The sequence below is a fragment of the Streptomyces sp. NPDC048612 genome (assembly GCF_043199295.1).
Classification (GTDB): domain Bacteria; phylum Actinomycetota; class Actinomycetes; order Streptomycetales; family Streptomycetaceae; genus Streptomyces.
Genome location: NZ_JBICVV010000016.1, coordinates 57,672 through 114,073, shown reverse-complemented (window position 1 = coordinate 114,073; position 56,402 = coordinate 57,672). Strand labels below are relative to the sequence as shown.

The window sequence follows — 56,402 nt, the reverse complement described above, 5'->3', positions numbered from 1 at the left end:
TCGACCGGCACGGCGGAGTCCGTACGGCCGGCCCGCACCCAGGAGAACGCCTCCCGGTCGGCGACGTACACGCCCCACTTCACATGCCGCGCCGGGTCCTGGTCGACGGGCGCCCGCTCCCAGGGGTACTTCGTGGCGGCGTCCAGACAGGCGCGGGTCAGATGCAGCCCGCGGTGGCCCGGGTACTTGTGGGCGGCGAGGAAGGTCAGCACCCGCAGGGTCTGGGCATTGCCCTCGAAGCTGTCCAGCACGCCGTCCGCGAAGTGCAGCTCGTCCATCGTGGCGCGCAGTGCCAGCTCACCCGCGTGCCCGAAGGGGGGATGGCCGATGTCGTGCGCCATGCACGCCGCCTCGACGAGCGCCGGATTCGGCCCGCCGTACTGCCGCTCCAGCCGCTCCGCCATCCGCCGGCCGAGCTGCGCCACCTTCATCGAGTGCGTCAGCCGGGTGTGGTACGCGCCCAGCTCGGCGCTCGCCACCACCTGGCTCTTGCCGGCCAGCGCCCGCCACTGCGTCGAGTACAGGATGCGGTCGACATCGTGCTCGAACCCGGACCGCTGCCCGTCGTCGGGCACCCGCCGCCGCAGGGAGTGCTGTTCGAGGTCCTCATCGCTGTATCTGGCAGGTCGCATGCGCGGATGGTAGTCCTGCCCCGCCCACGGGGTCCCGTCGCGGTCGTCCGGGGCACCCCTGAGGCACCCCTGAGGCACCCCTGAGGCACCCCCTAAGCACTCAGGCGTCGCCGCCAGCGCGGATGCGGACGGGCGTACGGGCGGGTGTGCGGGGGGTGGGCGTCGGCCCGGCGCCGGCGGTCGTTGCAGAGCAGGCACTTCCCGTAGCCCGGCGGAAGGGGGTCTTCCGGGTCGCCGTACAACGGGTCGACGGCGCCGTGCGGATGCAGGGCGCAGCCGGTCGGGCCGGTCTCCGCGCCCAGCGAGCCGGCGGCGGTCAGTGCTTGCCGGAGGACGTCGACGAGCTGGTCCGCGTCCCGCCGGGTGGGCGCGGACTGCAGGGCCGAGGCAAGGTCGGAGGCGGTGGTCAGCGCGGTCTGGAGTTCGCGCAGGTTTGCGTAACCCATGTCCCGGAGCGTAGGCGGACCCACTGACAGTTGATCTTCCGATCGCACTTCGCGGCTTCCCATGGCCGCATGCATGCCCGCCCGGACCCACGATTTAGCACCGGGACGGTGACGATCCCCTAGCCGGGCCATGACATGACGGGGTGGGGTGGTGCGGGGCGAGCGGGGGTGGGTTGGGCGCGTGGGGGGTCGTTGAGGGGGCGGGGCCGATTCGAGGGTGCTGCTCCCCCCCCACCCCCGAACCCACCCCCCGCCCCCTCCCCCGAAGGGGGAGAGGGGGAGGGGGCGGGGGAGAGCTCTGAGGCCGCGTGGAGCGGTCCCTCGCGGAGCGGCCGTGTGGAGCGGCCTCCCACCGAACGGACCCTCACAGAGCACTGTGTGGAGCGACCCGTCACGGAGCAGCCGTCTGGAGCGCCCCCTCACGGAGCAGCCGTCTGGAGCGCCGGCCCCCCACGGAGCAGCCGTGGCGCGCCCCCTCACGGAGCGATCGGCAGTGCCCGCTTGTGTTCCGTGAGGCGGTAGCGGCGGACGATGGCCTGGGCGGCCGCCTCGTCGACCGGCCCGCCCTCCAGGAAGGCGTCGATCTGGTCGTAGCTCACGCCGAGCGCGTCCTCGTCGGGCTTGCCCGGGTCGAGCGTCTCCAGGTCGGCCGTCGGCACCTTGTGGACCAGCTCCTCCGGGGCGCCCAGGGCTGCCCCCACGGCGCGTACCCGGCGCTTGGTCAGCCCGGTGAGCGGCACGACGTCGGCCGCGCCGTCGCCGAACTTGGTGAAGAACCCGGAGACCGCCTCGGCCGCGTGGTCGGTGCCCACGACCAGGCCGTCGTGGGCACCGGCGACCGCGTACTGCGCGATCATGCGCTGCCGGGCCTTGATGTTGCCCTGCACGAAGTCCTGGTGGTGGGCGTCGCGGAAGGTGAGCCCGCCGTCCAGCGCGGCCTGCAGCGCCGCGTCGCTCGCCGGGCGGATGTCGACGGTCAGCTCCCGGTCGGCGCGGATGAACTCCAGCGCGCGCCGGGCGTCCTTCTCGTCCGCCTGGACGCCGTACGGCAGCCGCATCGCGTAGAACGTGGCCTCGTGCCCGGCCGCGCGGGCCCGCTCCACGGCGAGCTGGCAGAGCCGGCCCGTGGTCGTGGAGTCCACGCCGCCGCTGATGCCCAGGACCAGCGAGCGCAGGCCCGTAGTGGTCAGCCGCTCCGTGAGGAACGTCACCCGGCGCTCGATCTCCTGCCCGGCGTCGAACGACGCGGTCACCTGGAGATCCCGGGCGATCTCCTGCTGCAGGGCCTTGGACGCCGGGTCGCTCACGGCTGCTCCTCACATCTCTCGTGCTGCGTCCCGCGGTGGCGGTGACGCGCTGTTCCTGTGGCCTGTACGCGGTGTTTCCCCGCCGCGTACGTGCGGTGCCTGGCGACGCGCGACGGCGCGCCGGTAGGAAACCTTATGCCGGGTGCGCCCACTTCTTGAGGGCGGCCTTGGTGGAGAAGTCCGCGACGTCCTTGTCCAGCGGCTCGTCGGTGTACTGGTGGATGCGCCACTTCGCCTTGATCCGCGGATGCCCGGCCGAGACGTAGTCGGCGATCCACAGGCCGTCGGCCGCGTAGGACGTGGTGTCGTGGTTGAGCCAGAAGTCGCGGTTGCAGTAGAGCAGCACCCGGTGGGTGGGGCGCAGCCGCTTCACCTCGGCCAGGAACTGGTCCTTCTGTGCATTGCTCGCATAGGTCCCCTCGCCGGTGCGTTCCCAGTCGCAGGCCAGAAGGTCGCCCTGGACGGATACGCACTTCTCGACGAAGTATTTCGCCTGGGCCGCGATATTCCCCGGCCACAGAAAGTGGTAGAAACCGACTACACAGCCCGCTTTACGTGCCTTTGACGCCTGCGCGGACTGGTGCGGGTTGATGTAGGAGCGGCCTTCTGTGGCCTTGACGAAAACGAAGTCCAGCCCCGCGGTGGAATACGAGGGGTTGTAGGAGCTGACATCGACACCGTGCAGCATGAGCGGCCTCCTGCCGTTCGGACCTGCGGATTCGAAGCGTCAACTGCTCGAAGCGTCAACTGCGTTGCCGTGTTCCGGGCGTGCCGTGATCGGCTTTTCCGTGGCCCGGTGCGGTGATCCGGTGCGGTGATCCGGCGATTCTGTGTGCCGTGCGATTCAGTTTCGTTTCCAGCAGTTCAGCATGTTTGCCACCGGTGACGCCAGATCGTGGACAGGAAGTTCCTTGTGCCGCGGTCAAGTTGTGGCGGGCCGGTCTCACCGGCCCTGTTGCCCGGGGCGGGATTCAGCGTCGCAGGGCGCGCCGCAGCAGACGTCGTGCGCGGGCGCGGGCCCGCCCCACGGTCCGTTGCCACGCCCGCCGTCCGCGCGTCGACCGCAGTTCCCCGAAGAGGACTTGGTAGCGCTCGGCGATCGGCTCCGGGTCGTAGCGGTGCGAACTCTGCCGCGCGCGCTCGGCCATGGTGCGGCGGCGTTCGGGGTCCTCTATCAGGGTGAGCAGCGCGCCGGCCAGCGCCCGGCCGTCGCCGCGCGGGACCAGCAGCCCGTCCGTGCCGTCGCTGATGATCTCTGCCGGGCCCAGCGGGCAGTCGGTGCTGACCACCGGCACCCCGCAGCGCATCGCCTCGACGAGGGTCATGCCGAACGACTCGGCGTCCGAGGCGGAGGCGACGATCGAGGCCTTGGCGAACTCCGCCTCGATCGGCGAGCGCGGCCCGGTCAGTTCCGCGTTCCCGCCCAGCCCGAGCCCGTCGATCAGGCTCTGGAGCTGGGCCCGTTCGCCCCCGCCGCCGTGTATCCGCAGCCGCCAGTCGGGGTGCTTGGCGGCGACCGCGGAGAACGCCTCGATCAGCAGGTCGAAGCGCTTGCCGCGGACCAGCCGGCCGGCCGCCGCGATCACCTTCGAGGTGCCCTCGGACTGCGGCCCGTCCGGCGCGGGCACGATGTTGGGCACCGCCAGGACCCGTACGCCGGGCAGCGGCATCCGCGCGCGGTAGACCGCGGCGTCCGCCTCGGTGGTGGTGACCACGGCGTCCAGCGTCCGGTAGTGGTGGGCGAGTTCGGTGCGGAGCCGCTTGCTGTGGGCGTCGTGCCGGAGGTGCTCCTGGGCGATCCGCAGTGCCCGGCGGGGGCCGAACCGGGCCAGGTAGACGTTGATGCCGGGCCGGGTGCCGATCAGCACATCCGCGTCGGTGGTGCGCAGCAGTTCCGCGGCGCGGACGTCGACCAGCCGGCTGTACTGGTGGTGCCGCTTCTCGGCGAGCGGGAAGTCCTGCGCGGGTTCACCGAACAGCGGGTCGGCCATGTCCGCGCTGCCGACCCGGGTGTCCACCAGCGGCACCAGCCGCACCCGGGGGTCCACGGTGAACCGCGGGACCTCACGGTGCCGCAGCATCGAGACGATCTCGACGTCGTGCCGGCCGGCGAGCGCGGCGGCGAGGTTGAGGGTGGTGCGGACCGTGCCGCCGATGGCATAGGCGTTGTGCAGCAGGAGGGTGATCTTCATGCGGTGTGGCGTCTTCCCCGAGGTGTGCCGAGTCATTCCGTCCGGCCGGTACGCGCGCGGCCGGTCGGCGCGGCCGGACGGTCCGGCACGGGGCCACCGTGTCGCCACGGGGTAAGCCGAGGGCGTGGCCCGGGTGAGAGCCCGGTAAGAACCAGGGGTGAGAGCCGGGTAAGAAAGCCCCCGCCCCACCGGCCGCCCTGCAGGCCGCCACCGGGCCCTTGGCAGACTTGCCGGGTGACCCACTCCGTACTGCTCGCCGAGGACGACCGCCCCATCCGCACCGCGCTGGAGCGTGCCCTGACCCTGGAGGGATACCAGGTCACGGCGGTCGCCGACGGCATCCAGGCGCTGGCCGCCGCACACCGCGAGCGGCCGGACGTGATCCTGCTGGACGTGATGATGCCCGGGATCGACGGGCTCCAGGTGTGCCAGGTGCTGCGCGCCGAACAGGACCGCACCCCGATCCTGATGCTGACCGCCCGGGTCGAGACCGCCGACCGGATCGCCGGCCTGGACGCCGGGGCGGACGACTACGTGGTCAAGCCCTTCGAGGTCGAGGAGGTCTTCGCCCGGCTGCGGGCGCTGCTGCGGCGGACGACGGCCGGCCCGGCCGCGGCGGAGGACGGCGGGGGCCCGGCGGCCGCGTTCGATGGTGCCGAGGAGCCCGGTGAGGCGGGCGGGGGCGCGGAAGCGGGCGGGGCGTACGAGGCCCGGGTGGCGGACAGCGGTGTCGTCGAAGCCGCGGACCTGCGGATCGACGGTCCCTCGCGGCGCGCCTGGCGCGGTGAGCGGGAGCTGGAGCTGACCCGGACCGAGTTCGAGCTGCTGGAGCTGCTGGCCCGCAACGCCGGGATCGTGCTGGACCATTCGACGATCTACGACCGGATCTGGGGGTACGACTTCGGCCCCGGCTCCAAGAACCTCGCGGTGTACGTGGGCTATCTGCGGCGCAAGGTCGATGTCCCGGGCAGCCGCCCGCTGATCCAGACGGTGCGTGGCGTCGGCTACGTGCTGCGGGAGGACTGAGGTGTCCGGGCCCCGCGACCGCGCCGCGACCGGGCGCCGCCGGCCGGGCGGCCGGCTGCGGGCCCGCCTGCGTTCCTGGCGGCGCGGCGGATCGGCGGCCTGGCTGCGCACCCGCAGGCCCGCCAGTCTGCGCACCGCCTTCGCGGTGGCGTTCGCGGCCGGCGCCGCCGCGGTGACCGTGCTCGTCGGCTTCCTCAGCTACGACGCGGCGGCCCGGCTCGTACGGGTCGACGAGAAGTCGGTGTTCTCGCAGGTCGTCCGCGATCTCCGGGTGCAGGTCCGGGAGAAGCCGTTCGCGCCCGGCGACTACGCGACCTCCGAACCCGGCCACGACGGGCCGCGCGACGAACTCACCCGGCCGAGCCGTACCGACGTCCAGGTCCTGGGCGCCGGCGGCCGGATCGTGGAACACGGGCGGCCGGTGCTCCCGGCCGGTGCCGCGGAGCGCCGGATCGCCGCCGACGACCGGGCCGGCCAGCACGCGGAACGGGAGGCGGACATCGGCGACGAGGAGTACCACGTCGCCACCGTCGCGCTCGGCGGCGGCCGCGGCGCGGTGCAGGTCGCCCAGAAGTTCAGCGAGACCGAGGACCTGCTCTCCGCGCTCCAGCAGCGCACCGCCCTGCTGGCCGCCGCGGTCATCACGCTGGCCGGAGCGGGCGGCTGGTGGCTGGCGCGCCGGATCACCGGCCGGCTGGTGCGGCTGACCGCGGTCGCCGAGAGCGTGGCGGAGCACGGGCGGCTGGACGTCCCGGTCCCGGTGGCCGGCCGTGACGAGGTCGCCCGGCTGGGGCGCGCCTTCGACGACATGCTCGGCCGGCTGGCCAGCGCCGTCCAGGACCAGCAGCGCCTCGTCCAGGACGCCGGCCACGAGCTGCGCACCCCGCTGACCTCGCTCCGTACGAACATCTCGCTGCTCAAGCGGTTCGACGAACTCCCCTCGGACGCCCGCGAGGAGCTGCTGGCCGACCTGGCGGGTGAGGCCCGCGAACTCAGCGACCTGGTCAACGAGCTGGTGGATCTGGCCGCCGGGACGCGCGATGACGACCCGCTCGCCGAGGTGGGGCTGGCCGAGGTCGCGGAGAAGGCGGCCGCCTCGGCCCGCCGCCGCACCGGCCGCGAGATCACCGTACGGACCGTCCGCCCGGCGGTGGTCGAGGGCCGGCCGGCCGCGCTGCACCGCGCGCTCACCAACCTGCTGGAGAACGCCGCCAAGTTCGACGCGGGCGGCACGGCACCGATCGAGGTCGTGGTCACCGGCGCCCGCGTCGAGGTCCTCGACCGCGGCCCCGGCATCGCGGACGCCGATCTCACCCGGGTCTTCGACCGCTTCTACCGCGCCGCCGCCGCCCGAGGCCTGCCCGGCTCCGGCCTCGGCCTCGCCATCGTCCGCGAGATCGCCACCACCCACGGCGGCCACGCCTTCGCCACCCACCGCCCCGGCGGCGGCGCCACCCTCGGCTTCACGGTCGGCACCGGGGCGGGCGCGGGGGTGAGGAACGCGGGGGCACCCGGCGGCCGGTTGGGACCGGAGAAGCCCCCGGCGTAGGGGGCTGGACTCCGGTCCCGCCTGACCGGGCGTCGTCGGCCCTCCTTACGCGGGGGAGTTGGCTTCGGTCATCGCATGCTGCTGTCTTCGACGGTGTCAGGGGCCACGGGCTGCGTGAAAGTGCCATCGCCGGTGACTGCGCGGGTTCTCGGAATCCAGCGCAGGGCGAACACGGCGAGTGCGCCGTGCAGGACGCCCGCGACGGCGGAGGCGGCGTGCAGACCGCTGACGAAGGCGCTCTTCGCGTCAGTGATCACCGCAGGCGCGAGGCCGGGGATCTGGAGTGTCTCGCTGAGGGTGCCGGCGACGTCCGGTCCCCGGAGCCGGAAGACGAGGGCGGCCAGCGAGCCGAGGAGCGCGATCCCGAGGGCGTTGCCGATCTCGTTGCCGGTCTCGGCGATCGCTGCCGCGGACCCGGCGCGTGCTGCGGGAACCGCAGCGACGGCGGTGTCGGCGACGAGGCTGAAGGAGATGCCGTAGCCGACGCCGGCGACGACGGTGGACACGAGGTACCAACCGGTCCCGCCGGAAGCGCTGGTGAGCAGCAGCGGAAGCGAACCTGCGGCGATGAGGACATGGCAGGTGACGAGCGCGGCGCGGGTGCCGATACGTGCGGCCAGCGCCGGTGTGACGACGCAGGTGACGGTGAGCACGGCGGCGCCGGGGAGCGCGACGAGAGCCGCCTTGAGAACGGACAGCCTGAGGACGGACTGGAGGTAGATGCCGCCGAGGTAGGCCACCGCCGACCACGCGGCCAGCGGCAGCAGCCCGGTGAGGGCCGCGATCGTGAACACCCGGTCGCGGAAGAGGCGGAAGTCGAGCAGCGGGTGTGCGAGGCGGAGCTGCCGCCTGGCGAACCACCCCAGGGTGACGGCGCCGACGACCCCTGTGGCCACCGTTTTCGCTGTCGGTCCCGCTGCGGCGGCGTGCTTGATCGCGTAGACGGTCAGCAGGATGCCCGCGGCGGAGAGCGGAACGCTCAGAACGTCGATGCGGCTGCTCCGGGTGGTGGGTACCTCGCGCAGCAGGACCGGGGCCAGCAGCAGGAACAGCAGGACGACGGGGAGATTGAGCAGGAAGACCGATCCCCACCAGAAGTGGTTCAGCAGCTGTCCGCCGAGGGCCGGGCCGACCGCGAACCCGGCGGCGAAGGTGGCCGCGAAGATCCCGATCGCGCTCGCCCGCCGGCGTGGGTCGGTGAACAGCGCGCCGAGTACCGCCAGCGCCGATGGCAGCAGCGTGGCACCGGCCACGCCCATCAGCGCCCGGAACGCGATCAGCAGTTCCGGTCCGGGGGCGAACGCCGCGCCCGTCGAGCCGGCACCGAACAGCGCCGCGCCGGCCATCAGCAGCTTCAGCCGCCCGTAGCGGTCGCCGACGCTCCCGAACGCGATGAGCAGGGACCCCACCGCGAACCCGTAGACATCCAAGATCCACAACGTCTGGTCGGCGCTCGGCGACAGTGCCTCGGCAACCGCGGGCATCGCCAGGAACAGGACCGAACCGTCCATCGCGACCAGCAGGACCGGGCCGAGCACCACCAGCAGGCCGAGCCACGCCCGCAGGCCGGGTGGGTGAGAAGCACGCCGTTCATTCATGCCTCTGACGGTGCGGTGCCCTCCGCCCGGCAACCAGCCCAGCGTCATGGGTACACCTGTCAGGGACACCCAGGAGCGGACCGTCGCGCCTACGCTCGCAGTCATGGAGCTGGAGAGCCTCGGGGCCTATCTCAGGAGCCGCCGCGACCGGGTCACCCCCGCCGCCGCCGGACTGCGCACCTACGGAACCGCCCGCCGGGTAAAGGGACTTCGCCGCGAGGAGCTGGCACACCTGGCCGGTGTGAGTGCCGGCTACTACACACGGCTGGAACAAGGCCAGGCCGGTACGGCCTCCAGGCAGGTCCTCGACGCGCTCGCGGGTGTGCTCCAGCTCGGTCCGGTCGAGACCGCCCACCTTCACAACCTCGCCCGTCAGCCCACCATGTCCCGCCTGGTCCGTCCCCGCCCCGAAAGGCCGCACCCCCGCGTACTGGCGCTGCTGGCTTCCCTGGGGGAGACCGTGCCGGCCGTCGTGCTCGGCCGCCGTGGAGACGTGCTGGCCTGGAACCGCACCGGTCATGCCCTCATGGCGGAACACGTCGACTTCGACGCGCCCCAGGATCTCGCGCGACGCCCGTCCGTCCCCCGGATGTTCTTCCTCGACTCCCTCACCCGCGACTTGCATCGGAACTGGGCCGAACTGGCCCGCACCCACGTCGCCTACCTGCGGCTCACCGCGGGCAGGTATCCCACCGACGCCCGGTTGGCCGAACTCATCGGCGAACTCGCCATGCGCAGCCACGACTTCGCCGCACTATGGGCCAAGGGCGATGTCGCGGACTGCACCGTGGGCGGCATGCGTCTGCACCACCCAACGGTCGGAGCGGTCGACGTCGACTACCAGGTATGGCTCCAGCCCGAGAGCCCCGACCACCGGCTCGAGGTCTACACACCCAACGACGGCGCCTCGGCCGACGCGCTGCGGCTGTTGTCCGCCCGAACGGCCGCCGAGCAGCAGGAACCTGAGGTCTCGCGCTCACAGGGCGGCTAACGGGGCCAGGATCACGGTGCCGTACCGGGGCCGGGCCGCGGGCCCTCCGGCCCCTCAGGGGTGTCGTCCCCCGCCGTCTCCAGGAGGGCCCGAAGCAACTGCGCGTCCTCGCTGGTCAGTTGGGCGACGAAGCGGGCGAGCGCGGTGCCGCGGTCGGTCTGTTTGGCCAGTTCGCCGTGCATCCGCCGGGCGGTCAGGCCCGCGGAGTCCTGTAGGGGCGAGTACGCGAAGCCGCGGCCGGCCCGGGAGCGGGAGACGGCGCCCTTGTCGTGCAGCCGGGTGAGGATCGTGGTGACGGTGGTGCGCGCGAGCCGCCTGCCCAGTGCGCGCTGTACCTCGGCGGGGCTCAGCGGCCCCTCGGCCGCCCAGAGCACCGTGAGCACGCTCGCCTCCAGCTCACCGGACGGGCGCCGCGGCACGGGTGAGGTCTCCGCCATCGAACGCCCCACCTCCGCGTCGTCTACAGTGCCGTAGATCGTCTACGGGCTGTAGTCGGTTGTCACCGTAGTCGGTCGGGCCGGTCGTACGGCAGGCCCGCAACCCATTATGGGAGGGGCCGCTGACATGGCCGTGGCCATCGCGTTTGCGCAGGTGACAGGGGGTCCGCGGGCTGCGTACGGGCGCGCTGCCGTCGCCTTGCTATGCGTCCGGCAGGGGCCCGTGCTTCGCGTCCGGCCGGGCTCTTCGGTGGCTGGGCCGTGACGCCGTCCGGGCCGGGGCCGGGGCCGGAACCGGGACCCGCGGCGGAGGAGCCGGGACCCGAGCCCGCCCCGCGCCCCCGGCCGCCGGGCCGCCGTCCCTCCACCGCCGCCCTCCTCACCTTCGCCGCCATCTGTGCGGCACTCTTCGCCGCCACGGCCCTGACCGTGTCCGTACGGAACGGCACCCCGCTCGCCGCGGAACGGGCCGCCGTCCGCTGGGCCGCCGCGCATCAGGGGGAGCCGTCGCTCTCCGTGGCGCGGGCGCTGACCGCCACCGGCAGCGGGCCGGTCCCGTATCTGATGGCGGTGCTCGCCGGTCTGCTGGCCGGACGGCGGGCGCGTGGCCGGCTGCGCGCGGTGGGCTGCGCCGTCGCCGTCCTGGCCGTCGGCCAGGCGATCCGTTACGGCCTGATGGAGCTGCTCGCCCGCCCCCGCCCGCCGGGCGCCGACTGGTCGGTGTCCGCCGACGGGTACGCCTTCCCCTCCGGCCACACCACCACGGCGGCGCTGGCCGCCGGCATCCTGGCCTGGGGCATCGCCCGGCGCGCCCGCCCCGCCGTGGCCCGCACCTGGTGCGCGGTGCTGGCCCTCTGGGCCGCCGGAGTCGGGCTCACCCGCGTCTGTCTGGGCGTCCACTGGCCCGGCGATGTCCTCGGCGGCTGGTTCCTGGCGGCCGGACTCCTCGCCCTGGCGCTGCTGTTGGAGCCGTTCGCCCTCCGCCGCCGGGACGACTCCTCGCCGGGCCGGTCCGGAGGCCGCAGACCGGGCGTGGCCGGCGGCCCGTGAGCGGGCCGGTCCGACAGCTCCCGACCGGGTCGGCCCAACGGCTCCCGACCGGGCCCGAGGGCGCCCCACGACCCCCATTCCCATGAAGAGCTGACGATCGGTCCAGGTCTTCCCCAAGGCGGCATGGACGTGTTCCGCGCCGAGCAGCACTGTCCTGGGCGGCCAGGAACGGCGAGGCCGTCCCGCCCGGCGCCGCTCACCGCAGGCACCACCGCAAGCTCAGGGGGAACGCACCGATGAACCAGCCACTCGACACTCCGCCGTCGCGGCGGGCCGCGGACCGTGCCCGTTGCCCGGCCGCCGTCGCCGCGGACCCCACACCGTGCGAGGGGCCGCGGGATGCCGCCACCATCGTCGACCGGCACGGCCGGGAGTCCGCCGGCTGCGTGCACCACTGCGCCCGCCTGCTGGCCGGCCTCGAAGGCGCCCGCGTCCACCCCTTCGTCCCCGCGCCACAGGCCCTGGAGGTCTACTCCCGGGCCCGCGAACTGCCGCCCTTCGCCTGGGAGATCGGCAGATAGCGGCTCAGGCACGGCGCCCCGGGGCACGGAGCCCCTGGGCGCGGGGCCGAAGTCTTCGCGCCCACTTCACGCCTGTTGGCCGGGACATTCGGCCAACAGCGGGAAGGCACTCCGGCCCCGGTCGCTGCCGGGGCTATGAAGAGCGGGCAGAACCAATGCCTCGCTCGCGGGAGCGACGGCCTGCCCGATGCCTGAGGGGAGTGACTGCTGTGCCAGTGCCCACCTGCGTTTTGGGGAGCAGTGGAATCCGTGACTACGTGACACATGGTCACCGTGTGGACATGTTTGTCGAGTTGGGTTCCCTCACCAAGCTGGTGACCGGCACCGTCCTGACCCAGCTCGCCGAAGCGGGGGAGCTGAGCCTGGACGAACCGCTCGAACACCGGCTGGACGAGGTGCCGAAAGGCACCGGAGTCACTCTCCGCCACCTCGCCGAGCACACCTCCGGTCTCCCCAGACTCCCTCCCGGTACGGAAACCTCCGCGCTCGACCCCTACGCGTCCTTCACGGAGCCTGTCCTGCACGAGGTGTTGCGCGGCCTGGACAAGGCGATCACCGGGACGGTGGGCAGCAAGGAGTACTCCAACCTCGGCTACGCGGTGCTCGGTCACGTTCTCACCGCCTCCACCGGCCGCACCTTCCAGCAGCTCACCGACGCACACGTGCTCGCCCCTCTGGGGCTGCCGGCGGGCGCGGCCACCGCCGAACCGCCCTCCGGCCGGCGTCTCGTGGCGACGGGCCTCCTCGGACGCCCCCGGCGCACCTGGACCATGTCGGGGCCGATCCTGCCGGCCGGCGGACTGTGGGCCACCCCCAGCACCGCTGCCCGCCTCGTGGTCGGCCTCGCCGTCGACCGGGTCCTGGGCGATCCGGCCCCGGCCTGGCAGCGCGGCGGGCAGGCCCTGTGGCACCTGGGGGCGACCCGCGACGCCTCGGCCTTCGCCGGGGTGCACGAGGACGGCCGATGGATCTTCATGCACCGCCTCCGCGGAAGCCCCGACCGTACGGAGCGCCTCGCCGTGAAGATGCTCCTGGAGTGCCGGCGGCAGCCGGAGGGCGAGGGCTTCACCGAGAGGCCGGCGTGATGAGTCCCCCGGGGACGCGCGCCCCCCGGGACCTGCCGTCACGTGGGCAGAGAAAAGGCCCTGACGGCGCCGGAGGAAACCCGCGCGCCGGTCAGGGCCTCCGACTCAGCACTCGATGATGTTCACCGCCAGCCCGCCCCGGGCCGTCTCCTTGTACTTGACGCTCATGTCGGCGCCGGTGTCCTTCATGGTCTTGATGACCTTGTCGAGGGAGACGTGGTGGCGGCCGTCGCCGCGCAGTGCCATGCGGGCGGCGGTGACGGCCTTGACCGCGGCCATGCCGTTGCGCTCGATGCACGGGATCTGGACCAGGCCGCCGACCGGGTCGCAGGTCAGGCCCAGGTTGTGTTCCATGCCGATCTCGGCGGCGTTCTCGACCTGCTCGGGGGAGCCGCCCAGGACCTCGGCGAGGCCGCCGGCGGCCATGGAGCAGGCGGAGCCGACCTCGCCCTGGCAGCCGACCTCGGCGCCGGAGATCGAGGCGTTCTCCTTGAAGAGCATGCCGATGGCGCCGGCCGCGAGCAGGAAGCGGATGACGCCTTCCTCGTCGGCGCCGGGCACGAAGTTGACGTAGTAGTGCAGGACGGCGGGAATGATGCCGGCCGCGCCGTTGGTGGGGGCGGTCACCACCCGGCCGCCGGCCGCGTTCTCCTCGTTCACGGCCATCGCGTAGAGGGTGGTCCACTCCATGGCGTGGGCGGTCGCGTCACCTTCGGAACGCAGCTGGCGGGCGGAGTGGGCCGCGCGGCGGCGGACCTTCAGCCCGCCGGGCAGGATGCCCTCGCGGCTCATCCCGCGGCTCACACAGCTCTGCATGACCTGCCAGATCTCCAGCAGTCCGGCGCGGATCTCGTCCTCGGTGCGCCAGGCCTTCTCGTTCTCCATCATCAGGGCCGAGATGGACAGGCCGGTGTCCCGGGCCAGCCGCAGCAGCTCGTCGCCGGTGCGGAAGGGGTGGGTCAGGACCGTGTCGTCGGGCACGATCGGGTTCTCGCCGGCGACGGCGTCCTCGTCGACGACGAAGCCGCCGCCCACCGAGTAGTACGTCTTCTCCAGCAGGGGGGCGCCCGCGCCGTCGTAGGCGAAGAGCGTCATGCCGTTCGCGTGGTAGGGCAGCGCGCGGCGGCGGTGCAGGATCAGCTCGTTCGACTCGTCGAAGTCGATCTCGTGGGCGGCGCCTATTTCCGCGCCCAGCAGCCGCAGCCGCTTGGTGGTGCGGATGCGCTCCACCTCGTCGTCGGCGGATTCCACGTCGACGGTCCGGGGGGAGTGGCCCTCCAGGCCGAGGAGGACGGCCTTGGGGGTGCCGTGGCCGTGGCCGGTGGCGCCGAGCGAGCCGAAGAGCTCGGCGCGCACGCGGACCGTCTCGGAGAGCAGGCCGTCCTTCTTGAGGCGCCCGACGAACATCCGGGCGGCGCGCATCGGGCCCACGGTGTGCGAGCTGGAGGGGCCGATGCCGATGGAGAAGAGGTCGAAGACGGAGATGGCCACGGAGGCGGACTCCCTTGTCTGCTCGTGATGGACGGTGGAGCTGGGGGTGAAGGGGAGATTCTGCGCCGGTTTCCGAGCGTAACGCGGACCCGGCGCGGTGCCGTCAGACGGAGACCATCCGGTCCTCGTCGTGGGAGGTGACGGTGGGTGCCGGGGCGGTTTCGGCGGGGGACGGCTCGCCGGTCAGGCCCCGTGCGTGGGCCCTGACCCCGGAGCGCACCGCCCAGAAGTAGAAGAGCGGGGCGGTGACCGCGATCACAGCGGTGCCCAGCTCGCCAGGGAGGAGACCCCGGCCGCCGAACTCCTCGCCGCCCAGCGCGGAGACCGTGGCCGTCCACACCAGGAAGAGGATCATCCACCAGGCCGGGGCGAACTGCCGCAGCAGGCCCGCCGCCCGGCCGCCCTCGCCGGAAGCGCCGTTGCCCCGTGCGGTCCGGTCCCGGCGCCACAGCACCACGGCGGCGACCGGCGCGGACACCAGCGTCAGCACCGTGATCTTGCCGGTCTCCGGCCACTTCGACCAGTACAGCGCGCAGGCGGCGAAGGCGAAGGTGACCGGGCACAGCACCCCGGCGGCCGGCAGCCGGAACGGACGGGGCAGGTCCGGGCGGGTCCGCCGCAGCACGCCCACCGCGACCGGGCCGATCAGATACGAGATGACCATGGCCGCCGAGACCACCCCGGCCAGCGCCTGCCAGCTGCGGCCGACGGTGAGCAGCAGCAGGACGGAGAAGCCGAGGTTGAGCCACATCGCGGGGCGGGCGGTGCCGTAGCGGGGGTGCACGGCCGCCAGCTTCCGGGGGAAGAACCCGGTCTCGGCGAGGTTGGTGACCATGTAGGCGGCCGAGGCGACATTGGCGATGTTGGACCCGGCCGGCGAGATGAAGGCGCCGAACTGGAGCATGGTGACCACCCAGTGCAGCATCAGCAGCCCCGCCAGGTCGGCGAACGGCGAGTTGAGGTTCACGCCCTGCCAGCCGCCGGACCGCTCCAGCAGCTCCGGCGGCACCGAACCGAGGTACGCGGCCTGCAGCGCCAGGTAGATCACCAGGCCCAGCGCGAGCGCGCCGACCAGGGCGAGCGGGATGGCCCGGCCCGGGTTCTTGGCGGCCCCGCCGAGGTTGACCACGGCCTGGAAGCCGTTGAAGGCGAAGACCACACCGCAGGTGGTGACGGCGGTGAGCACGGCCGGCCAGCCGTACGGGGCGAAGCCGCCGTGCGCGGTGAAGTTCGAGGTGTGGAAGCCGGACCCGATCAGGGCGACCACCGCCAGCACCGGGATGGCGAACTTGACCAGGGTGAGCACCGTGTTGGCGCGGGCCAGCAGCTGGACCGACCAGAAGCAGGTCAGCCAGAGCGCGAGGGTCAGCACCAGCGCCATCGCGGTGCCGGACAGGGTCAGCTGATGGGTGGCCGGATCGACCAGGCCCTTCGCCCAGTCGAAGCTCCAGGACGTCATGTACTGGGTGGCCGCGATCGACTCGATCGGGATCAGTGAGGCGGTCGCGATCCACACCGCCCAGCCGGTGAGGAAGCCGAGGACCGGGCCGTGCGAGAGGTGACCGTAGCGGGCCATCCCGCCGGGGATCGGGTAGGCGGAGCCGACCTCCGCGTACGACATCGCGATCATGCCGATGAAGATCACGCCGATCACCCAGGCGACCAGTGCGGCGGGGCCCGCCACCTGGGCGGCGGAGCCGGCTCCGAAGAGCCATCCGGAGCCGAAGATCGAGCCTATGCCGATCATGATCAGGGCGAAGAGGCTGAGCCCCTTGCGCCCGCCGGCGCTCATGTCCATGGAAAGTGTCGTCCGTCCTGGTGGTGCCGCATGCCCCCTCGCTGCCGAAGGGCCGTTGACGTATGCCGCCGACACCTTATTTCGGCCAAATGACGAGAATGGCACCGCACTGCCGGCGCCCCGGCGCGCACCGGCCCCCGCACACCGTGAGCCCGGGGCCAACAGCCCCGGGCTCACGGCCCGTTCACGCCCGGACCGCCGTCAGCCGGCGGTCCGGGAGATCACCGCATGAGACGCGTCACAGCGCCGGGTAGAGCGGGAACTTCCCCGCGAGCGCGGTGACCCGGGCCTTGAGGGCCTCGGCGTCGTAGCCGGGCTTGAGGGCCTCGGCGATGATGTCGGCGACCTCGCGGAAGTCCTCGGCCTGGAAGCCGCGGGTGGCCAGGGCCGGGGTGCCGATCCGCAGGCCGGAGGTGACCATCGGCGGGCGCGGGTCGTTCGGGATCGCGTTGCGGTTGACGGTGATGCCGAGCTCGTGGAGGAGGTCCTCGGCCTGCTGGCCGTCCAGCTCGGAGTCGCGCAGGTCGACCAGGACGAGGTGGACGTCGGTGCCGCCGGACAGCACCGAGACGCCGTGCTCCTTGACGTCGTCCTGGACGAGGCGCTCGGCCAGGATGCGGGCGCCGTCCAGGGTGCGCTGCTGGCGCTCCTTGAAGTCCTCGGACGCGGCGACCTTGAAGGAGACGGCCTTGGCGGCGATGACGTGCTCCAGCGGGCCGCCCTGCTGGCCGGGGAAGACCGCGGAGTTGATCTTCTTGGCCAGCTCCTGGGTGGACAGGATCACACCGCCGCGGGGACCGCCGAGGGTCTTGTGGGTGGTGGTGGTGACCACGTGGGCGTGCGGCACGGGGGAGGGGTGCAGACCCGCCGCGACCAGGCCGGCGAAGTGCGCCATGTCGACCATGAGGTAGGCACCCACCTCGTCGGCGATCCGGCGGAAGGCGGCGAAGTCGAGCTGGCGCGGGTAGGCGGACCAGCCGGCCACGATCAGCTTGGGACGGTGCTCCTTGGCGAGGCGCTCGACCTCCTCCATGTCGACCAGGTTCGACTTCTCGTCGACGTGGTAGGGCACCACGTTGTAGAGCTTGCCGGAGAAGTTGATCTTCATGCCGTGGGTGAGGTGGCCGCCGTGGGCGAGGTTGAGGCCCAGGATGGTGTCGCCCGGCTTGATGAGGGCGAACATGGCGGCGGCGTTGGCCTGCGCACCGGAGTGCGGCTGGACGTTCGCGGCCTCGGCGCCGAAGAGCGCCTTGATGCGGTCGATGGCGATCTGCTCGACCACGTCGACGTGCTCACAGCCGCCGTAGTAGCGGCGGCCGGGGTAGCCCTCGGCGTACTTGTTGGTGAGGACGGAGCCCTGGGCCTCCATGACGGCGACGGGGGCGAAGTTCTCCGACGCGATCATTTCGAGGGTGGACTGCTGGCGGTGGAGCTCGGCGTCGACGGCGGCGGCGACGTCGGGGTCGAGCTCATGGAGGGAGCTGTTCAGAAGCGACATGAGATCTTCCTGGGGAGTCAGGCGGTGCGCGGGGCCCCCGGACGGGGTCCGGGGGGCTTCCGCACGGGCGGTGGCGGGTCGGAGGTCCCCCGTCCGGGCGACGCCGGGAGCGGGGGCGAGCCGGGGCTCAGCTCTGGATGAAGGCGGCGTACTCGTCGGCCGAGAGCAGGTCGCCCGGCTCGCCGCTGATCTTCACCTTGAACAGCCAACCGCCCTCGAACGGGGCGGAGTTCACCAGCGAGGGGTCGGCGACGACGTCCTCGTTGATCGCGGTGATCTCACCGTCGACGGGCGAGTAGAGGTCGCTGACCGACTTCGTCGACTCCAGCTCGCCGCAGGTCTCGCCCGCCGCGACCGTGGAACCGACCTCAGGGAGCTGGACGAACACGACGTCGCCGAGCGCGTTGGCCGCGTGCTCGGTGATGCCGACCGTCGAGGCGCCGTCCTCGGCGCCCGACAGCCACTCGTGCTCCTTGCTGTAGCGCAGCTGCTGGGGGTTGCTCATGGCTCGATTCTCCTGTACGCGAGGGTGTGATCGTGAAGGGGGGCACTCCCCCGGCTACCGCTGGGGGACCCCCCACCCGGAGCGGGTCCGGGGCAGGTCCGGGGGTGGCGGGACACGGGGTGCGCGCCGCCGCCGGTGGCCGCTACTTCTGCCGCTTGTAGAACGGCAGAGCGGTGACCTCGTACGGCTCATGGCTTCCACGGATGTCCACACAGACACCCTCGGTGCCCGGCGTGGCGTACGCCGCGTCGACATAGGCGATGGCGACGGGCTTGCCGAGCGTGGGGGACGGGGCCCCGGAGGTGACCTCGCCGATGACCGTGCCGTCGGCCGTGACGACCGGGTATCCGGCGCGCGGCACCCGGCGGCCCTCGGCGATCAGTCCGACCAGCTTGCGCGGCGGCTGGGTCTCCGCGCGCTCGGCGGCCGTGGCCAGCGCCGCGCGGCCCACGAAGTTACCGCCGTTGGAGGTCTTCTCGAACTTCACGACCCGGCCCAGGCCCGCGTCGAACGGCGTGGTCGCGGTGGTCAGCTCGTGCCCGTACAGCGGCATGCCCGCCTCCAGGCGCAGGGTGTCCCGGCAGGACAGCCCGCAGGGCACCAGCCCGGCGTCCTTGCCCGCCGCGGTCAGCGCCTCCCAGAGGGCGACCGCGTCGGCCGGCCGGACGAACAGCTCGAAGCCGTCCTCGCCGGTGTAGCCGGTACGGGCGATCAGCGCCTCGACGCCGGCGACGGTGCCGGGCAGGCCCGCGTAGTACTTCAGGCCGTCCAGGTCGGCGTCGGTGACCTGCTTGAGGATGCCGGGGGACTCCGGGCCCTGCACCGCGAGCAGCGCGTAGGCGTCCCGGTCGTCGCGGATCGCGGCGTCGAAGCCGCCCGCCCGCGCGGTCAGCGCGTCCAGCACCACCTGGGCGTTGGAGGCGTTGGCGACGACCATGTACTCCTGCTCGGCGAGCCGGTAGACGATCAGGTCGTCGAGGATGCCGCCGGCCTCCTCGCAGATCATGGTGTAGCGGGCGCGGCCCGTCTTGACGCCGCCGATGTTGCCGACCAGCGCGTAGTCGAGGAGATCGGCGGCCTGCGGGCCGGTGACGGTGATCTCGCCCATGTGGGAGAGGTCGAAGAGGCCGGCGCGGGTGCGGACGGCGACATGTTCGTCGCGCTCGCTGCTGTAGCGCAGCGGCATGTCCCAGCCGGCGAAGTCGGTCATGGTCGCGCCGAGCGCGCGATGGGTGGCATCGAGAGCGGTGGTGCGGCGCGCAGCGTCTCCGGCAAGGGTGGTGGTGGGAGACGGGCGGGAGGTACGACGGGGGGCATCAGTCATGGTTCTGGGCTCCCAGGCAGGGGTGACAAGACGTTCTCCCCATCTGTCATCGGAACCTGAGAGGTTCACCGGGATACCGCGAACGGACCCGGTTTGCACCTTGGGTGGAGCCGGCCCTCGGGCTGCGGCTCGCTTTTCAGATCTGCCTCGCCCGCGCGGTATAGGGGCCTGAGAGATTCAAGGGAGGACTTGCTCCTTCGGCGCCCCGCCATCACGGCCGGGGACTCTCCCGCGCAGGTTACAAGCGGCCGGTATGCAGTTGGCGGTGCACGGGTGAGCTGTGATGTGCACGTGGCGGCCACATCATTACACGGGAACGCCGGATAAAGGAGCCCCAGCCGCCGTACCGTCCACGACATGGGCGGATCGCACAATCACCTTGATGGGCATTACCTTTTCTTGACACTCTGCGGGTAGGGGACGGAACCAAACCGGACCAGAACGGGCGGGGAGGGCGATCACGGTGCACAGTGAAGCGGCATTCGGGGCGACTTCAGGGGTCGTGCCCCCGGGCGCCGCGCCGGCGGCGCCGTCCGCCGCCAGGACCCGGGCCGGCCGTGCGTCGCGGTCCGTCCTCCGGCCGGGGCGCGGCGCAGCCGTCGTGGACCTGCGGGGCGAGGCGCGGGCCCCGGGCGCCGCCGAGCTGCGGTTCCCGGCCGGCGACCTGGTGGTGGTCTCCGGACTGCCGGGCAGCGGCAAGAGCACCTTCATGCACCGCGTCGTACCGCCCCTGGACGGGCGCGGCGCCGAGGTGTACCGCATCGACTCGCAGGACGTCCGCGAGCGCTGGGAGCGCGGCAGGCTGCGCCGGCTGCCGTACGGCCTCTACCGCCCGCTGGTGCGGGCCGCCCACTATCTGACTCTGGGCCGCGCGCTGCGCTCCGGTCACAGCGTGGTGGTGCACGACTGCGGAACGCTGGCGTGGGTGCGCCGCTGGATCGCCCGCGCGGCGCTGCGCGGCGGCCGCGGGGCGCATCTGGTGCTGCTCGACGTGGCACCCGAGGTGGCGCTCTCCGGCCAGGAGTCACGGGGGCGCGGGGTGTCCGGGTACGCCTTCGCACGCCACCGCGGGGCGGTGGGCCGGCTGGTCGGCGCCGCGGAGTCGGCCCGGCTGCCGGAGGGCTTCCGCTCGGCCGTCCTCCTCGACCGGCCCGCGGCGGGCGCCCTGGAGACGCTGACCTTCCACTAGTCGCCGGACACCGCCCCCGCACGCCACGGCGCGCGTCTTCTCGTTTAGGGTCTTTGGCCAGATGGCGCGGTTTGGAACGGGTGGGACACATGACATTTCCGGAGCAGGGGATACCGCAGCTGGCATGGCCGGCGAACGAGCTCGAAGAGGTGCTGTCCGCTTCGGTCGGACACCCGGGCGCCGGGGGCCGGATCGTCGAGGTCCTCGGCCGTAGCCGGCTGTGGGTGCCGCTGCCCGAAGGCGGCGGCCCGGAGAGCGCGGGCCCGGGCGCAGCCGGCCTCGACCTGCCCACCGTCGAGCTCGACGGCGCGCCCTACGTCCCGGTCTACAGCTCCGAGCAGGAGTTCCTGCGGGTGATCGGCTCGCACATGTCCTTCACCGTCGCCCCGGCACGGGAGTTCGCCCGCGGGCTGCCGCCGCAGCTCGGTATCGCGGTCAACCCCGACGGCACGGTCGGCGTCCCGCTGCCGCCGCCCGCGGTGGCCGAGCTGTGCCGGGACCGGCATGTGGGTCACCACGACATCGAGGGGCTGCCGAGCGGCGGCCGGGTGCGGCTCTTCGAGCCGGACTGGCAGGACGAGCCGGTGGACTTCCTGGCCGCGGCCGGACTGGAGTTCTCCGGCGCCGGAATTGTCCTGAGTGCCCGGCGTGCCCTGGCAAGCGTCGAGGGCGACACGCCCGCGCTGTTCGTCGGTGTTCAGGTCGCGGCCGACGTCGCCGCCCTCCAGGACGGCACCGCCCGCCAGGCGGTACTGTCAGCCCTGGGACGTGCGCTCGGCGCGGTGCCGATGCCCTGGCCCGTTCAGCTCGTCATGCTCGACCTCGCCCAGGGCGACCCGGTCGCCGGCTGGATGCTGGAGCGTGTGCGGCCCTTCTACGCCCGGGACCACTCGTAGGGCAAGCCCTAAGCTGGTTGGATGACAGGCGGGCGCACCCCACGTGCCCTGCCGAGAGAAGGGACGGACCACGTGAGCGCGGGTGCGCATCAGGGACCGGCGGCGGCCGGACAGCTGGAGCAGCTGCTCCAGCAGATCTCGCCCGGCCGTTACGACGCCTATGAAGCACTGCTGCACGCGCTCGCCGCGGGCCAGGTCTGGATGCTCCTCTGGCAGGGCCGGGCCGGTATGCCCGACGCGCAGTACGGAAACATGGAGGTCGAGGGCCTCGGCTACGCGCCGTGTGTGACCTCGGCGCCCGAACTCGCCGCCTCCGGCTGGAACCGCGACCACGAGGTGGTCACCGGCCCGGAGATCGCCGCCGCGCTCTTCCCCGACCGCTGGGGCCTGTGGCTGAATCCGCACGCCCCCGGCGGCGGTGTCGGTATCCCCTGGCTCGATCTGCGCCGGATCGCCGGCGGTCTCGACCGGCTGCCCGCCGGCCCGCTGCGGATCTCGGAACCGGTCATCGACATCCCGCAGTTCTACGCGCTCCTCGCCCAGAACGCGCACCGTACGCCCGCGGTGCGGTCGCTGCGCCGGGCCTGGGTGCAGCCCGCCCTCGGTGCCCCGTATCTGGCGATCGGTCTGGATCTGTACGACACCGGTCAACCGGCGGTGGACTCGGTGCGGTTGATGATCCAGCAGTCGATCGGCGCGGTCCCGGACGGTCTGCCCGTCTCCACGGTCGCGATGAACGACGAGTACGACCCGGTCGGCATGTGGATGCGGGCCTCCACGCGCCCGTTCTTCGACCGCGACGGCTATGTCCAGCCGCCGGCCCCCGCGCCCTCCTACGGTTACGGCTACCCCCGTCCGTACTGACGCCGGACGGTCGCGCTCCGGCGTGACCCCGGCGTGAATTCGCCCCATGCGTCCCGTGGTTGAACCCCTTTCCCACGGGTTTGTGCTCCGCTCAGCCCGAACTGGTGTCCGTATAACGGAAAGCCGCGGAACACATCACAGTTACGCATCCTTTCCCCTTCAGGGCTGGTGACTGATCGCGAATCGGATGAAGACTCCGGCAACACAGGGTCTCGGCCCTCTGTACGAGCGTCATCCCTTTACGGCGTCGCGCGCACCTTTCGAACCTCATATCAGGCGAACTCCCGCGATGCCGGCACGACTTGCACCAGTGATGTGAATCAGGCCGTTACCGCGGCGTCGCATGGGCCGGCCTCTGTCGGCGAGAGGGGTCAAGGGCACCGTGACCGCACCGATCGAGACCACCGGAGCAGCTGCTGAGGCGCAGCCGGAAGCGGTGCTGAAAGGCGTGGAAGGAAAGCAGATCGAGGGGCGCTCGCTCGGTCAGATCGCCTTGCTGCGCTTCCGGCGGGACCGGGTCGCGGTGGCCGGTGCCATCGTTGTCATCCTGCTCGTCCTCGTCGCCGCGCTCTCCCGTCCCCTCCAGTCCCTGCTGGGGCTGGACCCCAACAGCCCCCACCAGTCGCTGATCGACCCCAACACCACGCTTCCCAAGGGCGACTTCGGCGGGATGAGCGGGGACCACCCCCTGGGGGTGGACCCGAAGTTCGGCCGCGATCTGCTCGCCCGGATCTTGGAGGGCTCGTGGGTCTCGCTCATCGTGGCGTTCGGCGCGACCCTGCTGTCGGTCGCCATCGGCACCGTCCTCGGCGTGGTCGCCGGCTTCTACCGGGGGCGGGTGGACGCCGTCATCAGCCGGATGATGGATGTCTTCCTGGCCTTCCCGCTGCTGCTGTTCGCCATCGCGATCTCCGCCTCGCTGCAGGGCGGCGCCTTCGGCCTGGAGGGCCTGCCGCTGCACCTCTCGGTACTCATCTTCGTCATCGGATTCTTCAACTGGCCCTACATGGGGCGGATCGTGCGGGCGCAGACGCTCTCGCTGCGCGAGCGGGAGTTCGTGGACGCCGCCCGCGGCATGGGGGCGCGCGGGCCGTTCATCCTCTTCCGGGAGCTGCTGCCCAACCTGGTGGGGCCGGTCATCGTCTACTCGACGCTGCTGATCCCCTCCAACATCCTCTTCGAGGCGGCGCTGAGCTTCCTGGGCGTCGGTATCCAGCCGCCGCAGGCGTCCTGGGGCGGCATGCTCAACCAGGCGGTCAAGTACTACGAGGTCGACCCCCAGTACATGATCGTCCCCGGCCTCGCGATCTTCGTCACCGTGCTGGCGTTCAACCTGCTCGGTGACGGTCTGAGGGACGCGCTGGACCCGCGCAGCCGCTGATGGCCGTGCCTGGCACCCGCTCAGAAGTCTCACCAGCGTTTTTCGAAGTCTCGCAGTTTCTACGTATCGACGTATCGACGTTTCTCGACGAACGAAGGGGACACCGACCATCATGCGAAGGTCAGTTCCGGTCGCGGCGATAGCGGCCATCACCAGTGCGGGCCTTGTGCTGGCCGGCTGCAGCGGGGGCAAGGGCTCCTCGGACGGCGCGGGCGAGGCCAACGCCGCCACCAAGGGCGTCGTCAACGCCTCGGACGCGAAGGGCGGCACGGTCACCTACGCGATCAGCGACGCCCCCGAGTCCTTCGACCCGGGCAATACGTACTACGCCTTCATCTACAACTTCAGCCGCCTCTACGCGCGCCCGCTCACCACCTTCAAGCCGGGCCCCGGCACCAAGGGCAACGAGCTGGTGCCGGACCTCGCCGAGTCCATGGGCAAGCCCAGCGACGGCGGCAAGACCTGGACGTACAAGATCCGCAAGGGGGTCAAGTACGACGACGGGTCCGAGGTCACCTCGCAGGACGTCAAGTACGCCGTCGAGCGCAGCAACTTCGCGCGCGACACCCTCTCGCTGGGCCCGAACTACTTCCAGCAGTTCCTCAAGGACAACGACGGCGGCTACAAGGGTCCCTACAAGGACAAGAGCAAGGCCGGTCTGAAGTCCATCGAGACCCCGGACGACCAGACGGTCGTCTTCCACCTGAAGAAGCCGTTCGCCGAGTTCGACTACCTGGTGAGCGCCCCGCAGACCGCTCCGGTCCCGCAGGCCAAGGACAAGGGCGCCGACTACACCAAGTCCGTGCTGTCCACCGGCTCGTACAAGTTCGAGAGCTACCAGGAGGGCAAGAAGCTCACCCTGGTCCGCAACCCGCAGTGGTCGGCGAAGACCGACCCGCTGCGCAAGCAGCTCCCGGACAAGATCGTCCTGAACCTGAAGGTCGCCCAGTCGACGATCGACAAGGACCTCAAGTCCGGGAACACCCTGGTGGACCTGGCCGGCCGCGGTGTCGACGGGCAGACGCAGGCCCAGCTGCTGACCAACTCCGCGGAGAAGGCCAACACCGACAACGCGCTCGGGCAGCGGCTGGTCTACACCGCGCTCAACACCAAGGTGAAGCCGTTCGACAACATCGAGTGCCGCAAGGCCGTCGAGTACGCCATCGACAAGAAGGCCGTACAGACCTCCCTCGGCGGCCCGATCCGCGGTGAGCTGGCCTCCACGGTCCTGCCCACCGACATCGACGGCTACCAGAAGTTCGACCTGTACCCGCAGAAGTACGACGGGGACAAGCTGGACCTGACCGAGGCCAAGAAGCACTGGGACAAGTGCGGCGCCGGCAAGACCACGACCACGATCCTGGCCCGCAACGACCGCCAGGACGAGGTCGACGCGGCCACCTCGGTCATCGACTCGCTCAAGAAGATCGGCGTCACCGCCAAGATCCAGTCCTACCCGACCAGCAAGTACTTCTCGGACTACGCCGGTGTGCCGAAGTTCAACAAGAAGAACAACGTCGGCCTGATCATGATGCAGTGGGGCTCGGACTTCCCGACCGGCTACGGCTACCTCCAGCAGATCCTCAACGGCAAGGCGATCAGCCAGTCCGGCAACACCAACCTGTCGGAGCTGGACGACCCGGAGATCAACAAGCTGCTCGAAAGCGCCATCGCCGACACCGACAAGGCGGCCCGCGAGAAGGCGTACGCCGAGATCGACAAGAAGACGATGGAGCAGGCGGCGATCGTCCCGCTCACCTACTTCAAGGTCCTGATGTACCGCTCGCCCAAGGCCACCAACCTGGTGTCCACCTCGGCCTTCAGCGGTCAGTACGACTACCTCAACATCGGCGTCAAGAAGTAGCAGCCCTGGAAGGCAGGTGAAGGCATTGGTGTCCGCGGGCCGGCCAGGGCCGGCCCGCGGCGCCGACGCCGCATCCCCGTGGTCTCGTACATCATCCGCAGGTTGATCAGCGCGGTGGTTCTGCTGCTGATCGTCAGCGCGGTCACCTTCGGCATCTTCTTCCTGCTGCCGAAAATGGCCGGGCAGAGCACCGACCAGCTTGCCCAGCAGTACATCGGAAAGGCCCCCACCCCGGCGGACATCGCCGCGGTGAAGAAGAACCTGGGCCTGGACAAGCCCGTGTACGAGCAGTACTGGGACTTCCTCAAGGGCATCTTCGTCGGCGTCGACTACAAGTTCGGCCCGGAAGCGGCCAAGTGCCATGTGCCGTGCTTCGGTTACTCCTTCAAGACCCACATCGAGGTCTGGCCGGAGATCCAGTCCCGGCTCCCGGTGACCCTCTCGCTGGCCGCCGGCGCAGCCGTGCTGTGGGTCGTCTCCGGCGTCGCCACCGGCGTGCTCTCCGCGCTGCGCCCCGGCTCGCTCTTCGACCGGATGGCGATGGGCGTCGCGCTGGCCGGGGTCTCCCTCCCGATGTTCTTCACCGGCGCCCTGGCGCTGGCCCTGTTCACCTACCAGTGGCCGCTCTTCGAGCGCAGCGACTACATCTATCTGACCGAGGACCCGTTCGGCTGGGCCCGGACCCTGGTCCTGCCCTGGGTCACCCTGGCCTTCCTCTACTCCGCGCTCTATGCCCGGCTCACCCGTGCGGGCATGCTGGAGACCCTGAGCGAGGACTACATCCGGACGGCCCGCGCCAAGGGCCTGCGGGAGCGCAAGGTGGTCGTACGGCACGGTCTGCGGGCCGCGCTCACCCCGATCATCACGGTCTTCGGCATGGACCTGGGCCTGCTGCTCGGCGGTGCGCTGATCACCGAACAGGTCTTCTCGCTCAAGGGAGTCGGCGCCTTCGCCGTCGAGGCGATCAACGCCAACGACCTGCCGAACATCCTCGGCGTCACCCTGCTCGCCGCGTTCTTCATCGTCATTTGCAACCTGGTGGTGGACGTTCTGTACGCCGCCGTCGACCCGCGGGTGAGGCTCTCGTGACCGACTCCTCCGAGGACAAGACCGAGACCGCGGCGGCCGGGTCCGCCGTGGCCACCGACGGGGAGGCGCCGCGGACGGCTCCCTTCCTCCAGGTGAAGGACCTGAAGGTGCACTTCCGCACCGACGACGGGCTGGTGAAGTCCGTCGACGGCCTGAACTTCAGTCTGGAGAAGGGCAAGACGCTCGGCATCGTCGGCGAGTCCGGCTCCGGCAAGTCCGTCACCTCGCTCGCCGTGATGGGCCTGCACCGCGCCTCCCGCCAGCAGCGCAGCAAGGTGGACATGTCCGGCGAGATCTGGCTGGACGGCAAGGAGCTGGTCTCCGCCGAGCCGGACGAGGTGCGCCGGCTGCGCGGCCGCGAGATGGCGATGATCTTCCAGGACCCGCTGTCCGCGCTGCACCCCTTCTACTCGGTCGGCAGCCAGATCGTGGAGGCCTACCGCGTCCACCACGACGTGGACAAGAAGACCGCGCGCAGGCGGGCCGTCGAGATGCTCGACCGGGTCGGCATCCCGCAGCCCGACAAGCGGGTCGACGACCATCCGCACCAGTTCTCCGGCGGGATGCGCCAGCGCGCGATGATCGCGATGGCGCTGGTCAACAACCCCGAGCTGCTGATCGCGGACGAGCCGACCACCGCACTCGACGTCACCGTCCAGGCGCAGATCCTGGACCTGATCCGCGACCTCCAGAAGGAGTTCGGCTCGGCGGTCATCATCATCACCCACGACCTGGGCGTGGTCGCCGAACTCGCCGACGACCTGCTGGTGATGTACGGCGGACGGTGCGTCGAGCGCGGCCCCGCCGAGAAGGTCTTCTACGAGCCCCAGCACCCCTACACCTGGGGCCTGCTCGGGTCGATGCCGCGCATCGACCGCGCGCAGACGGACCGGCTGATCCCGGTCAAGGGCTCCCCGCCCAGCCTGATCAACGTCCCGTCCGGCTGTGCCTTCAACCCCCGCTGCCCGTACGCGAACGTGCCGAAGGACAACCTCACCCGTACGGTCCGCCCCGAACTGCGCGAGGCCGGCAGTGGGGGCACCCCCGCCAATGGGGGCGTAGCCGACGGGGGAGGGCACTCCTCCGCCTGCCACATGTCGCAGGAGGAGCGGGAGCGTATCTGGACCGAAGAGATTGCGCCGAAGCTGTGACCGAGACGACTGACGACCAGAACAAGAAGATCCCGCTCCAGAAGGGGACCGAGGCCCCGGCCGGGACCGCGGAGGGCTCCGCCGACGCCGCGCCGCTGCTCAAGGTCCGCGGTCTGGTGCGGCACTTCCCGATCACCAAGGGCCTGCTCAAGCGGCAGGTCGGGGCGGTGCAGGCGGTCGACGGCATCGACTTCGACGTCCGGCCCGGCGAGACGCTCGGCGTCGTCGGCGAGTCCGGCTGCGGCAAGTCGACGATGGGCCGGCTGATCACCCGGCTCGACGAGCCGACCGGCGGCTCCATCGAGTTCCAGGGCCAGGACATCACCCACCTGTCCCCGGGCCGGCTGCGGCCGATGCGCCGGGACGTCCAGATGATCTTCCAGGACCCGTACGGCTCGCTGAACCCCCGCCACACCATCGGCGGGATCGTCTCCACCCCCTTCCGCCTCCAGGGCGTCGAGCCCGAGGGCGGCGTGAAGAAGGAGGTGCAGCGGCTGCTGGAGCTGGTGGGCCTGAGCCCGGAGCACTACAACCGCTATCCGCACGAGTTCTCCGGCGGCCAGCGGCAGCGCATCGGCATCGCCCGCGCGCTCGCGCTCAAGCCGCGGCTGGTGGTCGCCGACGAGCCGGTCTCCGCGCTGGACGTGTCGATCCAGGCCCAGGTCGTCAACCTCATGGACGACCTCCAGGAGGAGCTGGGCCTGACGTACGTCATCATCGCCCACGACCTCTCGGTGATCCGGCACGTCTCGGACCGGATCGCGGTGATGTACCTCGGCAAGATCGTGGAACTGGCCGACCGCACCGCGCTGTACGAGACGCCGATGCACCCGTACACCAAGGCGCTGCTGTCCGCCGTGCCGGTGCCCGACCCCCGGCGGCGCACCCAGCGCGACCGGATTCTGCTCAAGGGTGATGTGCCGTCGCCGATCAACCCGCCGTCCGGCTGCCGGTTCCGTACCCGCTGCTGGAAGGCGACCGAGGAGTGCGCCACCACCGAGCCCCCGCTGGTCACCCTGCGGACCGGCCACCAGGTGGCCTGCCACCACCCGGAGAACGCCCCCGGCGCGGCCGCCGCCGAGCCGTCCGGAGGGGCCGGCCAGGCCTCAACCGGTAAGTAATACCGAGGAATTGGCAAAGTCCGGGACATAGCGGTACGGGAGGGTGCAGAGTCGGCGCGGTTGTTCCCCATCCGCTCGTGTGTCCGAAAGGACGGCTCATGGCACTCTCCCGTTCTGCGCGTCGCACCTCCCGCTGGCTCGCCCTGGCCACCGCCGTGGCCTCGGCCGCCACCCTCGCCGCCGCCCCCGGCGCGTCCCCCGGCGCCCCCGGCGTCGGTGACCCGTACTTCCCCCGCCTGGGCAACGGCGGCTTCGACGCCCTGCACTACGACCTCGGCGTCAGCTACCACCCCAGCAGCGGCCGCCTCGACGGCCGGACGAAGCTCACGGCCAGGGCCACCCAGAACCTCACCGCCTTCGACCTCGACCTCCAGAAGCTGACCGTCGACAGCGTCCGGGTCAACGGCCGGCGGGCCCACTTCGGCAGATCCGGCGACGAGATAACCGTCCGCCCCGACTTCCCGCTGCGCCGCGGCGGGAAGTTCACCGTCACCGTCGCCTACCACGGTGTCCCCAAGCCGCTGAGCGGCCCGATCGTCTTCGGCTCCGACTACGGCTGGATGAAGACCAAGGACGGGGTGTTCGTCGCCTGCGAGCCGAACGCCGCCTCGACGTGGTTCCCCTCCAGCGACCACCCGGGCGACAAGGCGACCTACGACATCCGCATCGACGCCCCCAAGGGGCTGACCGGTGTCTCCAACGGGCGGCTGGTCGGCTCCGGGGAGCGGCACGGCCGGTCCTGGGCCCACTGGCGCGAGAAGCGTCCCATGGCGACCTACCTCGCCACCGCCACCATCGGGAAGTTCGACGTCCGCACGGGCACCACACCCGGCGGCATCCCCATCTACGTCGCCACCGACCCCACCCTGCCCACCGGCAAGGTCGACGTCTACGGCATCACCGCCGAGGCCACCGACTACTGGTCGACGGTCTTCGGGCGCTACCCCTTCGAGGAGACCGGCGCGATCGTCGACGACATGCCGCAGGCCGGCTTCTCCCTGGAGGTGCAGTCCAAGCCGGTCTACTCGGCGGTGCGCAGCGAGTCGACCATCGTCCACGAGCTGGCGCACCAGTGGTTCGGCGACTCGGTCTCCGTGAAGCGGTGGAAGAACATCTGGCTCAACGAGGGCTTCGCCACCTACGCGCAGTGGCTGTGGGCCGAGCACCGAGGCACCCGCAGCGCCCATGACACCCTTCGCGCCCAGTACGCCGGCATCCCGGCCGGCGACGCCTTCTGGAAGGTGAAGGTCGGCGATCCGCAGCGGGACACCATGTTCGACGGCGCGGTCTACGCCCGGGGCGCGATGACGCTCCAGGTCCTGCGCGAGCGGATCGGCGACACCGCGTTCTTCGAGCTGCTGCCGGCCTGGACCGCCCGGCACCGCTACGGCAACGCGGAGACCTCCCAGTTCATCGCGCTGGCCGAGAAGATCTCCGGGCGGCAGCTCGACGACCTCTTCGACACCTGGCTGAACACGGACAGCCGGCCGGCGCTGCCGGAGTAGGCCGCGCCCCTGGGTCAGCCGGCGTCCGGCCGCCCGCCCCGCGGGCGCAGCTGTTCCGGCCGCGGCAGGTGCAGTCCGAGGTAGACGGCCCCCATCCGCAGGGCGAACACCACCCCCGCCGAGACCACCGCGGCGGGGGTGGCTCCCGTGCCGAGGTGGTGCAGCAGCAGGTAGCAGCCGCCGCCGGCCAGCGCGGCGATCGCGTAGACGTCCTCGCGCAGCAGCAGCGGGGGGAACTCCCCGCACAGCACGTCGCGGATGACCTCACCGGTGACCCCGGTCAGCACCGCCAGGATGATCACGGCGAGCGGGGTGGCGTGCGCCTCGATCGCCGCGCGGGCGCCGATCACCGTGACGACGGACAGCCCGATCGCGTCGACCACCAGCAGCGATTTGTGCGGCAGCTGCCAGAACCGCAGATAGATCATGGTGCCGACGCCGACACAGATGATCACGGTGAGCAGCACCCAGTCGTGCGTCCAGTACAGCGGCTGCCGGTTGAGGATGAGATCGCGCAGCGTGCCGCCGGAGATGGACGCGGCGAAGGCGAGCACCAGGCCGCCGAACGGGTCCATGTTGGCGCGGTAGGCCGCCAGCACGCCGCTCGCGGCGAACGCGGCGACGCCGACCAGGTAGAGCACGTGAAGCATGGCGCTCATCATCGCAGGCCCGGAAGGAACTGTTCCGCCCGAGGCCGTCACAATTGACACTACCGGTCGGTAACCATCCGGTGTAGCGTGCAACCCATGGCTCTGGTGACCCCCGGCAACAGCGAGTTCGACCGCGACACGGCGGTCAGCCGCCGCGCCCCCGGCGTCTACGACGCCCATCTCTCCGCCGGCTGGACGATCATCCAGGCGGTCAACGGCGGCTACCTCCTCGCCCTCATGGGCCGCGCCCTGGGCGACGCCCTCCCGCACCCCGACCCGATGTCGGTCACCGCGCACTACCTCACCGCGTCGGTCCCCGGCCCCGCGGTCATCCGCACCGAAGTGGTCCGCACCGGCCGCACGATGTCGACCGGCACCGCCACCCTCGTCCAGTTCGCCGAGGACGGCAGCGAGGTCGAGCGGCTGCGGGTGCTCGCCGCGTACGGCGACCTCGGCGCGCTGCCCGACGAGGTCCACACCACCGCCAAGCCCCCGGCCATCCCGCCCTACGAGCACTGCCTCGGCACGGACGCGGCCCCCGACGGCCGCCCCGCGATCCCCGGCAGCACCGCCATCGCCGAGCGGCTCGCCCTCCGCCTGGACCCGGCGACCGCGGGCTGGGCCGTCGGCGCCCCCTCCGGCAAGGGCGAGATGCGCGCCTGGTTCGGCCTCGCCGACGGCCGCGAACCCGACCCGCTCTCCCTCCTGCTGACCGTCGACGCGCTGCCGCCCACCGCCTTCGAGATGGGCCTGTCCGGCTGGGTCCCCACCGTGGAACTGACCGCCCACATCCGCCACCGCCCGGCCCCCGGCCCGCTGCGGGTCGCCATCACCACCCGCAACCTCGCCGGCGGCTTCCTGGAGGAGGACGCAGAGGTCTGGGACTCCGAGGACCGACTCGTCGCCCAGTCCCGGCAGTTGGCCCGCGCGGTGCTGCTGCCGGGGTAGCGGCCCGGGGTCCGGGCCCGGCGTCCCGGATGCCGCTTCCAACGGGCCGGGCCCCGGCCTCACCCCCTCACCCCCTCAGGAACTCCCCCAGCAGTGAGGTGAGTTCGGCCGGGGCGTCCTCCTGGACCAGGTGGCCCGCGTCCTCGATGAGGCGGAGGTGGGAGCCCGGGATGCGGGCGGTCAGTTCGTGGCCCTTCGCGGGGGGAATCCAGGTGTCCTGGGCGCCCCAGCAGATCAGGGTGGGCAGGGTGAGTTCCCCGTAGCGGTCCTGGATCTCGTCGGTGAAGCGCTGGTCGTTCTGTGCGATCTGGCGGTAGAAGGCCGGGCGGCCCGCGTCCGTGCACCAGGGCTCCACCAGCCGGTCGAGGACGGCCGGGTGCAGGCCGGGGTGGCTCGCGGAGGACACGTACTCCCGTACCAGCGCGCGGTGGAGGTCCGGCGGCAGCTGCGCGAACACGTCGGGGTGGGCGCCCAGCAGCCGGTACGTGGGTGAGCCCCACGGGGCGAGCGCCACCGGGTCGACGAGGGCCAGGCGGGCGTAGCGGGCACCGTGCAGGAGATGTGCGCGCAGGGCGACACAGCCGCCGAAGTCGTGCGCGACCACGGCCGGCCGGGCCGGTGCCGTGGCCAGGCCCCAGTGCGCGAGCAGTTCCGCGAAGACGCCGGCCTGGGCGCCGAGGGAGACGTCCTGGCCCGCCCGCTGCTCGGACACGCCGTAGCCCGGCATGTCCCAGACGAACACCCGGTGCCGGGCGGCGAGGGCACGGGCGACGCCCCGCCAGACGTACGAGGAGAAGGGCGTCCCGTGCAGCAGGACCACCGCCGGCGCCTCCGGCTGCCCTTCGCCGAGCACGGTCCACCGCACCTCGTCGCCCGACGCAGTGCGGAACGTCCGGTCCAGCAGCCAGGGTGTCATGACCGTCAGGCTAGTGACTCCTTACCGACGTGTCGAGGGGTGCCGGAGAGGGCGAGAGGTGGGGCGAGGCGTTCGCGTCGCCATGGGGCGGGCGGCGGTCCGGGGTGGCCTTCGGGGCGGGCCCGCGGCGTTCCCGGCGTCGCGGGGCGCGGCGCTCCCGCGCGCTGTGGATGCGCCCCCGGAGCCCACCGCGTCAGCTCGTAGAATCGTGCGCACCATGGTTTACCTCGACCACGCCGCCACCACCCCGATGCTTCCGGAGGCGGTGCAGGCGATGACCGCCCAGCTGACCGTCACCGGCAACGCGTCCTCGCTGCACGCCGCCGGCCGGCGGGCCCGGCGTACCGTCGAGGAGGCGCGCGAGTCCCTCGCCACCTCGCTGGGCGCCCGCCCGAGCGAGATCGTCTTCACCGCGGGCGGCACCGAGGCCGACAACCTCGCGGTCAAGGGCCTCTACTGGGCGCGCCGGGCCGCCGACCCGGCCCGTACCCGCGTCCTCGCCAGCCCCGTCGAGCACCACGCGGTCCTCGACGCGGTGGAGTGGCTCGCCGAGCACGAGGGCGCCCGGGTCGAGTGGCTGCCGGTCGACAGCTACGGCCGGGTCTCCGCCGAGTCGCTGCGCACCGCCCTCGCCCGCAACCCCGCCGATGTCGCGCTCGCCACGGTCATGTGGGCCAACAACGAGATCGGCACCATCCAGCCGGTGCGGGAACTGGCCGACGCCGCCGCGGAGTTCGACGTTCCGCTGCATGCCGACGCGGTGCAGGCCTTCGGCCAGCTGGAGGTCGATTTCGGCGCCTCCGGGCTCGCCGCGATGACGGTCTCCAGCCACAAGATCGGCGGCCCGTACGGCATCGGCGCGCTGCTGCTGGGCCGCGAGTACGCCCCGGTACCGGTGCTGCACGGCGGCGGCCAGGAACGGCACGTCCGCTCCGGCACCCTCGACACCCCGGCCGTCGCCGCCTTCGCCGCCGCCGGCCGCCACGCCGTCGCACACCGCGCGGACTTCGCCCGTGACATCGGCGCGCTCCGCGACGACCTGGTCAAGGCCGTCCGCGCCGCCGCCCCGGACGCCGTCCTCGGCGGCGACCCGGACCCCGCGGGCCGGCTCCCCGCCAACGCCCACTTCTCCTTCCCCGGCTGCGAGGGCGATTCCCTCCTGCTCCTCCTGGACGCCCAGGGCATCGCCTGCTCCACGGGCTCCGCCTGCACCGCCGGCGTCGCCCAGCCCAGCCATGTCCTGCTGGCCACCGGCATGTCCCCGGAGCTGGCCCGGGGCACCCTGAGGTTCTCCCTGGGGCACACCTCCACCGCGGAGGACGTGGCGGCCCTGGCCGAGGCCATCGGCCCGGTCGTCGGGCGGGCACGGAGCGCGGGCCTGAGCTAGAGGCCGAGCCAGGGCCCTGAGCCAGGGCCTGCCCGGCGGATCAGGCCCGAGGCCTCCGTCCGGCCGCAGACCTCACGGCTTCGGCGGCGCTGACCTGCCCTTTCCCGCCCGTTCGGGCTTGCGCAGTTCGGCCCGTACGAGCCGCAGATAGCGGTCCCAGTCCCAGTGCGGCCCCGGGTCGGTGTGGTCCGTCCCCGGCACCTCCACATGCCCCACGATGTGCTCCCGGTCGGCCGGGAAGCCGTAGCGCCGGCAGATCCCGGCCGTCAGCCGCGCCGACGACGCGTACATGGCGGCCGTGAACGACGCCGGCCGGTCCACGAAGCCCTCGTGCTCGATGCCCACGCTCCGCTCGTTGTAGCCGCGGTTGCCCGCGTGGAAGGCCACGTCCAGCTCGCGGACCAGCTGGGCGACATGCCCGTCCTTACGGACGACGTAGTGCGCGCCGGCCTCGTGCAGCGGGTCCTGGAAGACGTCCAGCGCGGTCGCGTAGCTGCCCTGGACGACATGGATGACCACCCGGTCGATCACGTAGTCCGCCGGCCGGTCCGCCCACCGGAAGTTCGCCGGGGACGCCGCCACCCACTGCGCGCCCCGGTGGTCCACCGCACCGGGCGTACGCGGCTTCTCGTTCCCCGGCAGCCGCCACCACCACTGGGCCAGCACCTCGCGCCCGGCGAACGCCGCGGCCCCGGCGGCCACCGCCCCGCCGCCCCCGATCCACAACGCCTTGCGCCGTGTGATCCCGGGCGGGGCCTCCTGGCCGCCGCCTTCGCCCCGGCCTCCGGCCTGCGCTTCCCCGTCCCTCTTCCCCATGCGCTGCATAACGCTTTCGGCCCCGTCCGTGGTTCCGTCTACCCTGGACTCGCTATGACTGATGACGCCCCCCGCCGCCTTCGCGTGCTCGCCGCCATGTCCGGCGGAGTCGACTCCGCCGTTGCCGCCGCCCGTGCCGCCGAGGCCGGCCATGACGTGACGGGCGTGCATCTGGCGCTCTCCGAGAACCCGAAATCGTTCCGCACCGGCGCCCGCGGCTGCTGCACGATCGAGGACTCCCACGACGCCCGCCGCGCCGCCGACGTCATCGGCATCCCCTTCTACGTCTGGGACCTCGCCGAACGCTTCCGTGCGGACGTCGTCGAGGACTTCTTCGCGGAGTACGAGGCCGGGCGCACCCCGAACCCCTGCCTGCGCTGCAACGAGAAGATCAAGTTCGCCGCGCTGCTGGACAAGGCCCTGGCCCTGGGCTTCGACGCGGTGTGCACGGGCCACTACGCCACGGTCGTGCTGCGCGAGGACGGCGCCCGCGAGCTGCACCGCGCCTCCGACATGGCCAAGGACCAGTCGTACGTCCTCGGCGTCCTCGACGACCGCCAGCTCGCGCACGCCATGTTCCCGCTCGGCGACACCCTCACCACCAAGGCGGAGATCCGCGAAGAGGCCGCCCGCCGCGGCCTGTTCGTCGCCAAGAAGCCGGACAGCCATGACATCTGCTTCATCGCCGACGGCGACACCCAGGGCTTCCTCGCCAAGCGGCTCGGCACGGCCCCCGGCGACATCGTCGACGAGTCCGGCACGGTCCTGGGCACCCACGAGGGCGCGTACGGCTTCACCATCGGCCAGCGCAAGGGCCTGCGCATCGGCCACCCGGCCGCCGACGGCAAGCCGCGCTACGTCCTCGACATCTCCCCGGTCGACAACACCGTCACGGTCGGCCCCGCCGACGCCCTCGACGTCACGGCCCTGACCGCGATCCGCCCCCGCTGGTGCGGCCGCCCCCCGACGGCCGGCCCCGCGACGTACACGGCCCAGCTCCGCGCCCACGGCGGCGAGACCGAGGTCACCGCCGAGCTGACCGCCGACGCCGAACTCCGGGTCTCCTTCACCGAGCCGGTCCGCGGCGTGGCCCCCGGCCAGGCGGTTGTCCTCTACGACGGCACCCGCGTGGTCGGCTCGGCCACCATCGCCACCACGGAACGAGCGGCGCGCGCGCAGGCGTAGGGCGCCTCTTCCGGACCTCCGCGGGAGCGGGGGGCCGGGGCGTGACGCTTCGTGCGTCCCGCAGATCTGACAAATGTCATGGCGAGCCCGGGACACCTGGAACTGTCGCCTGCCACGGCTGTGCACAAAGCTGAATGCCTCGCAGCAAGCAGCAGTTCACAGCGAAGTGGGGGAGTACGCCGTGCGCCGGAACCAGTCCGTGGCCGAGCCCGTGTCCGAGGGGGAGCGCAGCAGTCCGCTGGCGAGCTTCGTGCCGCTGATCGTGGACGCGGGGGTTCCGGTGGTCTCGTACTACCTCCTCCGCGACGGCTTCGGCCTCGGCACGGTGGCCGCGCTGGGCTGGAGCAGTGTGGTGCCGGCGCTGCGGACGGTGTGGAGCCTGGTCACCAGCCGCCGCGTCAACGGCCTCGCCCTGCTGATCCTGATCGTCAACGCGGTGGGCCTGGCGCTCAGCACGGTGGCCGGCGACCCGCGGCTGATGCTGGCCAAGGACAGCGGGGTGAGCAGTGTGGTCGGGATCGTGGTCCTGCTCTCCGTGCGGGCGAAGCGGCCTCTGATGACCGCGGGGCTCAAGCCGTGGGTCACCAAGGGGAGCGCGGCCGGCGAGGCCGCCTGGGACCGGCTGCGGGCGGGCTCGGACCGGTTCCGGCGGGCCGAGCTGCGGTTCTCGGTGATCTGGGGGACGGCGCTGCTGGCCGAGTGCGTGCTCCGGGTCATCGGCGCCTACACCGTGCCGGTGGACACCATGGTCTGGCTGGGCACCGTGCTGATGGCGGTGGCCATCCTGGCGGCGATGGTCATCGCCGGGGGCAGCTGCGCCGACCCGATGCGGAGGATGGTCGAGGTCGAGGCCGAGGCCGAGGCCGCTGACGGGGCCGGCGCGGACACGGGGAGGGGTGTGCGTGCCGCCGCGGCGGCCGGGGCGGAGAGCTGAGGGCCGGGCCGGGGGCACGGTGGGGCGTTCGGGGCGCATGGGACGGGCCAAGACCGCAGGTCAACTGTGAGGTCCCGCACAGCCGGCGGGGCGGGAGACCGGGGCGCGGCGGCCGTCACCGGTGCGCTGACCTGCGGGCATGGGGCGGGCGAGGCCGCGCCGGAGGAGTCGGACGTTTGCGTACGGGGGCGACGTGTCGCATATCCCACAGTCGATCGGCGGGGTGCCGCCAAATAAGGTCGGGAAAGCGACGGGACGTCAGCGGACACCCCGGCGAGAAATGGTGACGATAAGGACTCGCAAGGAGTTGTAGACCTTGTGAGGACTCGTCAGGGTCCGGACCGCAGGCGGCCTTTCCGCGGCCACGAAAGGGAACGGAAGTCATGTCGACTGTTCAATCTCAGGTCAAGCCCGGCGTTCATTCCGCCGGGCCGGCATCCCTGTACGCCGAGCTGGTCCGGCGGAATCCCGGGGAGCCCGAGTTCCACCAGGCGGCACTTGAGGTGCTGGAGACGCTGGCCCCGGTGCTGGCGGCCCGCCCGGAGTTCGCCGAGGCCAAGATCCTGGAACGGATCTGCGAGCCGGAACGGCAGATCATGTTCCGGGTCCCCTGGCAGGACGATTCCGGGGCGATTCACGTCAACCGCGGTTTCCGGGTGGAATTCAACAGTGCGCTCGGTCCGTACAAGGGCGGTCTGCGTTTCCACTCGTCCGTGAATCTGGGGATCGTCAAGTTCCTCGGCTTCGAACAAATCTTCAAGAATTCCCTTACCGGCCTCAGCATCGGTGGCGGTAAGGGCGGCAGCGATTTCGACCCGCACGGCAAGTCGGACGCCGAAGTCATGCGATTCTGCCAGTCGTTCATGACGGAGCTCCACCGTCATCTCGGCGAGCACACGGACGTACCGGCCGGCGATATCGGCGTCGGCGGCCGCGAGATCGGCTATCTCTTCGGCCAGTACCGGCGGATCACCAATCGCTGGGAGGCCGGTGTCCTCACCGGCAAGGGGCTGGCCTGGGGCGGCTCCAAGGCCCGTACGGAGGCCACCGGTTACGGCAACGTCCTCTTCACCGAGGAGATGCTCAAGCAGCGCGGCGAGGAGCTGGACGGGCAGCAGGTGGTGGTCTCCGGGTCCGGCAATGTCGCGATCTACACCATCGAGAAGGCGCAGGCGCTCGGCGCCAACGTGCTGACCTGCTCGGACTCCGGCGGCTATGTCGTCGACGAGAAGGGCATCGACCTGGCCCTGCTGCGGCAGATCAAGGAGGTCGAGCGCGGCCGGATCAGCGCGTACGCCGAGCGGCGCGGGGTGTCGGCCACCTATGTGCCCGGCGGGCGGGTGTGGGACGTCGCCTGCGACGTGGCGCTGCCGTCGGCGACCCAGAACGAGCTGGACGTGGACGCCGCCCGCATTCTGGTCCGCAACGGCGTCAAGGCGGTCTCCGAGGGCGCCAACATGCCGACCACGCCGGAGGCGGTGACGCTCCTCAAGTCGGCCGGTGTGGCCTTCGGCCCCGGTAAGGCCGCCAACGCGGGCGGCGTGGCCACCAGCGCGCTGGAGATGCGGCAGAACTCCTCGCGTGAGTCCTGGGCCTTCGAACGCACGGAGGGCGAGCTGGCGGCCATCATGCGCGGCATCCACCACCGCTGCTACGAGACCGCGGAGCGCTTCGGGCTGCCGGGCGACTACGTCGCCGGCGCCAACATCGCCGGCTTCGAGCGGGTCGCGGACGCGATGCTGGATCAGGGGTTGATCTGACCTTGCCGGGGCGGGGCGCGGCTCTCCCGCCGGCGTCGGGTACGGCTCCCCCCCCCACCCCCGAACCCACCCCCGCCCCCTCCCCCGAAGGGGGAGGAGGGGGAGGGGGCGGGGGAGAGTGCTGCGGTGCCTTTGCCCAGAGCTTCGGCCCGGCCCCAGCGCGGCCCATCCCGGCCCCGGCCCGGCCCGTCCCGGCGCCAGCCCGTCCCGGCTCATCCCCGCCTGGCCCGCCCCGCCCCGCCCCGGCGCCACCTCGGCCCGGTCCGCCCCGCCCCCGCCCCCGGTCCCGCCCACCCCACCCCCACCCGCTCGTAAAGTGGCCGGCATGAATATCTGCGTCTTCTGCTCCGCCGCCGATCTCGACGACCGTTATGTCACCCCTGCCCGTGAGTTCGCCGAGCTGATCGGCCGGGGCGGGCATGCGCTGGTCTGGGGCGGTTCGGACACCGGCCTGATGAAGGTCATGGCCGACGGGGTGCAGGAGGCCGGCGGAAAGCTGATCGGCGTCTCTGTGGAGTTCCTGGCGCACAAGGTGCGTGAGGGCGCCGATGAGATGGTCGTCACCAAGGACCTTGCCGAGCGGAAGGCGCAGATGCTGGTGCGCGCCGACGCCGTCGTCATCATGGTCGGCGGTACGGGCACCCTGGACGAGGCCACCGAGATCCTGGAGCTGCGCAAGCACGGGATGCACAGCAAGCCGGTGGTGCTGCTCAACACCGCTGGTTTCTATGACGGGTTGCACCAGCAGTTCGAGCGGATGGAGGCGGAGGGCTTTCTGCCGCTTCCGCTCACCGAGCTGGTCTTCTTCGCGGCGGACGGCGTCGGTGCGCTGGCCTATCTGGAGGAGACGGCGGGCATCCGGTCCTGAGCCGCCGCCCCCGCGTATCCGGCCGTCCCGCTCGTTAGGATCGGCCCCATGGGTACGCATTTGATCACGGGCGCAGGGTCGGGCATCGGAGCGGCGGTCGCACGGCGGCTCGCGGACCGCGGGGAGGACCTGTGGCTGCTGGCGCGCAACGCGGTCCGGGCGAAGGAGCTGGCCGCGCAGTTCCCCGGCGCCCGCACGCTCGTGGGTGATCTCGCCAACCCCGAGAAGCTGTCCTGGGCCTTCGGGCAGCAGCCGCTGCCGGACCGGATCGACTCCCTCGTGCACAGCGCGGGCGTGATCGAGCTGGGCACGGTCGCCGATCTGCCGGCCAAGTCCTGGCAGCGGCAGCTCGCCGCCAACCTGGTCGCGCCCGCCGAGCTCACCCGGCTGCTGCTGCCGCTGGTGCGGGTCGCCGAGGGCCATGTCGTCTTCGTGAACTCCGGTGCCGGGCTGAGCGCACGGGCCCAGTGGGGCGCGTACGCGGCGACCAAGCACGGCCTGAAGGCGCTGGCCGACGCGCTGCGGGCGGAGGAGCACGACAACGGCGTGCGGGTGACCTCGGTCTATCCGGGACGTACCGCCACCCCGATGCAGGAGAGCACCCACCAGCAGGAGGGCAGGGAGTACGACGCGTCCCGCTGGATCGACCCGGAGTCGGTCGCGACGGCCATCCTCACGGCCATCGACCTGCCGCGGGACGCGGAGATCAACGATGTGTCGGTGCGCCCCGGACGCTGACGTTCCGGGCCGCCGCAGGGGCGGTTGTCCCCGCTCCCGTAAGCGCTCGGCTGCTTTCCGTCGTGGCGACGTACGCTTCATGAGTGACCAGAGAAGCGAAGTCGACCGCGGCGGCGGGGTGCGGGTTCCGGGAGATCCGGGGGCTGGTGACGGAGCTGAGCCGTCAGCTCGATGCGCATCAGCGCGGCCGGATCGCCGAGCTCGATCTGACGCCGACGCAGGCCAAGGCGCTGGAGGAGCTCGGCGAGCCGAAGACGGCGCGGGAGCTGGCCGCGGTGCTGTGCTGCGAGCCGCCGAATGTCACCTACGTCATCTCCAAACTGGAGAAGCAGGGCATGGTCGTGCGCCGGCCGCACCCTCTGGACGGGCGGGCCAAGCAGCTCGTCCTCACCGAGGAGGGGCGGGAGTTGCGGCTCGATCTGCTGCGGCGGATGGGCACCGCCTCGCCGCTCGACCATCTTTCGCACGACGAGCGGGCCGCGCTCCGCGCCGACCTGCTGAAGGCGCTGGGGCGGGGCGACTGACCGCTCACGGGAGCAACACCCCGCCGGGGCCCCGGGATGCACACCGCGTCCCGGGGTCCCGGCGCTTTCGTATGCGTTCAGTAAAGTTATAGCTGTAACTATTGCTGCCCGCGATAGCTACAGCTTTAACTAAATCCATGATCACTGAGAAGAGCGCGTCGCGTACGCCGGTGCGCGAGTCCGGGGCCAACGAGGCAGGCAGAGCAGGCAGGGAAGGCGTCCAACTCCTGGTCCTGGCCCTCGGGTTCGTGATGGCCAGCCTGGACACCGGCATCATGAACGTCGCCGCGAGCGATCTGCGGGTCCGGCTCGGGCTGACGATGTCCGGCCTCACCTGGGTCGTCGAGGGCTATGTCCTCGCCTTCGCCGCGCTGCTGCTGCTCGCCGGCTCGCTGGCGCAGCGGTTCGGGGCCCGCCGGATCTACCTCGTCGGGCTCGCCGTGTTCACCGCGGCGTCCCTGCTGGGCGCCGTCGCACCGAACGGCGGCGTCCTCGTGGCGGCCCGCTTCGTCCAGGGGGCGGGCGCGGCGCTCTTCATGCCCAGTTCGCTGTCGCTGCTGATGAACGCCTTCCCCGAACCGGCGCGCCGGGCGAAGATCCTCGGCATCTGGTCGGCGGTCGTCTCCACCTCCGTAGGGCTGGCACCGACCCTCGGCGGCCTCCTGGTCGGCACGCTCGGCTGGCGCAGCATCTTCCTCGTCAACCTCCCCCTCGGCCTCGCCGGGTTGCTGCTGACCCGGCGGGTCGTCGCACGGGTACCGGCCCGCGGCACGGCGCTCGGCGGCACCGGCCACGTCCTGGGCCTGCTGGCTCTCGGGGCGCTGAGCTACGCGCTCATCGAGGGGCCCGGCAGGGGCTGGTCCGCGCCGCCCGTCCTGGGGGCGTCGGCGGTCGCGGCGGTCGCGCTGGCCGGCTTCCTCGTCCGGGAGCGGGCCTCCCGTACCCCGGTCCTCCCGGGTGCGCTCTTCGGGGACCGCGCCTTCGCCGCCGCCAACGTGGTCGGCTTTCTCTTCAACTTCGCCTTCTACGGCGCGCTGTTCGTCCTGGGGCTCTTCCTCCAGTCCGCGCGCGGGGCGGGTCCGGTGACCGCGGGGCTCCAGATGCTGCCGGCCGTTCTGGTCATCCCGTTCGGCAACATGCTCTACGCCCGGTTCGGGCCGCGGGTCGGCGACCGGACCGCGCTCACGGCCGCTCTGGCGCTCTCCGCAGCGGGCTACGCCGCGCTGTTCCTGACGCTCGCCCCCGGGCTGCCGTACGGGGTGCTCGCGCTGGTGCTGGCGGTCGCCCACCTCGGCAGCGGGGTCAGCTCCCCGGCGATGACCGGCGTCCTGATGGCGACCGCGGGCCGGGAGCACGCCGACATCGGCAGCGCGACCCTCAACGCCAACCGCCAGATCGGCTCCCTGGTGGGCATCGCCGGCATGGGGGCGGTCCTGACGGGCGCGGGCGGCGGCCACCAGGGTGCGGCCTGGGCCTTCGCCCTGGCGGCGGGCGCACTGGCCCTCGCGGCGGTGGCCGGCCGGGTGGGCATACGCACCCGGGCGTGAGGGGTGTCCACGGCCGGCGTGCGGGACGTACCCGGGCGGAAGGGGCGGGGCGTACGCACCGGAGCGTGGCCGCCGTACGCATCCCGGCGGGGCGGACCACGGCGCCACGGGCCGTCCCGCGCCCGCCCACCTGCCGCACCCCGCTCCGCGCACCGGCGCATACCCTTCCTGGGTGAGCGAGAACAGCACGCAGAAGTGGACCGCGGGCGCCGCGACCGGGATCGGATCGATGCCGGGCGGTGACGCGCGGGAGGCGGCCAAAACTGTCACCGGATCACTGGAGGCCTTCCCGTATCTGCCGGAACTGCCGGCCCGGGGTCCAGGGGCCGACATGATCGGCCGGACCCTCGGGATGCTGGTCGAGGTCTACGGCCATGTGGAGCCCAGTGGCTGGCGGATCAGCGACCGGCCGGGCCGGGACACCCGGCGGGCCCACTCCTGGCTGGGGGAGGACCTCGACGCCCTGGAGGAGTTCACCCAGGGGTACGAGGGCGCGCTGAAGGTCTCTGCGGTCGGCCCGTGGACCCTGGCCACCGCCCTGGAGCTGCGCAACGGCGAGGCGGCCCTCTCGGACCCCGGCGCCTGCCGGGACCTCGCGGCGTCGCTGATGGAGGGGCTGCGCGGCCACCTCGCGGACGTACGGCGGCGGGTCCCGGGCGCCCGGGTCGTGCTGCAGCTCGACGAACCGTCGTTGACGGCGGTGCTCCAGGGGCGGGTGAAGTCGGCGAGCGGCTACCGCACCCACCGTGCGGTGGACCGGGCCGTCGTGGAGGGCGCGCTGCGCGACCTCGTCGGGGTGGCGGAGGGCGGTCCCGTGGTCGTCCACTCGTGCGCGCCCGAGGTGCCCTTCGGGCTGCTGCGGCGGGCCGGTGTCACGGGCGTCTCGTTCGATTTCTCCCTGCTCACCGAGCGTGAGGAGGAGGCGATCGGGGAGGCCGTCGAGGGCGGTACCACGCTGTTCGCGGGCGTGGTGCCGGGCGTGGACAGCCGATTGTCAGACCCTGCCGGTAGCGTCATGGGTGTCAGGACGCTGTGGCGCAGGCTGGGGCTGGCGCCGGGGACTCTCAGCGAGTCCGTGGTCATCACTCCGTCGTGCGGACTGGCGGGCGCTTCGCCCGCTTATGCCCGCTCTGCTCTCGCCCACTGCGTCCGGGCGGCGAGATCACTCGCAGACAACCCTGAGTGACCGCACTCAAGGACCACGGGAGGACAAGACGGTGGCTGGCGAACAGCACGCAGCGCAATCCACGGTGCCCGCCGCGGCGCGGGAGGAGCACGCGCAGCTCGCTGAGCAGATCGAGGAGCACCGCTTCCGGTATTACGTGAAGGACTCCCCGGTCGTCAGCGACGCGGAGTTCGACCGGCTGCTGCGCTCCCTGGAGGCCCTGGAGAACGAGCACCCCGAGCTGCGCACCCCCGACTCCCCGACCCAGAAGGTCGCCGGGGCCTACGCCACGGAGTTCACCGAGGTCGCGCACCGCGAACGGATGCTCTCGCTCGACAACGCCTTCGACAACGAGGAGTTGGCGGCCTGGGCCGAGCGGATCGCCGGCGAGCTGGGCGGCGACCCCAAGAGCGCGGGCTACCACTTCCTGTGCGAGCTGAAGGTCGACGGCCTCGCCGTCAACCTCACCTACGAGCAGGGCCGGCTGACCCGGGCCGCCACCCGCGGCGACGGCCGTACGGGCGAGGACATCACCCCCAACGTCCGGACGATCGCCGAGATCCCGCACCGCCTGAAGGGCGACACGATCCCGGATCTGGTCGAGGTGCGCGGGGAGGTCTTCTTCCCGATGGAGAAGTTCCTCGCGCTCAACGAGCGGCTGGTGGCAGACGGCAAACCGCCGTTCGCCAACCCCCGTAACGCCGCGGCCGGTTCGCTGCGCCAGAAGGACCCCAAGATCACCGCGAGCCGCCCGCTGCACATGGTCGTCCATGGCATCGGCGCCCGCGACGGCCTGGAGATCGACCGGCTGTCGGAGGCCTACGACCTGCTCAAGGAGTGGGGCCTGCCGACGGCCACGCACAACCGGGTCGTCGACTCCCTGGAGGCCGTACGGGAGTTCATCGGCCACTACGGCGACGCCGACACCCGCCGCACGGCCGTCGAGCACGAGATCGACGGCGTGGTCGTCAAGCTGGACGAGATCCGGCTCCAGGGTCGGCTGGGCTCGACCTCGCGCGCGCCGCGCTGGGCGATCGCCTGGAAGTACCCGCCCGAGGAGGTCAACACCAAGCTGGTCGACATCCGCGTCGGCGTCGGCCGTACGGGCCGGGTCACGCCGTACGCCGTGGTCGAGCCGGTGACGGTGGCGGGCTCCGAGGTGGAGTTCGCGACCCTGCACAACCAGGACGTGGTCAAGGCCAAGGGCGTGTTCATCGGCGACACCGTCGTGATCCGCAAGGCCGGCGACGTCATCCCGGAGATCCTCGGCCCGGTCGTCGACCTGCGGGACGGCAGCGAGCGGGAGTTCGTGATGCCGGCCGAGTGCCCCGAGTGCGGGACGGCGCTGCAGCCCGCCAAGGAGGGCGATATCGATCTGCGCTGCCCCAACGCCCGCGCCTGCCCCGCCCAGATCCGTGAGCGGCTGTTCTACCTGGCCGGCCGCAAGTGTCTGGACATCGAGAACTTCGGCTACGTCGCGGCGACGGCACTCAGCCAGCCGCTGGAGCCCGCCGAGCCGCCGCTGAAGGATGAAGGGGACCTTTTCGGCCTTTCCATCGAGCAGCTGCTGCCGATCAAGTCGTATGTCCTCGACCCGGATTCCGGTCTGCCCAAGCGCGACCCGAAGACGGGCGAGGAGAAGGTCGTCACCTTCTTCGCCAACCAGAAGGGCGAGCCGAAGAAGAACGCCCTGGCCATGCTGGAACACATCGAGGCGGCCAAGCAGCGCCCGCTGGCCAGGATCATCACCGGTCTGTCGATCCGCCATGTGGGCCCGGTGGCGGCCGAGGCGCTGGCGCGCGAGTTCCGCTCCCTCGACCGCATCCGGGACGCCGAGGAGGCCGAGCTGGCCGCCGTGGACGGCGTCGGGCCCACCATCGCGGCCTCGCTGAAGCAGTGGTTCGCCGTGGACTGGCACCGGCAGATCATCGAGTCCTGGCGGGCCGCGGGTGTCCGAATGGAGGCGGAGCAAACGGGTGACGAGGGCCCACGTCCGCTGGAAGGCGTCACCGTCGTCGTAACGGGCACACTTCAGTCACACACCAGAGATGGCGCGAAAGAGGCCCTCCAGAACCTCGGAGCGAAGGTGACCGGTTCCGTTTCGAAGAAGACCGGATTCGTGGTGGTGGGCGACAACCCTGGTTCGAAGTACGACAAGGCCATGCAGTTGAAGGTCCCCGTGCTGGACGATGATGGCTTCGCGGTGCTGCTGGAGCAGGGTCCTGACGCAGCGCGAGCGGTAGCTGTCACTCCACCTGAGGAGGAGTGAGGTGTCACCTCATCGGCGCATACCAGATTGATCCGCGACGCCGGGTCGCATTCGGGCAACCGTCATCGATCGCTGCCCGTCGCGGCCTTCCGCGGCCTACTGTTGAGGAGTGCGCCTGCCGTGGCGCGGGCACAGCCGGCTGTGAGAGGGATCGGAATGAAACCGACCGACAGCGCCGCTCCGGCGTCGCGGCTCCGGCGGCTCGTCGTGCCCGCGCTGCCCGCGACCATCGTCACCGTGGCGGGCCTCGCGCTCGCCACGGGCGTCATCGTGACCCTGGGCGAAGGTGAGGCCCTCTTCCCCGGCGCCGCCGTGGGCTGGTCGCTGGCGATCCTCACCGGCATCATCGTCGGCCACCTGGTCGCCCTCGGCCGGGACCGCTGGTGGGGCGGAACGGGCTCCGGCGCTGCCCTCGCCCTCGCCGTCCTGCTGCTCTACGGCTGGGTGCCCGCCGTCCTCGTCAGCCTCTCCGTGGTCGTCCTGGTCGGTGCCGCCCGGCGGCACCGCTGGCGACAGGCCGTGGTGCACGGTGCCGTGGACATCCTCGGCCTCGGCACCGCGGCGCTCGGCCTCGCCGCGTTCGGTGTGGCCTCCAGCGTCCGCCACCCCTGGGGCCCGCCGTCCTGGAACCTCGCGGTCCTCCCCGAAGTCGTCGTCACCGCCGCCGGCTACCTCTTCGTCAGCCGCGGCCTGCTCTGGCTCAGCCTCACCCCACGCACCGGCCAGCTGCCGGCCATCCCCCGAACGGCCGTGCTGCGTCAGGCACTCGTCGCCATCGCACTGCTCGGCATCTCCCCGCTGATCGCCGTCTGCGCCGTCCACGCCCCCCTGCTGCTGCCGCTGTTCGCGGTTCCGCTGATCGCGCTGGACTCCACCCTCTGGATCGCCCGCGCCCGCGCCGAGGAGCAACTGCGTGACCCGCTCACCGGCCTGCCCAACCGCCAGTGGCTGCTGGAGCGCACCTGGACCGCCCTGGACGACGCCGAGCGCGTCGGCGCCCGCTCGGCGCTGGTCCTCATCGACCTGGACCGCTTCCGCTCCGTCAACGACACCCTCGGCCACCTCGCCGGCGACCGCCTGCTGCTCCAGATCGCCGAGCGCCTGCGGCACGCCCTCCCGCGGGGCGCCGAGGCGGCCCGGCTCGGCGGCGACGAGTTCGCCGTCCTGCTGCCCACCACCGACTCCCTCACCAGCTCCCAGCGGGCGGCCCGCAACCTCGTCGCCGCCCTGGGCTCCCCGCTGGACCTCGACGGACTCACCCTCGTGCTGGAAGCCAGCGCGGGGGTCGCCGTCTTCCCCGACCACGCCCTCGACGCCGAGGGACTGCTGCGCCGCGCCGATGTGGCGATGTACCAGGCCAAGCGCGACCGCAGCGGTGTCGAGCTCTACGAGGCCAAGCGGGACGGCAACACCCCCGACCGGCTGGGCCTGTTGGGCGATCTGCGCCGCGCCCTGGACGCCGGCGACGTCGAGCTGCACTACCAGCCCAAGGTCGGCTTCGACGGTCATGTGGCCGGGCTGGAGGCGCTGGTCCGCTGGGTGCACCCGGACCGCGGCCGGGTGCCACCGGACGAGTTCATCGCCATCGCCGAGTCCTCCGGGCTGATGCCCCGGCTGACGGAGTACGTCCTGGAGACCGCGCTCGCCCAGGTGGCGCGCTGGCGCGCGATGGGCCTGGAGGTGCCGGTCGCTGTCAACGTCTCCCCGCGCGATGTGCACTCCCCGGGCTTCGCTGGAGCGGTCGCCGCGCGGCTCGCCCGGCATCGGGTCCCACCCGGCGCCCTCCAACTGGAGATAACCGAGCACGTCCTCCTGGAGGACCCGCAGCGGGCCGCCGACACCCTCGCCGGGCTCACCGCGCACGGCGTCAAGATGTCCCTCGACGACTTCGGCACCGGCTACTCCTCGCTCGTCCACCTGAGGCGGCTCCCGGTCAGCGAGCTCAAGATCGACCGCTCGTTCGTGGCCCGGCTGGCCGTCGACACCGAGGACGCGGAGATCGTCCGCTGCACCCTCGACCTCGCCCACTCCCTCGGCCTCCTGGTCGTCGCGGAGGGCGTCGAGGACGACGAGACCTGGGAGCGGCTGCGCGATCTCGGCTGCGACGCCGTCCAGGGCTGGCTGGTGGCCGCGGCGATGCCACCGGACGAGACCACCGCCTGGCTGAGAGCCCGCGGCGAGCGCGGCTGGCAGCGCGCCTCGGAGACGGCCGCCCTCGCGGCGGAGAAGGGCGCCGAGCGCCCTTCCGGACAGGTCCTGAACTGACCCGGCCACCGGCCGTCCCATGTCCCCGCTCCGAAGCACCCGCGCAGCAGCCTCCGGCCCCGGCCCGTCCCGAGGAGGACGACCACGGGCCGTCGGCGGAGACGGCTGCGGCTGACGCGTCCGCCGATGGCTCCGATACGGCCGCCACGTCCGGTGAGGCCGGTGCGGCCGACGGGCCGGACGCGTCCGACGGGGCCGATGCGTCCGACGCGCCTGAAACCCCCGACGGGCCCGCCCGCCTCGACGAGCCCGAAACGCCGGAAGACACCGGCTCGTCCGACGTACCGGCGACCACCGGCCAGGTGCCCGCCCCGCCGGATGTGCCCGCCCCGCCGAACGTGCCTGCCCCACCGGATGTACCTGCCCCACCGGACGTGCCCGCTCCTCCGGACCTGCCTGCACCGCCGGACGTGCCCGCTCCGCCGGGCATGCCCGCCCCGTCCGAGTCCGCCCGGCACACCCCACGCCCCGAGCCGGCATCGGCCGAGGCGGACGCGCCAGCCGGGTCAGAGGCGGAGGCGGCACACGACCATCAGACCCCCGCCCCGCCGACACCGCCGGCCGCGCCAGGCCGTCCGGACGCGCCGTCTCCCAGGGCTCACGGCGAGCCCGGCACCGGCGGCGAAACAGCCCGATGAGCCTGCCGGGCCCGGTGCCCGGCAGGGGTCCCGGCCGGGCACCGGCGCCCGGCCGTGGAGCAGGAAACCGGCCCGTGTCGGGCGTTCGCGGCGGCCCCCGGCGAAACGGTTTCGCGGCAGCTCTTCCGTACGCCATAGGATTGGGCCGGAAAAGTTCACAGGAGTATTCGCCGAGAAGACTCCGCCTGGACATTCCGCCCGGAACACTCCGCCAAGAACACCAGAGGATCGCTGCATGCCTGGCATCACGCGCGAGGAGGTCGCTCACCTCGCCCGGCTGGCACGTCTGGAGCTGAAGGCCGAAGAGCTCGACCACTTCGCCGGACAGCTCGACGACATCATCGGCGCGGTCGCCCGCGTCTCCGAGGTCGCCGATCAAGACGTCCCGCCGACCTCCCACCCGCTGCCGCTGACCAATGTCATGCGGCCGGACGAGGTCCGTCCGTCGCTGACTCCCGAGCAGGCGCTCTCCGGCGCCCCGGCCCAGGAGCAGCAGCGTTTCAAGGTGCCGCAGATCCTGGGGGAGGAGTGACCGACATGGCAGACCTGATCAAGCTCACCGCCGCCGAGATCGCGGCGAAGATCGCCTCCGGCGAGCTCACCGCCGTCGAGGTGACCGAGGCCCACCTGGCCCGCATCGAGGCCGTCGACGAGAAGGTGCACGCCTTCCTGCACGTCGACCGCGAGGGCGCGCTCGCCCAGGCCCGCGCCGTCGACGAGAAGAAGGCCCGCGGCGAGAAGCTCGGCCCGCTGGCCGGCGTCCCGCTCGCGCTCAAGGACATCTTCACGACGGAGGGCATTCCCACCACCGTCGGCTCGAAGATCCTCGAAGGCTGGCTCCCGCCGTACGACGCGACGCTGACCAAGAAGCTCAAGGCCGCCGACGTCGTCATCCTCGGCAAGACCAACATGGACGAGTTCGCCATGGGGTCGTCGACGGAGAACAGCGCCTACGGGCCGACCGGCAACCCCTGGGACCTCACCAAGATCCCCGGCGGCTCCGGCGGCGGCTCCAGCGCCGCCCTCGCCTCCTACGAGGCCCCGCTCGCCATCGGCACGGACACCGGCGGTTCCATCCGCCAGCCCGCGTCCGTCACCGGCACGGTCGGCGTCAAGCCCACCTACGGCGGCGTCTCCCGCTACGGCATGGTGGCGTTCTCCAGCTCCCTGGACCAGGGCGGCCCCTGCGCCCGTACGGTGCTGGACGCGGCGCTGCTCCACGAGGTCATCGCCGGCCACGACCCGCTGGACTCCACCTCCATCGACGCGCCGGTCCCGCCGGTCGTCGAGGCGGCCCGCAACGGCAGCGTCGAGGGCATGCGCGTCGGCGTCGTCAAGCAGTTCCGCGGTGAGGGCTACCAGGCCGGTGTCATCCAGCGCTTCGACGAGTCCGTCGCGCTGATGAAGGAGCTGGGCGCCGAGATCGTCGAGCTGGACTGCCCGTCCTTCGACCTGGCGCTGTCCGCGTACTACCTGATCGCGCCCTCGGAGTGCTCCTCCAACCTGGCGCGCTTCGACGCCATGCGCTACGGCCTGCGGGTCGGCGACGACGGCACCAAGTCCGCCGAGGACGTCACGGCCCTGACCCGCGAGGCCGGCTTCGGCCCCGAGGTCAAGCGCCGGATCATGCTCGGCACGTACGCGCTCAGCTCCGGCTACTACGACGCGTACTACGGCTCCGCCCAGAAGGTGCGGACGCTGATCACCCGCGACTTCGAGAAGGCCTTCGAGCAGGTCGACGTGATCGTTTCGCCGACCACGCCGACCACCGCCTTCCCGATCGGCGAGCGCGCCGACGACCCGATGGCGATGTACCTCGCCGACCTGTGCACGATCCCCACCAACCTGGCAGGCAACGCGGCGATGTCGCTGCCCTGCGGCCTGGCTCCCGAGGACGGGATGCCGGTGGGCCTGCAGATCATCGCTCCTGCCATGGCCGACGACCGGCTCTACAAGGTCGGTGCCGCGGTCGAGGCCGCGTACACCGCCAAGTGGGGTCACCCGCTGCTTGAGGAGGCACCTGCACTGTGAGCGCCATGACCAAGAAGGCCAAGAACTTCAAGAAGTCCAAGGGCGGCCTGTACCTGTCGATCGGCAGCACCGCGTTCGGCGCCCTCAGCGTGGCCAAGCAGGCCAAGCTGGCCCGTCAGGAGAACGACACGCTCCGCCTGATCGACGCCGCCGTTTCGGCCGCGGCGATCGTCACCGGCCTGGCGATCCTCTACCGCGAACTGAAGCGCCTGGGCGACGACGACGTCCTGCTGGGCTGAGAGGGAAAGTTTCACCGTGACTGTCACTGACCTGGTGTCGTACGAGGACGCCCTCGCGACGTACGACCCCGTCATGGGCCTGGAGGTCCATGTCGAGCTCGGCACCAAGACCAAGATGTTCTGCGGGTGTTCCACCACCCTGGGCGCGGATGCCAATGCGCAGACCTGCCCCACCTGCCTGGGACTGCCCGGCTCGCTGCCCGTCGTCAACGCGATCGGCGTCGAGTCCGCGATCAAGATCGGCCTGGCGCTGAACTGCTCCATCGCCGAGTGGTGCCGCTTCGCCCGGAAGAACTACTTCTATCCGGACATGCCGAAGAACTTCCAGACCTCCCAGTACGACGAGCCGATCGCCTTCGACGGCTACCTCGACGTGCAGCTGGAGGACGGGGAGATCTTCCGGGTGCACATCGAGCGTGCCCACATGGAGGAGGACACCGGCAAGTCCACCCACATCGGTGGTGCCACCGGCCGTATCCACGGCGCCCGGCACTCCCTCCTGGACTACAACCGCGCCGGTATCCCGCTCATCGAGATCGTCACCAAGCCCATCGAGGGCGCGGGCGAGCGGGCCCCCGAGGTCGCCAAGGCGTACGTCGCCGAGCTGCGCGAACTCATCAAGGCGCTGGGCGTCTCCGAGGCCCGCATGGAGCAGGGCCAGATGCGCTGCGACGTGAACCTCTCGCTGCGCCCCAACGGCACCGAGACCTTCGGTACGCGCTCGGAGACCAAGAACGTCAACTCCCTGCGCTCCGTGGAGCGTGCGGCCCGGTTCGAGATCCAGCGGCACGCCGCGGTGCTCTCCTCCGGCGGCACGATCATCCAGGAGACCCGGCACTTCCACGAGGAGGACGGCTCCACCACCGCCGGCCGCATCAAGGACAACGCTGAGGACTACCGCTACTTCCCCGAGCCGGACCTGGTGCCGGTGGCCCCCTCGCGCGAGTGGGTCGAGGAACTGCGGGCCACGCTCCCCGAGCTGCCGCGGGTGCGCCGCAATCGGCTGCGCGAGGAGTGGGGCATCTCCGAGCACGACATGCAGTCGATCCTCAACGCGGGCGCGGTCGACCTGATCACCGCCACCGTCGACGCCGGAGCGGACTCCGCCTCGGCCCGTAAGTGGTGGATGGGCGAGCTGGCCCGCCGCGCCAACGAGGACGGCGTGGAGCTGGCCGCCCTGCCGATCACCCCCGAGCAGGTCGCCCGGGTCACGGCGCTGGTCGCCGACGGCTCGCTCAACGACAAGCTGGCCCGCCAGACCATCGAGGGCGTGCTGGCCGGCGAGGGCGACCCGGACACCGTCGTCGAGAAGCGCGGCCTGAAGGTCGTCTCCGACGAGGCCGCCCTGGGCACCGCCGTCGACGAGGCCATCGCCGCCAACGCCGCCATCGCCGACAAGATCCGCGGCGGCAAGGTGGCCGCGGCCGGCGCCCTGGTCGGCGCGGTCATGAAGGCCACCCGGGGCCAGGCCGACGCGGCCCGCGTCCGCGAGCTGATCCTGGAGAAGCTGGGCGTCGAGGGCTGACGCGCCACTTCTTGTGCCCGAGGCTTCTTGTGCACGCGGCCGAGCGGCCGTCCCTCTACGGAGGGGCGGCCGCTCCGTCGTTCAGGGGTGGGCGGTCCGTCCCGCCCTCAGGGGGCGAACAGCCAGCTGCCGCCGAAGACCGCTGCGAGCACGCCTATGGATGCGGTGAGCGTCATCCAGGGCCGCGCACGGCGCCAGCCCACCATGGCCAGCGCGGCGCAGCAGATCAGCACCGGACTCAGCACGAAGGCCAGGGCCGGGACCCCGCCCCTCACGATGCCGACCACGGCGGGCACGGTGACGAGCAGGGCGAGCGCGGTGGTTCCCAGCGCGATACGGCGCGGATAGTCGTCCCTGATCAGCACAGCTCTCCTCGGTCCCCCTCGGTTCCTTTCAGTGCCCCAGCCGTTCCAGTGCGGCGAGTGGATAGCGTTCCCCGGCGACGGCGCCGTCCGGTACCGCTGCGCGGAGTTGGTCGGTCTGCTCGGGGGCCAGGGCGATCCCGGCCGCCGACGCGTTCTCGTCCAGGTAGGCGCGGCGCTTGGTGCCGGGGATCGGGACGATGTCCTCGCCCTGGGCGAGCAGCCAGGCGAGGACGGCCTGCGCCGGGGTGCAGCCGAAGGACTCGGCGGTGGTGCGCACGGCCCGGACGAGGCCGAGGTTGCGGTCGATGTTCTCCTCGGCGAACCGCGGCCACCGGCGGCGGGCGTCCTCGGCGGTGAGATCGTCCCGTGCGGCGAGCGAGCCGGTCAGCATCCCGCGGCCGAGCGGTGAGTACGCCACGATGCCGATGCCCAGCTCCCGGCAGGTCGCCCGCATCTCGCCCTCCACCACGTCGCGGGTGAAGAGGGAGTACTCCAACTGCACGGCACTGATGGGGTGGACGGCGTGCGCCCGGCGCAGCGTCTGCGGGCTGACCTCGCTGAGGCCGAGGTGGCGTACGGCGCCGGCGGCGACCAGCTCGGCCATCGCGCCGACCGTCTCCTCGATGGGGACGGCCGGATCACGGCGGTGCATGTAGTAGAGGTCGATGTGGTCCGTGCCGAGGCGGCGCAGCGAGGCGTGGCAGGCTTCGCGCACCCAGGCGGCGGAGGTGTCGACCTCGTTCACCCGCCCCGTGGCGGCGTCGTGCCGCAGCCCGAACTTGGTGGCGAGGACGAGTCCGTCTCGCAGCGATCCCGTACGGCTGTGCAGCCAGCGCCCGAGGAACTCCTCGTTGGCGCCGCGCCCGTAGGCGTCCGCGGTGTCGAGCAGCGTGACGCCGAGTTCGACGGCGCGGTCGAGCGTACGGAGCGACTCGGCGTCGTCCGGGACGCCGTACGAGGTGGACATCCCCATACAGCCGAGGCCGAGGGGGGAGACGGCCGGGCCGTGGGTGCCCAGCTGGCGGGGCTTCATCGTCGGTCCTGCGCCCGTCAGTTGGTGACGTCGGCGAGGAACGCGGACCAGGCGTCGGCGCTCAGGGTGAGTATGGGGCCGCCGGGGTTCTTGGAGTCGCGGATGTGGATGGCGGAGGGGCAGGCAGCGACTTCCAGGCAGTTGCCGCCTTCGCTGCCGCTGTAGGTGGACTTGTGCCAGTCGTAGGCGATCTCGACGCAATCGCCGCCTGCGCTGCCGCTGTAGCTGGACTTGAACCAGCTAAGACCGTGAGAGAAGTGCTGGGCTGCTGTGCTGGTCATGACTCTCCTAGCAAGTCGTCCAGCAGGCTCTTCGTCTCCTCAGGGGTGAGGGCCTGCGACCGCAGCATGCCATATTTCTGTTGGTACGCACTGACCTCGTCCGGGTCATCGACGAGGAAGCTGATCCGTTGAGCTTCGATGTATGCGAGGTGCTCGTGGTCGGGTGTCTCCAGCAGGAGCAGAGGGCCATCTAGGGAGGCATGGGTACATCGGGCCGTCGGCATGATCTGAAGTCCCAGGAAGGGGAGTTCGGCGCACGAGCGGAGGTGGCGGAGATGGGCGCGAAGGATCTCCGGGCCGCCGATCGGCCGGTGGAGGACCACCTCTTCCAGGATGAAGTTGAGCATGGGCCTAGGCTTTTTGCGCTCCAGCAGTTTCTGCCGACTGATGCGTCCCGAGAGCCACACCTCGGCTCGCTCCTCGTCCAGCGGTGGGTAGAGGGAGTCGAACGCTGCCCGCGCGTACGGCTCCGTCTGCAACAGTCCGGGCATCACCTGGTTTTCGTACGACAGAAGAGTCAGCGCCTCCTCCTCATGCTCCACCAGGTCCTGCACGAAAGCGGGCAGCTTCTCCCGTTCCGGGACCTTGGCCACCGCGACCGCCAACGCCCCCTTGGTGTCGAGGATTTCGTCCAGCGTCTCGGCCAGGTCGAGCTTGAGAGGACGGCGGCCCTGCTCGATGGAGCCGATGGTGTCTTCGTGGAGCCCGACCCGCTCGGCCAGTGCGGGCTGGGTGATGCGGGCGGCCCGGCGGAAATGACTCAGCTGGGCGCCGATGACGTGCCACGAAGTGATTTTCTTCGGTTTGTTCGGCGATTGCATGCGGTCTGCCTTCCCCTCCCTGTGACGGCATGACACAGCCAGAAGTCGTACAGCCGATCTGTACGACCTGACACTGTGGTCCAGCATAGTTACGCACTGTGACAGTGGCGGCATGCACAAGGAGATCCAGACACTCTGCGCCCGTACGGTGCGCTACCGGCGTGAGCGCCGATCCGTCCCGCTGGCAAGGGAGTTCGCCCGCCATGCGCTTGCCGACTGGGACCTGGAGAGCCGGGTGGACGCCGTCCTGCTCTGCGTCAGCGAGCTGGCGACCAATGCCCTGCTGCACGGCGTGCCGCCGGGGCGTGAGTACCGGCTGTGTCTGTCGCTGTACGAGGACGGGCTGCTGCGGGCCGAGGTGCACGACAGCGGGGGCGGTGAGCCGCGGGTTCCGGTGCGGGGCGGTGCGGCGGAAGAGGAGTGCGGGCGGGGGCTGTTCCTGGTGTCCGCGCTCTCGGACAAGTGGGGGGTGGGGGAGCGTGATCCGGGCAAGATCGTGTGGTGTGAGTGGTGGCCGGAGAGGTGAGTGGTGTGCGGCGGTCCGGGGTGTCCATGATGAGAGACCTGGCGTGGACAGTGGATGTGACGGCCGCTTACCATCCTGAACTCGGTCCTGGGTCCGTTCTCCGGAGGCGTGGACCGTTTTGCTCGCGCCCACGCCAATGACGCCGTGACACGCACTCTTCATGGAGGTGTCATGCGTTCGCGTTCCGGTCCCGACCGAGCCGACGAGGTCTTCAACTTACTTCTGGCGCAAGGTGATTGCCCGCCCGCACGCGCGGCGGAGCAGCTCGGCATGACGAGCCGGAAGTTACAGGAGACCTTGCGGTATCTGGCCGCCATGGGGCTGGTGCGGCCGTCCCGCGACGGGGCGTTGCCGGTTCCGGTGTCACCGGAGACGGCGTTCGCGCTGCTGCTGGACACCGCCGAGCAGACGACGGCGGACCGGCTCGTCGGACTGCGTTCGCTGCGCGCCGCCTTCAGCGC

At 71.7% G+C, this 56,402-nt stretch carries 52 protein-coding genes and 1 riboswitch (2 of these 53 cut by a window edge); of the genes, 33 read left to right on the top strand and 19 right to left on the bottom strand.

Annotated elements, in window-relative coordinates; all coding sequences use genetic code 11:
* The 5 genes from dgt to ACGFN2_RS23540 form a co-directional block, all read right to left on the bottom strand.
* On the bottom strand, positions 1 to 632 hold the beginning of the coding sequence (dgt, locus tag ACGFN2_RS23560) for a dGTP triphosphohydrolase (protein WP_393363489.1). The gene continues 694 nt to the left of window position 1, outside the view; only the first 632 of its 1,326 coding nucleotides appear in the window; its start codon is at positions 630 to 632; its stop codon lies beyond the left edge, outside the window.
* Positions 633 to 724: 92 nt separating this feature from the next.
* Entirely contained in the window at positions 725 to 1,078 is a 354-nt protein-coding gene (locus tag ACGFN2_RS23555; RefSeq protein ID WP_018087299.1) for a hypothetical protein, read from the bottom strand.
* 476 nt (positions 1,079 to 1,554) lie between these two features.
* The gene (gene nadE / locus ACGFN2_RS23550; RefSeq protein ID WP_362614530.1) at positions 1,555 to 2,385 is read right to left on the bottom strand and encodes an ammonia-dependent NAD(+) synthetase; all 831 of its coding nucleotides are present in this window, start codon (positions 2,383 to 2,385) and stop codon (positions 1,555 to 1,557) included.
* Between the two features lie 133 nt (positions 2,386 to 2,518).
* On the bottom strand, positions 2,519 to 3,073 hold the full coding sequence (locus tag ACGFN2_RS23545) for a GH25 family lysozyme (protein WP_362614527.1): 555 nt from the start codon (positions 3,071 to 3,073) through the stop codon (positions 2,519 to 2,521).
* 283 nt (positions 3,074 to 3,356) lie between these two features.
* The gene (locus ACGFN2_RS23540; protein WP_362614526.1) at positions 3,357 to 4,577 is read right to left on the bottom strand and encodes a glycosyltransferase family 4 protein; all 1,221 of its coding nucleotides are present in this window, start codon (positions 4,575 to 4,577) and stop codon (positions 3,357 to 3,359) included.
* 234 nt (positions 4,578 to 4,811) lie between these two features.
* Here ACGFN2_RS23540 and ACGFN2_RS23535 point away from each other — a divergent pair, with 234 nt between their 5' ends.
* Together ACGFN2_RS23535 and ACGFN2_RS23530 are read left to right on the top strand one after the other, a co-directional pair.
* Complete coding sequence (locus ACGFN2_RS23535; RefSeq protein WP_362614525.1) at positions 4,812 to 5,603, top strand: response regulator transcription factor; 792 nt, start codon at positions 4,812 to 4,814, stop codon at positions 5,601 to 5,603.
* Between the two features lies 1 nt (position 5,604).
* Positions 5,605 to 7,152 (top strand): ATP-binding protein, encoded by a 1,548-nt coding sequence (locus tag ACGFN2_RS23530; protein ID WP_393363484.1) that lies wholly within the window; start codon positions 5,605 to 5,607, stop codon positions 7,150 to 7,152.
* 68 nt (positions 7,153 to 7,220) lie between these two features.
* On the opposite strand, the gene ACGFN2_RS23525 is transcribed toward ACGFN2_RS23530, so the two are convergent.
* On the bottom strand, positions 7,221 to 8,750 hold the full coding sequence (locus ACGFN2_RS23525) for an MFS transporter (protein ID WP_393363481.1): 1,530 nt from the start codon (positions 8,748 to 8,750) through the stop codon (positions 7,221 to 7,223).
* A gap of 103 nt (positions 8,751 to 8,853) precedes the next feature.
* Here ACGFN2_RS23525 and ACGFN2_RS23520 point away from each other — a divergent pair, with 103 nt between their 5' ends.
* Positions 8,854 to 9,741 (top strand): helix-turn-helix transcriptional regulator, encoded by an 888-nt coding sequence (locus ACGFN2_RS23520; RefSeq protein WP_393363478.1) that lies wholly within the window; start codon positions 8,854 to 8,856, stop codon positions 9,739 to 9,741.
* 11 nt (positions 9,742 to 9,752) lie between these two features.
* Here ACGFN2_RS23520 and ACGFN2_RS23515 read toward each other — a convergent pair whose 3' ends face one another.
* Positions 9,753 to 10,178, bottom strand: a complete 426-nt coding sequence (locus ACGFN2_RS23515) for a BlaI/MecI/CopY family transcriptional regulator (protein ID WP_393363475.1) — start codon at positions 10,176 to 10,178, stop codon at positions 9,753 to 9,755.
* Positions 10,179 to 10,439: 261 nt separating this feature from the next.
* On the opposite strand from ACGFN2_RS23515, the gene ACGFN2_RS23510 reads away from it, so the two are divergent.
* From ACGFN2_RS23510 to ACGFN2_RS23500, 3 genes are all read left to right on the top strand, one after another.
* Positions 10,440 to 11,228, top strand: a complete 789-nt coding sequence (locus ACGFN2_RS23510; RefSeq protein ID WP_393363472.1) for a phosphatase PAP2 family protein — start codon at positions 10,440 to 10,442, stop codon at positions 11,226 to 11,228.
* Between the two features lie 236 nt (positions 11,229 to 11,464).
* Complete coding sequence (locus ACGFN2_RS23505) at positions 11,465 to 11,749, top strand: hypothetical protein (protein WP_362614516.1); 285 nt, start codon at positions 11,465 to 11,467, stop codon at positions 11,747 to 11,749.
* A gap of 281 nt (positions 11,750 to 12,030) precedes the next feature.
* Positions 12,031 to 12,834 (top strand): serine hydrolase domain-containing protein, encoded by an 804-nt coding sequence (locus ACGFN2_RS23500; RefSeq protein WP_393363469.1) that lies wholly within the window; start codon positions 12,031 to 12,033, stop codon positions 12,832 to 12,834.
* A 105-nt stretch (positions 12,835 to 12,939) separates the two neighbouring features.
* Here ACGFN2_RS23500 and ACGFN2_RS23495 read toward each other — a convergent pair whose 3' ends face one another.
* The 5 genes from ACGFN2_RS23495 to gcvT all read right to left on the bottom strand — a co-directional run bounded on the left by ACGFN2_RS23495 (position 12,940) and on the right by gcvT (position 19,450).
* Positions 12,940 to 14,325 carry an L-serine ammonia-lyase gene (locus ACGFN2_RS23495; protein ID WP_393363466.1) on the bottom strand — a complete coding sequence of 462 codons (1,386 nt, stop codon included), beginning with the start codon at positions 14,323 to 14,325 and terminating at the stop codon, positions 12,940 to 12,942.
* Positions 14,326 to 14,428: 103 nt separating this feature from the next.
* Positions 14,429 to 16,123, bottom strand: coding sequence for an APC family permease (locus ACGFN2_RS23490; protein ID WP_393363463.1), 1,695 nt, complete (start codon positions 16,121 to 16,123; stop codon positions 14,429 to 14,431).
* Positions 16,124 to 16,361: 238 nt separating this feature from the next.
* A complete protein-coding gene (gene glyA / locus ACGFN2_RS23485) occupies positions 16,362 to 17,621 on the bottom strand; it encodes a serine hydroxymethyltransferase (protein WP_362608806.1) in 1,260 nt (419 codons plus the stop codon).
* Positions 17,622 to 17,748: 127 nt separating this feature from the next.
* Positions 17,749 to 18,126 (bottom strand): glycine cleavage system protein GcvH, encoded by a 378-nt coding sequence (gcvH, locus tag ACGFN2_RS23480; RefSeq protein ID WP_362608805.1) that lies wholly within the window; start codon positions 18,124 to 18,126, stop codon positions 17,749 to 17,751.
* A 142-nt stretch (positions 18,127 to 18,268) separates the two neighbouring features.
* Entirely contained in the window at positions 18,269 to 19,450 is a 1,182-nt protein-coding gene (gene gcvT, locus ACGFN2_RS23475) for a glycine cleavage system aminomethyltransferase GcvT (protein ID WP_393363459.1), read from the bottom strand.
* Positions 19,451 to 19,596: 146 nt separating this feature from the next.
* A riboswitch (glycine riboswitch) is annotated at positions 19,597 to 19,692 on the bottom strand.
* Between the two features lie 260 nt (positions 19,693 to 19,952).
* Between gcvT and ACGFN2_RS23470 the strand changes: the two genes are divergently transcribed.
* The 9 genes from ACGFN2_RS23470 (at position 19,953) to ACGFN2_RS23430 (ending at position 30,510) form a co-directional block, all read left to right on the top strand.
* Positions 19,953 to 20,639, top strand: coding sequence for an AAA family ATPase (locus ACGFN2_RS23470; protein ID WP_393363456.1), 687 nt, complete (start codon positions 19,953 to 19,955; stop codon positions 20,637 to 20,639).
* 89 nt (positions 20,640 to 20,728) lie between these two features.
* Positions 20,729 to 21,535, top strand: coding sequence for an enhanced serine sensitivity protein SseB (locus ACGFN2_RS23465; RefSeq protein WP_393363453.1), 807 nt, complete (start codon positions 20,729 to 20,731; stop codon positions 21,533 to 21,535).
* 72 nt (positions 21,536 to 21,607) lie between these two features.
* Positions 21,608 to 22,399 carry an enhanced serine sensitivity protein SseB C-terminal domain-containing protein gene (locus ACGFN2_RS23460; protein ID WP_362608799.1) on the top strand — a complete coding sequence of 264 codons (792 nt, stop codon included), beginning with the start codon at positions 21,608 to 21,610 and terminating at the stop codon, positions 22,397 to 22,399.
* A gap of 382 nt (positions 22,400 to 22,781) precedes the next feature.
* Positions 22,782 to 23,780, top strand: coding sequence for an ABC transporter permease (locus ACGFN2_RS23455; protein WP_362608797.1), 999 nt, complete (start codon positions 22,782 to 22,784; stop codon positions 23,778 to 23,780).
* Positions 23,781 to 23,892: 112 nt separating this feature from the next.
* Entirely contained in the window at positions 23,893 to 25,644 is a 1,752-nt protein-coding gene (locus ACGFN2_RS23450) for an ABC transporter substrate-binding protein (protein ID WP_362608795.1), read from the top strand.
* Positions 25,645 to 25,722: 78 nt separating this feature from the next.
* On the top strand, positions 25,723 to 26,733 hold the full coding sequence (locus tag ACGFN2_RS23445; protein WP_362608794.1) for an ABC transporter permease: 1,011 nt from the start codon (positions 25,723 to 25,725) through the stop codon (positions 26,731 to 26,733).
* Positions 26,730 to 27,884, top strand: coding sequence for an ABC transporter ATP-binding protein (locus ACGFN2_RS23440; protein ID WP_393363445.1), 1,155 nt, complete (start codon positions 26,730 to 26,732; stop codon positions 27,882 to 27,884). The genes ACGFN2_RS23445 and ACGFN2_RS23440 overlap by 4 nt, the downstream gene beginning before the upstream one ends.
* On the top strand, positions 27,881 to 29,005 hold the full coding sequence (locus ACGFN2_RS23435) for an ABC transporter ATP-binding protein (RefSeq protein WP_393363442.1): 1,125 nt from the start codon (positions 27,881 to 27,883) through the stop codon (positions 29,003 to 29,005). The genes ACGFN2_RS23440 and ACGFN2_RS23435 overlap by 4 nt, the downstream gene beginning before the upstream one ends.
* Before the next feature lie 98 nt (positions 29,006 to 29,103).
* Entirely contained in the window at positions 29,104 to 30,510 is a 1,407-nt protein-coding gene (locus tag ACGFN2_RS23430; protein ID WP_393363439.1) for a M1 family metallopeptidase, read from the top strand.
* A gap of 14 nt (positions 30,511 to 30,524) precedes the next feature.
* Here the strand turns inward: ACGFN2_RS23430 and ACGFN2_RS23425 are convergent, their stop codons facing one another.
* On the bottom strand, positions 30,525 to 31,160 hold the full coding sequence (locus ACGFN2_RS23425) for a trimeric intracellular cation channel family protein (RefSeq protein WP_362608792.1): 636 nt from the start codon (positions 31,158 to 31,160) through the stop codon (positions 30,525 to 30,527).
* Positions 31,161 to 31,256: 96 nt separating this feature from the next.
* Here ACGFN2_RS23425 and ACGFN2_RS23420 point away from each other — a divergent pair, with 96 nt between their 5' ends.
* Positions 31,257 to 32,108 carry a thioesterase family protein gene (locus ACGFN2_RS23420; protein ID WP_362608790.1) on the top strand — a complete coding sequence of 284 codons (852 nt, stop codon included), beginning with the start codon at positions 31,257 to 31,259 and terminating at the stop codon, positions 32,106 to 32,108.
* A gap of 67 nt (positions 32,109 to 32,175) precedes the next feature.
* Here ACGFN2_RS23420 and ACGFN2_RS23415 read toward each other — a convergent pair whose 3' ends face one another.
* Positions 32,176 to 33,024 (bottom strand): alpha/beta fold hydrolase, encoded by an 849-nt coding sequence (locus ACGFN2_RS23415; protein ID WP_393363434.1) that lies wholly within the window; start codon positions 33,022 to 33,024, stop codon positions 32,176 to 32,178.
* A 217-nt stretch (positions 33,025 to 33,241) separates the two neighbouring features.
* On the opposite strand from ACGFN2_RS23415, the gene ACGFN2_RS23410 reads away from it, so the two are divergent.
* Positions 33,242 to 34,411 carry a cysteine desulfurase family protein gene (locus ACGFN2_RS23410; protein ID WP_362608787.1) on the top strand — a complete coding sequence of 390 codons (1,170 nt, stop codon included), beginning with the start codon at positions 33,242 to 33,244 and terminating at the stop codon, positions 34,409 to 34,411.
* A gap of 72 nt (positions 34,412 to 34,483) precedes the next feature.
* Here the strand turns inward: ACGFN2_RS23410 and ACGFN2_RS23405 are convergent, their stop codons facing one another.
* Positions 34,484 to 35,236, bottom strand: a complete 753-nt coding sequence (locus ACGFN2_RS23405; protein WP_362608785.1) for an N-acetylmuramoyl-L-alanine amidase — start codon at positions 35,234 to 35,236, stop codon at positions 34,484 to 34,486.
* A 45-nt stretch (positions 35,237 to 35,281) separates the two neighbouring features.
* Here ACGFN2_RS23405 and mnmA point away from each other — a divergent pair, with 45 nt between their 5' ends.
* The 14 genes from mnmA (at position 35,282) to gatB (ending at position 52,915) form a co-directional block, all read left to right on the top strand.
* Positions 35,282 to 36,412 (top strand): tRNA 2-thiouridine(34) synthase MnmA, encoded by a 1,131-nt coding sequence (gene mnmA, locus ACGFN2_RS23400; RefSeq protein ID WP_362608783.1) that lies wholly within the window; start codon positions 35,282 to 35,284, stop codon positions 36,410 to 36,412.
* 211 nt (positions 36,413 to 36,623) lie between these two features.
* Positions 36,624 to 37,346 (top strand): VC0807 family protein, encoded by a 723-nt coding sequence (locus tag ACGFN2_RS23395; protein ID WP_393363597.1) that lies wholly within the window; start codon positions 36,624 to 36,626, stop codon positions 37,344 to 37,346.
* 383 nt (positions 37,347 to 37,729) lie between these two features.
* A complete protein-coding gene (gdhA, locus tag ACGFN2_RS23390; RefSeq protein WP_393363429.1) occupies positions 37,730 to 39,106 on the top strand; it encodes an NADP-specific glutamate dehydrogenase in 1,377 nt (458 codons plus the stop codon).
* Positions 39,107 to 39,431: 325 nt separating this feature from the next.
* Positions 39,432 to 39,974, top strand: a complete 543-nt coding sequence (locus tag ACGFN2_RS23385) for a TIGR00730 family Rossman fold protein (protein ID WP_362608780.1) — start codon at positions 39,432 to 39,434, stop codon at positions 39,972 to 39,974.
* 48 nt (positions 39,975 to 40,022) lie between these two features.
* Positions 40,023 to 40,712: an SDR family oxidoreductase gene (locus ACGFN2_RS23380; protein ID WP_362608778.1), complete on the top strand. Its 690-nt coding sequence runs from the start codon at positions 40,023 to 40,025 to the stop codon at positions 40,710 to 40,712.
* Between the two features lie 146 nt (positions 40,713 to 40,858).
* Positions 40,859 to 41,236 carry a MarR family winged helix-turn-helix transcriptional regulator gene (locus ACGFN2_RS23375; RefSeq protein ID WP_393363594.1) on the top strand — a complete coding sequence of 126 codons (378 nt, stop codon included), beginning with the start codon at positions 40,859 to 40,861 and terminating at the stop codon, positions 41,234 to 41,236.
* A gap of 137 nt (positions 41,237 to 41,373) precedes the next feature.
* On the top strand, positions 41,374 to 42,783 hold the full coding sequence (locus tag ACGFN2_RS23370; protein WP_393363425.1) for an MFS transporter: 1,410 nt from the start codon (positions 41,374 to 41,376) through the stop codon (positions 42,781 to 42,783).
* A 172-nt stretch (positions 42,784 to 42,955) separates the two neighbouring features.
* On the top strand, positions 42,956 to 43,969 hold the full coding sequence (locus ACGFN2_RS23365; RefSeq protein ID WP_393363422.1) for a methionine synthase: 1,014 nt from the start codon (positions 42,956 to 42,958) through the stop codon (positions 43,967 to 43,969).
* 31 nt (positions 43,970 to 44,000) lie between these two features.
* Complete coding sequence (ligA, locus tag ACGFN2_RS23360) at positions 44,001 to 46,217, top strand: NAD-dependent DNA ligase LigA (protein WP_362608773.1); 2,217 nt, start codon at positions 44,001 to 44,003, stop codon at positions 46,215 to 46,217.
* A 156-nt stretch (positions 46,218 to 46,373) separates the two neighbouring features.
* Positions 46,374 to 48,482: a bifunctional diguanylate cyclase/phosphodiesterase gene (locus ACGFN2_RS23355; RefSeq protein WP_362608772.1), complete on the top strand. Its 2,109-nt coding sequence runs from the start codon at positions 46,374 to 46,376 to the stop codon at positions 48,480 to 48,482.
* A gap of 873 nt (positions 48,483 to 49,355) precedes the next feature.
* A complete protein-coding gene (gene gatC, locus ACGFN2_RS23350; protein ID WP_006602950.1) occupies positions 49,356 to 49,652 on the top strand; it encodes an Asp-tRNA(Asn)/Glu-tRNA(Gln) amidotransferase subunit GatC in 297 nt (98 codons plus the stop codon).
* A 5-nt stretch (positions 49,653 to 49,657) separates the two neighbouring features.
* Complete coding sequence (gene gatA / locus ACGFN2_RS23345; protein WP_393363417.1) at positions 49,658 to 51,151, top strand: Asp-tRNA(Asn)/Glu-tRNA(Gln) amidotransferase subunit GatA; 1,494 nt, start codon at positions 49,658 to 49,660, stop codon at positions 51,149 to 51,151.
* A 5-nt stretch (positions 51,152 to 51,156) separates the two neighbouring features.
* Entirely contained in the window at positions 51,157 to 51,390 is a 234-nt protein-coding gene (locus tag ACGFN2_RS23340; RefSeq protein WP_030087700.1) for a hypothetical protein, read from the top strand.
* Between the two features lie 16 nt (positions 51,391 to 51,406).
* Entirely contained in the window at positions 51,407 to 52,915 is a 1,509-nt protein-coding gene (gatB, locus tag ACGFN2_RS23335) for an Asp-tRNA(Asn)/Glu-tRNA(Gln) amidotransferase subunit GatB (protein WP_393363414.1), read from the top strand.
* Between the two features lie 107 nt (positions 52,916 to 53,022).
* Here the strand turns inward: gatB and ACGFN2_RS23330 are convergent, their stop codons facing one another.
* The 4 genes from ACGFN2_RS23330 to ACGFN2_RS23315 are packed head-to-tail and all read right to left on the bottom strand — an operon-like array spanning position 53,023 to position 55,415.
* Complete coding sequence (locus ACGFN2_RS23330) at positions 53,023 to 53,280, bottom strand: hypothetical protein (protein ID WP_393363411.1); 258 nt, start codon at positions 53,278 to 53,280, stop codon at positions 53,023 to 53,025.
* Positions 53,281 to 53,308: 28 nt separating this feature from the next.
* Positions 53,309 to 54,313, bottom strand: a complete 1,005-nt coding sequence (locus tag ACGFN2_RS23325) for an aldo/keto reductase (protein ID WP_393363408.1) — start codon at positions 54,311 to 54,313, stop codon at positions 53,309 to 53,311.
* Between the two features lie 17 nt (positions 54,314 to 54,330).
* Positions 54,331 to 54,594, bottom strand: a complete 264-nt coding sequence (locus tag ACGFN2_RS23320) for a DUF397 domain-containing protein (protein WP_393363405.1) — start codon at positions 54,592 to 54,594, stop codon at positions 54,331 to 54,333.
* On the bottom strand, positions 54,591 to 55,415 hold the full coding sequence (locus ACGFN2_RS23315; RefSeq protein WP_393363402.1) for a Scr1 family TA system antitoxin-like transcriptional regulator: 825 nt from the start codon (positions 55,413 to 55,415) through the stop codon (positions 54,591 to 54,593). The genes ACGFN2_RS23320 and ACGFN2_RS23315 overlap by 4 nt, the downstream gene beginning before the upstream one ends.
* A 112-nt stretch (positions 55,416 to 55,527) precedes the next feature.
* Here ACGFN2_RS23315 and ACGFN2_RS23310 point away from each other — a divergent pair, with 112 nt between their 5' ends.
* Positions 55,528 to 55,941: an ATP-binding protein gene (locus ACGFN2_RS23310; RefSeq protein ID WP_393363399.1), complete on the top strand. Its 414-nt coding sequence runs from the start codon at positions 55,528 to 55,530 to the stop codon at positions 55,939 to 55,941.
* 270 nt (positions 55,942 to 56,211) lie between these two features.
* A protein-coding gene (locus ACGFN2_RS23305) for a LuxR C-terminal-related transcriptional regulator (RefSeq protein WP_393363396.1) crosses the window boundary here: on the top strand, positions 56,212 to 56,402 show its start. Its footprint extends 721 nt past the window's final position; the window shows 191 of its 912 coding nt (coding positions 1-191); its start codon is at positions 56,212 to 56,214; its stop codon lies off the right edge, out of view.

Excerpts from the sequence above, each read along its gene's own strand:
- ACGFN2_RS23555 (WP_018087299.1), bottom strand. The coding sequence starts at position 1,078 with ATGGGTTACGCAAACCTGCGCGAACTCCAGACCGCGCTGACCACCGCC.
- ACGFN2_RS23545 (WP_362614527.1), bottom strand. The coding sequence starts at position 3,073 with ATGCTGCACGGTGTCGATGTCAGCTCCTACAACCCCTCGTATTCCACC.
- ACGFN2_RS23540 (WP_362614526.1), bottom strand. The coding sequence starts at position 4,577 with ATGAAGATCACCCTCCTGCTGCACAACGCCTATGCCATCGGCGGCACG.
- ACGFN2_RS23525 (WP_393363481.1), bottom strand. The coding sequence starts at position 8,750 with ATGAATGAACGGCGTGCTTCTCACCCACCCGGCCTGCGGGCGTGGCTC.
- ACGFN2_RS23520 (WP_393363478.1), top strand. The coding sequence starts at position 8,854 with ATGGAGCTGGAGAGCCTCGGGGCCTATCTCAGGAGCCGCCGCGACCGG.
- ACGFN2_RS23515 (WP_393363475.1), bottom strand. The coding sequence starts at position 10,178 with ATGGCGGAGACCTCACCCGTGCCGCGGCGCCCGTCCGGTGAGCTGGAG.
- ACGFN2_RS23505 (WP_362614516.1), top strand. The coding sequence starts at position 11,465 with ATGAACCAGCCACTCGACACTCCGCCGTCGCGGCGGGCCGCGGACCGT.
- ACGFN2_RS23500 (WP_393363469.1), top strand. The coding sequence starts at position 12,031 with ATGTTTGTCGAGTTGGGTTCCCTCACCAAGCTGGTGACCGGCACCGTC.
- ACGFN2_RS23490 (WP_393363463.1), bottom strand. The coding sequence starts at position 16,123 with ATGGACATGAGCGCCGGCGGGCGCAAGGGGCTCAGCCTCTTCGCCCTG.
- glyA (WP_362608806.1), bottom strand. The coding sequence starts at position 17,621 with ATGTCGCTTCTGAACAGCTCCCTCCATGAGCTCGACCCCGACGTCGCC.
- gcvH (WP_362608805.1), bottom strand. The coding sequence starts at position 18,126 with ATGAGCAACCCCCAGCAGCTGCGCTACAGCAAGGAGCACGAGTGGCTG.
- gcvT (WP_393363459.1), bottom strand. The coding sequence starts at position 19,450 with ATGACTGATGCCCCCCGTCGTACCTCCCGCCCGTCTCCCACCACCACC.
- ACGFN2_RS23465 (WP_393363453.1), top strand. The coding sequence starts at position 20,729 with ATGACATTTCCGGAGCAGGGGATACCGCAGCTGGCATGGCCGGCGAAC.
- ACGFN2_RS23450 (WP_362608795.1), top strand. The coding sequence starts at position 23,893 with ATGCGAAGGTCAGTTCCGGTCGCGGCGATAGCGGCCATCACCAGTGCG.
- ACGFN2_RS23430 (WP_393363439.1), top strand. The coding sequence starts at position 29,104 with ATGGCACTCTCCCGTTCTGCGCGTCGCACCTCCCGCTGGCTCGCCCTG.
- ACGFN2_RS23425 (WP_362608792.1), bottom strand. The coding sequence starts at position 31,160 with ATGCTTCACGTGCTCTACCTGGTCGGCGTCGCCGCGTTCGCCGCGAGC.
- ACGFN2_RS23420 (WP_362608790.1), top strand. The coding sequence starts at position 31,257 with ATGGCTCTGGTGACCCCCGGCAACAGCGAGTTCGACCGCGACACGGCG.
- ACGFN2_RS23415 (WP_393363434.1), bottom strand. The coding sequence starts at position 33,024 with ATGACACCCTGGCTGCTGGACCGGACGTTCCGCACTGCGTCGGGCGAC.
- ACGFN2_RS23410 (WP_362608787.1), top strand. The coding sequence starts at position 33,242 with ATGGTTTACCTCGACCACGCCGCCACCACCCCGATGCTTCCGGAGGCG.
- ACGFN2_RS23405 (WP_362608785.1), bottom strand. The coding sequence starts at position 35,236 with ATGCAGCGCATGGGGAAGAGGGACGGGGAAGCGCAGGCCGGAGGCCGG.
- mnmA (WP_362608783.1), top strand. The coding sequence starts at position 35,282 with ATGACTGATGACGCCCCCCGCCGCCTTCGCGTGCTCGCCGCCATGTCC.
- gdhA (WP_393363429.1), top strand. The coding sequence starts at position 37,730 with ATGTCGACTGTTCAATCTCAGGTCAAGCCCGGCGTTCATTCCGCCGGG.
- ACGFN2_RS23385 (WP_362608780.1), top strand. The coding sequence starts at position 39,432 with ATGAATATCTGCGTCTTCTGCTCCGCCGCCGATCTCGACGACCGTTAT.
- ACGFN2_RS23380 (WP_362608778.1), top strand. The coding sequence starts at position 40,023 with ATGGGTACGCATTTGATCACGGGCGCAGGGTCGGGCATCGGAGCGGCG.
- ACGFN2_RS23370 (WP_393363425.1), top strand. The coding sequence starts at position 41,374 with ATGATCACTGAGAAGAGCGCGTCGCGTACGCCGGTGCGCGAGTCCGGG.
- ACGFN2_RS23355 (WP_362608772.1), top strand. The coding sequence starts at position 46,374 with ATGAAACCGACCGACAGCGCCGCTCCGGCGTCGCGGCTCCGGCGGCTC.
- gatC (WP_006602950.1), top strand. The coding sequence starts at position 49,356 with ATGCCTGGCATCACGCGCGAGGAGGTCGCTCACCTCGCCCGGCTGGCA.
- gatA (WP_393363417.1), top strand. The coding sequence starts at position 49,658 with ATGGCAGACCTGATCAAGCTCACCGCCGCCGAGATCGCGGCGAAGATC.
- ACGFN2_RS23340 (WP_030087700.1), top strand. The coding sequence starts at position 51,157 with ATGACCAAGAAGGCCAAGAACTTCAAGAAGTCCAAGGGCGGCCTGTAC.
- ACGFN2_RS23325 (WP_393363408.1), bottom strand. The coding sequence starts at position 54,313 with ATGAAGCCCCGCCAGCTGGGCACCCACGGCCCGGCCGTCTCCCCCCTC.
- ACGFN2_RS23320 (WP_393363405.1), bottom strand. The coding sequence starts at position 54,594 with ATGACCAGCACAGCAGCCCAGCACTTCTCTCACGGTCTTAGCTGGTTC.
- ACGFN2_RS23315 (WP_393363402.1), bottom strand. The coding sequence starts at position 55,415 with ATGCAATCGCCGAACAAACCGAAGAAAATCACTTCGTGGCACGTCATC.
- ACGFN2_RS23310 (WP_393363399.1), top strand. The coding sequence starts at position 55,528 with ATGCACAAGGAGATCCAGACACTCTGCGCCCGTACGGTGCGCTACCGG.